The sequence below is a fragment of the Vibrio rhizosphaerae genome, from assembly GCF_024347095.1.
Taxonomy (GTDB): domain Bacteria; phylum Pseudomonadota; class Gammaproteobacteria; order Enterobacterales; family Vibrionaceae; genus Vibrio; species Vibrio rhizosphaerae.
Genome location: NZ_AP024903.1, coordinates 2,479,876 through 2,536,888, shown reverse-complemented (window position 1 = coordinate 2,536,888; position 57,013 = coordinate 2,479,876). Strand labels below are relative to the sequence as shown.

General features: G+C 46.4%; 52 protein-coding genes and 13 tRNA genes (1 of these 65 cut by a window edge). 33 read left to right on the top strand and 32 right to left on the bottom strand.

The window, feature by feature from the left end:
- On the bottom strand, positions 1 to 668 hold the 5' portion of the coding sequence (gene flgA / locus OCV37_RS11015) for a flagellar basal body P-ring formation chaperone FlgA (protein ID WP_051680709.1). The gene continues 76 nt to the left of window position 1, outside the view; only the first 668 of its 744 coding nucleotides appear in the window; the start codon lies at positions 666 to 668; the stop codon falls past the left edge of the window.
- Between the two features lie 84 nt (positions 669 to 752).
- Between flgA and OCV37_RS11010 the strand changes: the two genes are divergently transcribed.
- From OCV37_RS11010 to OCV37_RS10940, 15 genes are all read left to right on the top strand, one after another.
- Positions 753 to 1,706, top strand: a complete 954-nt coding sequence (locus OCV37_RS11010; protein ID WP_038183583.1) for a chemotaxis protein CheV — start codon at positions 753 to 755, stop codon at positions 1,704 to 1,706.
- Entirely contained in the window at positions 1,703 to 2,530 is an 828-nt protein-coding gene (locus OCV37_RS11005; RefSeq protein ID WP_038183586.1) for a CheR family methyltransferase, read from the top strand. Before OCV37_RS11010 ends, OCV37_RS11005 begins: the two co-directional genes overlap by 4 nt.
- Positions 2,531 to 2,749: 219 nt before the next feature.
- Complete coding sequence (gene flgB / locus OCV37_RS11000; RefSeq protein WP_038183588.1) at positions 2,750 to 3,145, top strand: flagellar basal body rod protein FlgB; 396 nt, start codon at positions 2,750 to 2,752, stop codon at positions 3,143 to 3,145.
- Positions 3,146 to 3,149: 4 nt separating this feature from the next.
- Positions 3,150 to 3,566 (top strand): flagellar basal body rod protein FlgC, encoded by a 417-nt coding sequence (gene flgC, locus OCV37_RS10995; RefSeq protein ID WP_038183591.1) that lies wholly within the window; start codon positions 3,150 to 3,152, stop codon positions 3,564 to 3,566.
- Between the two features lie 17 nt (positions 3,567 to 3,583).
- Positions 3,584 to 4,294, top strand: coding sequence for a flagellar hook assembly protein FlgD (gene flgD, locus OCV37_RS10990; RefSeq protein ID WP_038183592.1), 711 nt, complete (start codon positions 3,584 to 3,586; stop codon positions 4,292 to 4,294).
- A gap of 27 nt (positions 4,295 to 4,321) precedes the next feature.
- The gene (gene flgE, locus OCV37_RS10985) at positions 4,322 to 5,626 is read left to right on the top strand and encodes a flagellar hook protein FlgE (RefSeq protein ID WP_038183593.1); all 1,305 of its coding nucleotides are present in this window, start codon (positions 4,322 to 4,324) and stop codon (positions 5,624 to 5,626) included.
- A gap of 184 nt (positions 5,627 to 5,810) precedes the next feature.
- Positions 5,811 to 6,560 (top strand): flagellar basal body rod protein FlgF, encoded by a 750-nt coding sequence (locus OCV37_RS10980; RefSeq protein WP_038183594.1) that lies wholly within the window; start codon positions 5,811 to 5,813, stop codon positions 6,558 to 6,560.
- A gap of 19 nt (positions 6,561 to 6,579) precedes the next feature.
- Complete coding sequence (gene flgG / locus OCV37_RS10975; RefSeq protein ID WP_038183595.1) at positions 6,580 to 7,368, top strand: flagellar basal-body rod protein FlgG; 789 nt, start codon at positions 6,580 to 6,582, stop codon at positions 7,366 to 7,368.
- A 24-nt stretch (positions 7,369 to 7,392) separates the two neighbouring features.
- Positions 7,393 to 8,175, top strand: coding sequence for a flagellar basal body L-ring protein FlgH (gene flgH / locus OCV37_RS10970; RefSeq protein WP_038183597.1), 783 nt, complete (start codon positions 7,393 to 7,395; stop codon positions 8,173 to 8,175).
- 70 nt (positions 8,176 to 8,245) lie between these two features.
- The gene (locus OCV37_RS10965) at positions 8,246 to 9,337 is read left to right on the top strand and encodes a flagellar basal body P-ring protein FlgI (RefSeq protein ID WP_038183600.1); all 1,092 of its coding nucleotides are present in this window, start codon (positions 8,246 to 8,248) and stop codon (positions 9,335 to 9,337) included.
- 24 nt (positions 9,338 to 9,361) lie between these two features.
- Positions 9,362 to 10,300 carry a flagellar assembly peptidoglycan hydrolase FlgJ gene (gene flgJ, locus OCV37_RS10960; RefSeq protein WP_038183602.1) on the top strand — a complete coding sequence of 313 codons (939 nt, stop codon included), beginning with the start codon at positions 9,362 to 9,364 and terminating at the stop codon, positions 10,298 to 10,300.
- A gap of 161 nt (positions 10,301 to 10,461) precedes the next feature.
- Positions 10,462 to 12,336 (top strand): flagellar hook-associated protein FlgK, encoded by a 1,875-nt coding sequence (gene flgK / locus OCV37_RS10955; RefSeq protein ID WP_038183604.1) that lies wholly within the window; start codon positions 10,462 to 10,464, stop codon positions 12,334 to 12,336.
- 13 nt (positions 12,337 to 12,349) lie between these two features.
- A complete protein-coding gene (flgL, locus tag OCV37_RS10950; RefSeq protein WP_038183605.1) occupies positions 12,350 to 13,543 on the top strand; it encodes a flagellar hook-associated protein FlgL in 1,194 nt (397 codons plus the stop codon).
- Between the two features lie 430 nt (positions 13,544 to 13,973).
- Complete coding sequence (locus OCV37_RS10945; RefSeq protein ID WP_038183606.1) at positions 13,974 to 15,113, top strand: flagellin; 1,140 nt, start codon at positions 13,974 to 13,976, stop codon at positions 15,111 to 15,113.
- 544 nt (positions 15,114 to 15,657) lie between these two features.
- Positions 15,658 to 16,791, top strand: coding sequence for a flagellin (locus tag OCV37_RS10940; RefSeq protein ID WP_038183609.1), 1,134 nt, complete (start codon positions 15,658 to 15,660; stop codon positions 16,789 to 16,791).
- A 190-nt stretch (positions 16,792 to 16,981) separates the two neighbouring features.
- On the opposite strand, the gene OCV37_RS10935 is transcribed toward OCV37_RS10940, so the two are convergent.
- The 18 genes from OCV37_RS10935 to lolB form a co-directional block, all read right to left on the bottom strand.
- Positions 16,982 to 17,066: transfer RNA gene (locus OCV37_RS10935), tRNA-Leu, on the bottom strand.
- 91 nt (positions 17,067 to 17,157) lie between these two features.
- Positions 17,158 to 17,232: transfer RNA gene (locus OCV37_RS10930), tRNA-Gln, on the bottom strand.
- A gap of 15 nt (positions 17,233 to 17,247) precedes the next feature.
- Positions 17,248 to 17,334 (bottom strand) — tRNA-Leu (locus OCV37_RS10925).
- 26 nt (positions 17,335 to 17,360) lie between these two features.
- Positions 17,361 to 17,437: transfer RNA gene (locus OCV37_RS10920), tRNA-Met, on the bottom strand.
- A 31-nt stretch (positions 17,438 to 17,468) separates the two neighbouring features.
- Positions 17,469 to 17,553, bottom strand: a tRNA-Leu gene (locus tag OCV37_RS10915).
- Between the two features lie 75 nt (positions 17,554 to 17,628).
- Positions 17,629 to 17,703, bottom strand: a tRNA-Gln gene (locus OCV37_RS10910).
- 38 nt (positions 17,704 to 17,741) lie between these two features.
- Positions 17,742 to 17,826 (bottom strand) — tRNA-Leu (locus tag OCV37_RS10905).
- A 91-nt stretch (positions 17,827 to 17,917) separates the two neighbouring features.
- A tRNA-Gln gene (locus OCV37_RS10900) sits at positions 17,918 to 17,992 on the bottom strand.
- A gap of 15 nt (positions 17,993 to 18,007) precedes the next feature.
- Positions 18,008 to 18,094: transfer RNA gene (locus OCV37_RS10895), tRNA-Leu, on the bottom strand.
- A gap of 26 nt (positions 18,095 to 18,120) precedes the next feature.
- Positions 18,121 to 18,197: transfer RNA gene (locus OCV37_RS10890), tRNA-Met, on the bottom strand.
- A gap of 78 nt (positions 18,198 to 18,275) precedes the next feature.
- Positions 18,276 to 18,350: transfer RNA gene (locus tag OCV37_RS10885), tRNA-Gln, on the bottom strand.
- A 37-nt stretch (positions 18,351 to 18,387) separates the two neighbouring features.
- Positions 18,388 to 18,472 (bottom strand) — tRNA-Leu (locus OCV37_RS10880).
- Positions 18,473 to 18,513: 41 nt separating this feature from the next.
- Positions 18,514 to 18,590, bottom strand: a tRNA-Met gene (locus OCV37_RS10875).
- Positions 18,591 to 18,873: 283 nt separating this feature from the next.
- Positions 18,874 to 19,965 (bottom strand): redox-regulated ATPase YchF, encoded by a 1,092-nt coding sequence (gene ychF / locus OCV37_RS10870; protein WP_038183612.1) that lies wholly within the window; start codon positions 19,963 to 19,965, stop codon positions 18,874 to 18,876.
- A 10-nt stretch (positions 19,966 to 19,975) separates the two neighbouring features.
- Positions 19,976 to 20,566: an aminoacyl-tRNA hydrolase gene (gene pth / locus OCV37_RS10865; RefSeq protein WP_038183615.1), complete on the bottom strand. Its 591-nt coding sequence runs from the start codon at positions 20,564 to 20,566 to the stop codon at positions 19,976 to 19,978.
- Between the two features lie 246 nt (positions 20,567 to 20,812).
- The gene (locus OCV37_RS10860; protein ID WP_038183617.1) at positions 20,813 to 21,760 is read right to left on the bottom strand and encodes a ribose-phosphate pyrophosphokinase; all 948 of its coding nucleotides are present in this window, start codon (positions 21,758 to 21,760) and stop codon (positions 20,813 to 20,815) included.
- 106 nt (positions 21,761 to 21,866) lie between these two features.
- Positions 21,867 to 22,775, bottom strand: a complete 909-nt coding sequence (gene ispE, locus OCV37_RS10855; RefSeq protein ID WP_157635047.1) for a 4-(cytidine 5'-diphospho)-2-C-methyl-D-erythritol kinase — start codon at positions 22,773 to 22,775, stop codon at positions 21,867 to 21,869.
- Positions 22,757 to 23,365 carry a lipoprotein insertase outer membrane protein LolB gene (gene lolB, locus OCV37_RS10850; RefSeq protein ID WP_038183622.1) on the bottom strand — a complete coding sequence of 203 codons (609 nt, stop codon included), beginning with the start codon at positions 23,363 to 23,365 and terminating at the stop codon, positions 22,757 to 22,759. The genes ispE and lolB overlap by 19 nt, the downstream gene beginning before the upstream one ends.
- 170 nt (positions 23,366 to 23,535) lie before the next feature.
- On the opposite strand from lolB, the gene hemA reads away from it, so the two are divergent.
- From hemA to ybaK, 8 genes are all read left to right on the top strand, one after another.
- Positions 23,536 to 24,792 carry a glutamyl-tRNA reductase gene (gene hemA / locus OCV37_RS10845; RefSeq protein WP_038183625.1) on the top strand — a complete coding sequence of 419 codons (1,257 nt, stop codon included), beginning with the start codon at positions 23,536 to 23,538 and terminating at the stop codon, positions 24,790 to 24,792.
- A 32-nt stretch (positions 24,793 to 24,824) separates the two neighbouring features.
- Complete coding sequence (gene prfA / locus OCV37_RS10840) at positions 24,825 to 25,913, top strand: peptide chain release factor 1 (RefSeq protein ID WP_038183628.1); 1,089 nt, start codon at positions 24,825 to 24,827, stop codon at positions 25,911 to 25,913.
- A 6-nt stretch (positions 25,914 to 25,919) separates the two neighbouring features.
- Positions 25,920 to 26,774 carry a peptide chain release factor N(5)-glutamine methyltransferase gene (prmC, locus tag OCV37_RS10835; RefSeq protein WP_038183946.1) on the top strand — a complete coding sequence of 285 codons (855 nt, stop codon included), beginning with the start codon at positions 25,920 to 25,922 and terminating at the stop codon, positions 26,772 to 26,774.
- Positions 26,775 to 26,811: 37 nt separating this feature from the next.
- Positions 26,812 to 27,195, top strand: a complete 384-nt coding sequence (locus OCV37_RS10830) for a SirB2 family protein (RefSeq protein ID WP_038183631.1) — start codon at positions 26,812 to 26,814, stop codon at positions 27,193 to 27,195.
- Between the two features lie 18 nt (positions 27,196 to 27,213).
- The gene (locus OCV37_RS10825) at positions 27,214 to 28,023 is read left to right on the top strand and encodes a SirB1 family protein (protein ID WP_038183633.1); all 810 of its coding nucleotides are present in this window, start codon (positions 27,214 to 27,216) and stop codon (positions 28,021 to 28,023) included.
- 24 nt (positions 28,024 to 28,047) lie between these two features.
- Positions 28,048 to 28,899, top strand: coding sequence for a 3-deoxy-8-phosphooctulonate synthase (kdsA, locus tag OCV37_RS10820; RefSeq protein WP_038183948.1), 852 nt, complete (start codon positions 28,048 to 28,050; stop codon positions 28,897 to 28,899).
- 287 nt (positions 28,900 to 29,186) lie between these two features.
- Complete coding sequence (ushA, locus tag OCV37_RS10815; protein WP_390902262.1) at positions 29,187 to 30,926, top strand: bifunctional UDP-sugar hydrolase/5'-nucleotidase UshA; 1,740 nt, start codon at positions 29,187 to 29,189, stop codon at positions 30,924 to 30,926.
- Between the two features lie 110 nt (positions 30,927 to 31,036).
- Positions 31,037 to 31,519, top strand: coding sequence for a Cys-tRNA(Pro) deacylase (gene ybaK, locus OCV37_RS10810; protein WP_038183636.1), 483 nt, complete (start codon positions 31,037 to 31,039; stop codon positions 31,517 to 31,519).
- A gap of 82 nt (positions 31,520 to 31,601) precedes the next feature.
- On the opposite strand, the gene OCV37_RS10805 is transcribed toward ybaK, so the two are convergent.
- On the bottom strand, positions 31,602 to 32,843 hold the full coding sequence (locus OCV37_RS10805; RefSeq protein WP_038183639.1) for a uracil-xanthine permease family protein: 1,242 nt from the start codon (positions 32,841 to 32,843) through the stop codon (positions 31,602 to 31,604).
- 189 nt (positions 32,844 to 33,032) lie between these two features.
- Here OCV37_RS10805 and OCV37_RS10800 point away from each other — a divergent pair, with 189 nt between their 5' ends.
- Entirely contained in the window at positions 33,033 to 34,376 is a 1,344-nt protein-coding gene (locus OCV37_RS10800) for a DUF2066 domain-containing protein (RefSeq protein ID WP_157635048.1), read from the top strand.
- 79 nt (positions 34,377 to 34,455) lie between these two features.
- Here the strand turns inward: OCV37_RS10800 and wrbA are convergent, their stop codons facing one another.
- From wrbA to bepA, 3 genes are read right to left on the bottom strand one after another with little or no spacing between them, the layout of a single operon-like run.
- Entirely contained in the window at positions 34,456 to 35,037 is a 582-nt protein-coding gene (wrbA, locus tag OCV37_RS10795; RefSeq protein WP_038183642.1) for an NAD(P)H:quinone oxidoreductase, read from the bottom strand.
- On the bottom strand, positions 35,034 to 35,384 hold the full coding sequence (arsC, locus tag OCV37_RS10790; RefSeq protein WP_038183645.1) for an arsenate reductase (glutaredoxin): 351 nt from the start codon (positions 35,382 to 35,384) through the stop codon (positions 35,034 to 35,036). Before arsC ends, wrbA begins: the two co-directional genes overlap by 4 nt.
- Positions 35,385 to 35,402: 18 nt before the next feature.
- Positions 35,403 to 36,863 (bottom strand): beta-barrel assembly-enhancing protease, encoded by a 1,461-nt coding sequence (bepA, locus tag OCV37_RS10785; protein ID WP_038183647.1) that lies wholly within the window; start codon positions 36,861 to 36,863, stop codon positions 35,403 to 35,405.
- A gap of 435 nt (positions 36,864 to 37,298) precedes the next feature.
- Between bepA and OCV37_RS10780 the strand changes: the two genes are divergently transcribed.
- Complete coding sequence (locus OCV37_RS10780; RefSeq protein WP_038183650.1) at positions 37,299 to 38,378, top strand: AI-2E family transporter; 1,080 nt, start codon at positions 37,299 to 37,301, stop codon at positions 38,376 to 38,378.
- A 126-nt stretch (positions 38,379 to 38,504) separates the two neighbouring features.
- Positions 38,505 to 40,376 (top strand): methyl-accepting chemotaxis protein, encoded by a 1,872-nt coding sequence (locus tag OCV37_RS10775; RefSeq protein ID WP_038183653.1) that lies wholly within the window; start codon positions 38,505 to 38,507, stop codon positions 40,374 to 40,376.
- Positions 40,377 to 40,490: 114 nt separating this feature from the next.
- On the opposite strand, the gene OCV37_RS10770 is transcribed toward OCV37_RS10775, so the two are convergent.
- Genes OCV37_RS10770 through OCV37_RS10755 form a run of 4 tightly spaced genes read right to left on the bottom strand, consistent with a single transcriptional unit; the run spans position 40,491 to position 44,013 of the window.
- Entirely contained in the window at positions 40,491 to 41,750 is a 1,260-nt protein-coding gene (locus tag OCV37_RS10770) for a TRAP transporter large permease (protein WP_038183656.1), read from the bottom strand.
- 2 nt (positions 41,751 to 41,752) lie between these two features.
- Positions 41,753 to 42,283, bottom strand: coding sequence for a TRAP transporter small permease (locus tag OCV37_RS10765; protein ID WP_051680713.1), 531 nt, complete (start codon positions 42,281 to 42,283; stop codon positions 41,753 to 41,755).
- A 14-nt stretch (positions 42,284 to 42,297) separates the two neighbouring features.
- Positions 42,298 to 43,263 (bottom strand): TRAP transporter substrate-binding protein, encoded by a 966-nt coding sequence (locus OCV37_RS10760; RefSeq protein ID WP_084717501.1) that lies wholly within the window; start codon positions 43,261 to 43,263, stop codon positions 42,298 to 42,300.
- A 21-nt stretch (positions 43,264 to 43,284) separates the two neighbouring features.
- Positions 43,285 to 44,013 carry a GntR family transcriptional regulator gene (locus tag OCV37_RS10755; protein WP_038183658.1) on the bottom strand — a complete coding sequence of 243 codons (729 nt, stop codon included), beginning with the start codon at positions 44,011 to 44,013 and terminating at the stop codon, positions 43,285 to 43,287.
- 115 nt (positions 44,014 to 44,128) lie between these two features.
- Here OCV37_RS10755 and OCV37_RS10750 point away from each other — a divergent pair, with 115 nt between their 5' ends.
- From OCV37_RS10750 to OCV37_RS10730, 5 genes are all read left to right on the top strand, one after another.
- On the top strand, positions 44,129 to 44,929 hold the full coding sequence (locus tag OCV37_RS10750) for an amidohydrolase family protein (protein ID WP_051680716.1): 801 nt from the start codon (positions 44,129 to 44,131) through the stop codon (positions 44,927 to 44,929).
- A gap of 963 nt (positions 44,930 to 45,892) precedes the next feature.
- Positions 45,893 to 46,804: a dihydrodipicolinate synthase family protein gene (locus OCV37_RS10745; RefSeq protein ID WP_038183662.1), complete on the top strand. Its 912-nt coding sequence runs from the start codon at positions 45,893 to 45,895 to the stop codon at positions 46,802 to 46,804.
- A gap of 16 nt (positions 46,805 to 46,820) precedes the next feature.
- Positions 46,821 to 48,206 (top strand): glycoside-pentoside-hexuronide (GPH):cation symporter, encoded by a 1,386-nt coding sequence (locus OCV37_RS10740; RefSeq protein ID WP_038183665.1) that lies wholly within the window; start codon positions 46,821 to 46,823, stop codon positions 48,204 to 48,206.
- Between the two features lie 10 nt (positions 48,207 to 48,216).
- Positions 48,217 to 49,830 (top strand): glycoside hydrolase family 43 protein, encoded by a 1,614-nt coding sequence (locus tag OCV37_RS10735; RefSeq protein WP_038183667.1) that lies wholly within the window; start codon positions 48,217 to 48,219, stop codon positions 49,828 to 49,830.
- Complete coding sequence (locus tag OCV37_RS10730; protein ID WP_038183670.1) at positions 49,817 to 51,607, top strand: IlvD/Edd family dehydratase; 1,791 nt, start codon at positions 49,817 to 49,819, stop codon at positions 51,605 to 51,607. The genes OCV37_RS10735 and OCV37_RS10730 overlap by 14 nt, the downstream gene beginning before the upstream one ends.
- A 119-nt stretch (positions 51,608 to 51,726) precedes the next feature.
- Here the strand turns inward: OCV37_RS10730 and bcp are convergent, their stop codons facing one another.
- Positions 51,727 to 52,194: a thioredoxin-dependent thiol peroxidase gene (gene bcp, locus OCV37_RS10725; RefSeq protein WP_038183672.1), complete on the bottom strand. Its 468-nt coding sequence runs from the start codon at positions 52,192 to 52,194 to the stop codon at positions 51,727 to 51,729.
- A gap of 265 nt (positions 52,195 to 52,459) precedes the next feature.
- Between bcp and dapA the strand changes: the two genes are divergently transcribed.
- Positions 52,460 to 53,338, top strand: coding sequence for a 4-hydroxy-tetrahydrodipicolinate synthase (dapA, locus tag OCV37_RS10720; RefSeq protein WP_038183676.1), 879 nt, complete (start codon positions 52,460 to 52,462; stop codon positions 53,336 to 53,338).
- 185 nt (positions 53,339 to 53,523) lie between these two features.
- Complete coding sequence (bamC, locus tag OCV37_RS10715; RefSeq protein ID WP_038183679.1) at positions 53,524 to 54,546, top strand: outer membrane protein assembly factor BamC; 1,023 nt, start codon at positions 53,524 to 53,526, stop codon at positions 54,544 to 54,546.
- A gap of 65 nt (positions 54,547 to 54,611) precedes the next feature.
- Here the strand turns inward: bamC and OCV37_RS10710 are convergent, their stop codons facing one another.
- From OCV37_RS10710 to OCV37_RS10695, 4 genes are read right to left on the bottom strand one after another with little or no spacing between them, the layout of a single operon-like run.
- Positions 54,612 to 54,803, bottom strand: a complete 192-nt coding sequence (locus OCV37_RS10710) for a DUF2897 family protein (RefSeq protein WP_038183682.1) — start codon at positions 54,801 to 54,803, stop codon at positions 54,612 to 54,614.
- 2 nt (positions 54,804 to 54,805) lie between these two features.
- A complete protein-coding gene (locus OCV37_RS10705) occupies positions 54,806 to 55,489 on the bottom strand; it encodes a M15 family metallopeptidase (RefSeq protein ID WP_038183685.1) in 684 nt (227 codons plus the stop codon).
- 1 nt (position 55,490) lies between these two features.
- Complete coding sequence (gene dapE, locus OCV37_RS10700; RefSeq protein WP_038183688.1) at positions 55,491 to 56,627, bottom strand: succinyl-diaminopimelate desuccinylase; 1,137 nt, start codon at positions 56,625 to 56,627, stop codon at positions 55,491 to 55,493.
- Between the two features lie 14 nt (positions 56,628 to 56,641).
- The gene (locus tag OCV37_RS10695; protein ID WP_038183691.1) at positions 56,642 to 56,989 is read right to left on the bottom strand and encodes an ArsC family reductase; all 348 of its coding nucleotides are present in this window, start codon (positions 56,987 to 56,989) and stop codon (positions 56,642 to 56,644) included.
- Positions 56,990 to 57,013: the final 24 nt, after the last annotated feature.

Sequence of the window (57,013 nt, the reverse complement as noted above, 5' to 3'; positions counted from 1 at the left end):
CGAATTTGTTCCCCTAAGTCGCCGTCTGACAGCGCCGTCCCTTGCGTAATAATAGACAGCCCATTTTTAAGCGCTTTTATTGTTACGGTTTCATTGCGGCAGACGATACAGATATCTCGGTCATTAATGATATTGTTTGGTGGAATGTTTCTTTTAACTTTAGCACCGATCACTTGATCAATTGACGAAAATCCTTGCTGTCGGAAGCGAAGCAGATCTACCATACCCAAAGTAACATCTTGTTGAGTAATGATTTGTCCTCGATTTAGCGGGGCGGCAGCGAGTACGGCAGGAACGGTAATATCCAACTGAACGGGCACATAAATCCGCCAATTATCTGTCGGACATTCGACAAGAACAGTGATATGGCTTGCAGAACCATTTCTTGATGAGGAAAAAGCCTTTAATCCAGTTGGACAATCGGATGCTTGTATCCGATTATCAAGAGGTGCCGCTGTGGCAACAATTTTCCCGCCTGTTGGATGCTCAATAACAGTGGTCGCGTACTGCTCTGCAGTTTCTCTAATATGATCAAGTTGTTTTTGAGTTGCTGCCTGAGTCGAAATATTAAAGAAAACAGATAAAATGACGATAATGCTATAAAAAAGTTTAAAGAAAGCTCTACACTTAGTAAAAGGCAGAGGGGATAAGCACAGTTTCTTAGACATGATTCTGGTTCCCTTAATTTATTCATCGCTTGTTGTAGACTATCACTTTTTTACAGAAAAAGTTTGAGAGATGGAGATGGGGTTATGACGGGTATTCTTGATTCTGTGAATCAGCGTACGCAACTCGTTGGGCAGAACCGCTTAGAATTGTTGACATTTCGGTTGAATGGGCGCCAGCGTTACGGCATTAATGTATTTAAAGTAAAAGAGGTATTGCAGTGTCCTAAGCTGACAGCAATGCCGAATCTGCATCGTTTAGTGAAAGGGGTTGCTCACATTCGTGGACAAACCGTTTCTGTGATTGACTTAAGTTTAGCGATTGGTGGCCGGCCAACGACTGAGGTCGAGAAAAGTTTTGTGGTTATCGCTGAGTTTAACCGGACCATTCAAGCGTTTCTCGTCGCTTCGGTTGAACGGATTGTTAACATGCGTTGGGAAGAGATTTTACCACCGCCTGAAGGGGCCGGGAAAGCTAACTATCTGACCGCCGTCACCAATATAGAGAACGAACTGGTTGAAATTATTGACGTTGAGAAAATCTTAGCCGAAATCGCTCCGATTGATGAAACGATGAATTCAAGCATTGCCGAAGAAATTGCTCAAGCTGAGCAAAGTACAGAGCATGAGATTGTTCGGCGTATCCTGATTGCTGATGACTCAACCGTCGCCCGTAAACAAGTACAGCGTGCAGTCGAATCAATTGGATTTGAAGTTATAGCCGTCAAAGATGGTAAGGAAGCTTATGAAAAATTAGTTGAGCTTTCTGATACCGACAATATATTTAATCATATTTCATTGGTTATTTCTGATATTGAAATGCCGGAGATGGATGGATATACGCTGACTGCTGAAATTCGTCGTAATCCGAAACTGAAAGATCTTTATGTTATTCTCCATTCATCATTAAGTGGTGTATTTAATCAGGCTATGGTAGAAAGAGTGGGCGCGAATACATTCATCGCGAAGTTTAATCCTGATGAACTTGGTAATGCGGTAAAAGCTGCATTGGTTGACACTGAGCTAAAGAGAAGTGAATGACTGCAATAACGATCAGCGAACAAGAATATAAAGATTTTTGCCGCTTTTTAGAGTCTCAATGCGGGATTGTACTTGGGGATAGTAAGCAATATCTGGTTCGGAGCCGTCTTAGTCCGTTAGTTACCAAATATAAGATGGACTCCCTATCGACATTACTGAAAGAAGTAGTGAGAGGTGTCAGTCGAGACCTCAGAATTGCTGCTGTCGATGCCATGACAACGAATGAAACCTTATGGTTTCGTGATAGTTACCCTTTTACAGTCCTGTCAGAACGTTTGCTACCTGAATTGGCAGCCAATCGTCGGCCGATTAAAATTTGGTCTGCGGCGAGTTCTTCCGGTCAGGAACCTTATTCGATTGCGATGACGATTCTAGAAACACAGCAGAAAAAACCGGGATTGTTAACGAATTGTTCGATTACTGCGACTGATATCTCCTCAACGATGTTAGATATTTGTCGTATCGGTAGTTACGATAGTCTCGCACTGGGACGTGGTTTATCGCCTGAACGCCGCCGTAATTTCTTTGAAGATGCCGGAGATGGCAGAATGAAGATCAAAGATAATGTAAAACGTTTGGTGAGTTTTAAGCCTCAGAATTTAATGGAAAGTTATGCGATGTTGGGTAAGTTTGACATTATTTTCTGTCGGAATGTTTTAATTTATTTCTCAGCAGATATGAAGTCGAAAGTTCTCAATCAAATGGCGAATTGCTTAAATCCGAATGGATATTTGCTGTTGGGGGCTTCAGAATCGTTGACCGGACTGACGGACCGTTTTGAGATGGTACGTTGTAATCCCGGTATTATCTATAAGCTTAAATGAACATCTTTTACTCTCCTTTCTAAACCCGGCATGATGACATGGCCGGGTTTTTCTTTTCTATCGTCATAACATTGGTCTGAAATTTGCCTATATTCATGAGAAGCAAAGTGATGATATGTTCACCATGTCTATCTTCGGATAGGCAATAAAAGTTCAAGTTGGTACATAAATTGCTAATGTTTATGGTGTGGCAATCAATATATCCATGAAGAGGCGTATATGGCAATCTCATTTGATAAGGCGTTAGGTATTCACCAGTACACTGTCGGTGTCCGTGAACGTAATGCAGAGATGATTTCCAGCAACATCGCACAAGCGAATACGCCGGGATATAAGGCTAAAGCTTTAGATTTTGACAAAGCACTACAAGCGGCAAGTTCGGGGGCAAGTATTAGTCTGGCCCGTACCAATGGACGGCATATTCCTGCCTCCATGTCAGTGATAGGGGAAGAGCTTTACCGCATCCCGACACAACCTGATACCGGTGACGGCAACACGGTCGATGTCGATTTAGAGCGAAATCTTTTTATGCAAAATCAGCTTCGTCATCAGGCTTCCCTTGACTTTCTTGGCGGAAAGTTCAAAGGAATGACCAAAGCAATTAAAGGGGAGTAATTAGATGAGTCTATTTAACGTATTCAATGTGACAGGTTCTGCGATGAGCGCTGAGTCTGTTCGTCTAAATACAACCTCAAGTAATTTGGCGAATGCTGATAGTGTGAGTAGTTCTGCGAAAGATACTTATAAGGCACGTCATCCGATTTTTGCCGCGGAGTTAAACCGGGCGAAATCGAAAGATGACTATACCGTACCGGTGAAGGTCTTAGGGGTTTTGGAAAGTAATAAACCATTAGTTGCGGAATATAATCCTGACCATCCTCTGGCAAATGCAGATGGTTATATTTATAAGCCGAATGTGAATGTGATGGAAGAAATGGCAAATATGATTTCAGCTTCACGAGCATATGAAACCAATGTTCAACTGGCTGAAGCGAGCAAGCAGATGTTGCTCAGAACATTGCAGATGGGTCAGTGAGGTATAGGAGATAACATATGGCCGGAATAGATAATGTTGGTCAAAATGGCAACTTGTCCTATATCGATCAACTCAAGAAACTTCAAGAGCAGAAGAAACCTGATGAGGTCACTGGTAAACAGGACCTGAAACAGGAAGACTTTTTGTCACTGCTCACCAAACAGCTGGCACAGCAAGATCCGTTTAAGCCAGTCAGTAATGATCAGATGATTGCTCAAATGGCATCATTTGCGACGGTTGATGGTATCGGCAAGATGAATTCTCAGTTTGAGAGTCTGAATTCTTCGATGACATCGAATCAAGCGCTGCAGGCTTCTTCCTTAGTGGGCCGGGATGTACTTGTTCCCGGAGCCAGTGGGGTGAAGAAGGATCAGGGCAATATGGCGGCGATGGTGAAGCTTCCCGCATCTGTCGATAATTTACTGGTCCGGATTGAAGATACTGCCGGGCAGTTGGTAAGAACATTTGATGTCGGTGCAAAACCTGCGGGTGATAACCGGATTGAATGGGACGGCAAAGACCAAAACGGCAACCCTTTACCGGGGGGCAAATATAAAGTGAAAGCTTCAGGTCTCGTCGACGGAAAGAGCAAAGAATTTGATGTTTCAACTTATGCAAACGTCAACAGCGTTCTTCTTGGCAAAGGTGATGGTAACGTACTACTCAATCTGGCTGGCTTTGATTCGCCAGTTCGACTTGCTGAGGTACTGGAAGTAGGCAAAGCGTAAGACGCTAGCTAGATAGGAGAATTCAGGATGTCATATGTATCATTAAGTGGTCTGTCGGCCGCTCAACTTGACCTCAATACCACCAGTAACAATATTGCCAACGCGAATACCTATGGTTTTAAAGAATCGCGTGCAGAATTTGGTGATGTTTATTCAAATTCATTGTTTACCAATGCGAAAACAACCCCGGGGAAAGGGGTGCAGGTAAACAAAGTTGCCCAACAGTTTCATGAAGGGTCGAGTATTTATACCAACAACCCCATGGATTTACGGATTTCCGGCACCGGTTTTTTTGCCGTCGCCAAAGACCGTCTGGTACCGCAACAGAATGAACTGACACGTAACGGTGCTTTTCACATTAACCATGATAATTATTTAGTCACCTCGAATGACGAATACCTGCTCGGATATAACGTCAATCCGGATACGGGGGATGTATTGTCTTATGAGTCGTCCCCAATCAATATTCCGGCTGAGTTCGGTAAACCGAAGCAGACCTCCAATATTGATGTCGGTGTTAACTTGCCGGCAAATGGTGACCTGAAAGATCCGGCGTTGTTCGATTTTGAGGACCCGGAAACCTATAACCGTTCGACCTCATCGACTATCTATGACTCGATGGGTCAGGCTTATAAGATGACCACATATTACCTCAAGGATCAGACCCAGCCGAACACCTGGCAGGTTTACTATACGATGACTGATTCTGCCGGGGAAAAGCCAATCAATATCGTTGGTGGTGATGCTGCGACACCGACCGGGCATGTTGGTCACACGCTGAAATTTAACAATGACGGAACGTTGGCGAGTATCAACAACGGACAAAATGTTGTTTCTGAACCGTTAGGTGCCGGAGCCAATCCAATTAACCTCAATGGTGCGGATATTAATCAGGTGCTTTCATTCGGTCTGGATTCTTCAACGCAGTTTGCGGCACCATTTGAGTTGACGAAGTTTGATGAAGATGGCGCGACGACTGGGTTTTTGACCAAAGTCGATGTTAATGAAGAAGGCAGCATTCTTGGCACATACTCAAACGGTGAGAATGTGACTTTAGGTCGTGTTGCGTTAGTCCGGGTACCGAATGAACAAGGACTGGATAAAAAAGGCGGAACCCAATGGGATTCGACCAACGCTTCCGGTGATAAAATCTGGGGTGAATCCAATAAAGGCTCCTTTGGTACGATTAACAGCGGTACATTAGAGCAATCCAATATTGATATGACCCAAGAGTTAGTTGATTTGATTTCTGCACAACGTAACTTCCAGGCAAACTCTCGTGCATTGGAAGTACATAATCAGACTCAACAGACAATTCTACAAATTCGTTAATAAACGATGTTTCATTCAGACCGACGGCAATGTCGGTCTGATCTTTTCCTCCCTCCGGCAATTTTGCGGCAAAATCCTCCTCGTCGTTCTCATTTTTAAATCTAAACATTTGATTTATATAATTATTTTTATTTGGCACACCAATTGCTTTATATCTGTCGTATGACGATGATAGGAGTAAATTATGGACCGTGCATTGTTTCTGGCAATGAGTGGCGCAAAGCAGAATATGCAGGAAATGCAGCTCAGAGCGAACAACTTAGCCAATGTAAGCACGACGGGCTTTCGGGCTGATCTGGCTCAGGCTCGCTCCATGCAGAGCTATGGTGATGGGTTACCCACCCGTGTATTCAGTATGACGGAACGTCCGGGAAATAATTTTGCTCAAGGCAGCGTCATGACAACGGGCAGAGATTTGGATGTCACCATTCAGGGTGATGGATGGATTTCAGTGCTGGATGATACTGGCACCGAAGGTCTGACCCGCAACGGGAATTTCCAAATCAGCCCCAATGGTTTACTGACCAGTGGTAGTGGCCATTTGGTTCTGGGTGACAATGATGCACCGATTACCTTACCCATTCCACTGAGTAAAATTGAGATCGGTAAAGATGGCACCGTGTCCGTTATCCCTCAGGGAGCACCGGCTGACGCTCAGGAAATTGTCGGACGAATTAAATTAGTCCGCCCTGATAATCGAACGTTATACAAAGATTCGGTGGGCCTGTTTCGCGCCAAGACGCCGAATACGGTATTGAATGCGGATGCGAGTGTGACATTACTGACGGGCGCTTTGGAAGGCAGCAATGTCAATGCTGTTGGCGAAATGACCAATCTCATTGATCTCCAGCGTCAGTTTGAAATGCAAGTCAAAATGATGAGTACAGCAGAAGAAATGGATAAAGCGTCCAATTCTCTGTTGCGCACCGGTTAATGAGTGAGAGGAGAAGAACATGCATCCAGCTCTATGGGTAAGTAAAACAGGTTTAGATGCGCAGCAGACCAATATTGCGACGATTTCGAACAACCTTGCGAACGCCTCCACCGTCGGCTTTAAGAAAAGCCGGGCGGTGTTTGAAGATCTTTTCTATCAGAATATCAACCAGCCTGGTGGTCAATCTTCGCAGAATACCGAGTTACCGAGCGGGTTAATGCTTGGTGCCGGCTCAAAAGTTGTCGCCACGCAGAAAGTTCATACCAACGGTAATGTGCAAACGACCAATAACAGTATGGATATGATGATTGAAGGCGACGGGTTCTTTCAGATTATGATGCCTGACGGCAACATGGGGTATTCACGCAACGGTCAGTTTACCTTAAATGCGGAAGGAACTATTGTGACATCCGGTGCCGGATATCCGTTACAACCTGAGATTGTGGTGCCGCAAGATGCCGTTTCAGTTACGGTCGGCAACGATGGTCAGGTCTCGGTCCGAATCCGCGGCCAGCAGAATAACCAAGTTATTGGGCAGATCACCACGGTTGATTTCATCAACCCCGGTGGTCTGGAACCTGTCGGCCAGAACTTATACTTACCTACCGGTGCCAGTGGAGATCCACAAGAAGGGGTTCCCGGGCTAGATGGTTTGGGCAATATTCGCCAGTCGATGCTGGAAAGCTCCAATGTGAATGTTACGGAAGAATTGGTCAATCTGATCGAAGCGCAGCGTGTGTATGAGATGAACTCCAAAGTCATTTCTGCGGTAGATAAGATGATGAGCTACGTGAATCAGCAGCTCTAATCCGGATTATATGAGAGGTATTCGATGAAACGCTTATTGACTTTGGGATTGATTGGTCTCTTATCCGGCTGCTCACTCATGCCACAAGGCTCAACAGAAACACCAAGTGAGAATGGCACAACGTTGGTTGATGCAGTCGAAGGTGATAAATCCGGAGATACCAGTAGTTCAGGATTGTTGGATGGACTGAGTCGGCGTACCGACCCGGTTGCCGATGATCCGGCTTGGGCTCCGATCCATCCGAACCATCGCCCGAAACACTATGCCGCGGAAACGGGATCTTTGTTTAATCTGAGTGCCGCCACGAGCTTATATAATGATTCAAAACCCAGACAAGTGGGTGACATTATTACTGTCACACTGAATGAAAGCACGAAAGCGGCAAAAAGTGCGGATGCTGATTTATCGAAAAAGAATGATGCCTCAATGGACCCGTTGGAAGTGGGTGGCAAGGAAATGAAAATTGGCGATTACAATTTTTCATACAAATTAGGCAACGATAATAAGTTTTCCGGTAGTGCGGCAGCAAACCAAAGTAACAGTATTTCCGGTTCTATCACCGTTGAAGTGATTGATGTACTTGCCAATGGTAACCTTGTGATTCGTGGTGAAAAATGGCTGACATTAAACACCGGTGATGAGTACATTCGTCTGAGTGGTACAGTCCGCCCGGATGACATTGATTTTGACAATACCATCTCGTCCAATCGGATTTCGAATGCCCGTATTCAATATTCAGGGACCGGAACCAACCAAGATATGCAAGAACCTGGATTCTTGGCACGATTTTTCAATATTGCTCTATAAGTTAAGTTTAAACGCCGTTTTTTTGGCATAGAAGACGGTGTGTATGGTAGAGAAGCGCAAGGTAAATTGAATGAAAAAGTTAACCCTTTTTTTGTTGGTGACACTGTTTGTATCCTTGCCGGGACAGGCGGCAAGAATTAAAGATGTCGCACAAGTGGCCGGAGTGCGGAGCAACCAGTTAGTGGGTTACGGTTTAGTCACAGGGTTGCCGGGAACCGGAGAATCAACGCCATTTACCGACCAAAGCTTTAATGCCATGCTGCAAAATTTCGGCATTCAATTGCCGCGAGGGACCAAACCGCAGACTAAAAATATTGCCGCTGTGATTGTTACGGCTGAATTGCCGCCATTTTCTAAACAGGGCCAGACGATCGATGTGACGGTCTCCTCGATTGGATCTGCGAAAAGTTTACGTGGCGGTACGCTGATGCAGACTTTCCTTAAAGGGCTGGATGGGCAGGTTTATGCGATTGCACAGGGTAATCTTGTCGTCAGTGGTTTCAGCGCTGATGGTGCCGATGGGTCTAAGATCGTTGGTAATAATCCTACCGTTGGCATCATTTCTAATGGTGCGAGTGTCGAACGGGAAGTTCCAAATCCATTTGCCCGGGGCGATTACATCACCTTTAATCTGATTGACTCAGACTTCACCACAGCCCAGCGTATGGCCGACACCGTGAATCAGTTTCTTGGCCCTCAAATGGCGACAGCCATTGATGCGACCTCGGTACAAGTTCGGGCACCGAGAGATGCCGGGCAGCGGGTTGCATTTCTCTCTGCCGTTGAAAACCTTGAATTTAATACCGCTGTCGGTGCTGCGAAGATTATTGTCAATTCTCGGACCGGTACGATTGTGGTGGGTCAATATGTACGGTTAAAGCCTGCCGCTGTCACTCATGGTGGCATGACTGTTGCAATCAAAGAGAAACTGAGTGTGAGTCAACCTGAACCATTTTCCAATGGTCAAACGGCTGTGGTCCCTGATTCCGATATCTCTGTAAAAGAGAAAAAAGGGAAAATGTTTAATTTTCAGCCGGGGGTGACGCTTGACGATCTCGTCCGGGCCGTCAATGAAGTTGGCGCCGCACCATCAGATTTAATGGCTATCTTGCAAGCGCTGAAACAGGCCGGTGCGATTGAAGGCCAGCTGATTATTATTTAGGGATAGGATTGAAGGGGAAGCCCGATGGTCAATGATGTAAAAGATATCGGCTTTGTACAGGATATTACCCAACTGGATCAATTGCGTAAGCAAGCGGTCAGCGGTGATAAAGCCAGTGAGAAATCAGCATTAACTGCGGCAGCCAAACAGTTTGAAGCCGTGTTTACATCGATGCTGTTTAAATCAATGCGCAAAGCGAATTCCGGCTTCGAATCTGACTTATTACATAGTAAAACCGAAGATTTTTACCGCGAGATGCTGGATGAGCAAATGGCCAGCCAACTCAGCTCTTCTGGCCGACTGGGGCTTGCCGACATGATTGTCGCTCAGCTCTCTACCAATATAGATGGTCATTCATCCTCAACAACGAAAGAGGATGTTCAACCCGATCCACTCTTACAGGCGTTGGCCCGTGTGCGTGAGCATCAGCAGCAACAAGCTGCCGGGCAGGCTAATTCTGAAGCGGTTCAGTCACCCGATACTGTGGCTGAACCGGGCCGATTCGATTCACCTGAATCTTTTATCCAGACGCTGAAGCCTTATGCTGAAAAAGCAGCCCGGGCTCTCGGGATTGACGCATCGGTATTATTGGCTCAGGCGGCACTGGAAACCGGCTGGGGGACGAAGGTTGTCGCAAATGCCCGCGGAAGCAGCCATAACCTGTTTAATATCAAAGCAGATCGTAGTTGGCAGGGCGACAAAATGGCTACTCAGACATTAGAATATTACGATCAGACACCTGTGGTTGAAAAAGCCGCCTTCCGATCGTATGACTCCTACCAAGACAGTTTCGATGACTACGTGAATTTCTTGAGAAAGAATCCTCGTTATATGGCTGCGCTGAATCATCAGGGGAACCCGACTTCATTCATTGAAGGGATTCATCAGGCCGGCTATGCAACCGATCCGAATTACGCGGACAAAGTTCTGCGTGTTCGTGCTCAGATTCAGCAAATGGATTAGCGCACGCCCTCCTTTTTTCTTGCCTCTGCCGGGCGGAAATTTCCTTCCGGCATCTTAATAACTCATTGTATTTTATCTGATTAATTTAATGGCATGTATATTGCTTCTATGTTGATAGAAGGTTCAGTTTTGACTGATGATTTTTATCTTGTGGGGGCGATATGGCGTCTGATTTATTGAATATTGGGACTCAGAGTGTCTTGACATCTCAAAGACAGCTCAACACGACCGGTCACAATATATCTAATGTAAATACAGAAGGTTACAGTCGTCAATCTGTGATTCAGGGCGTCAATGCTCCGCGGATGTACGGCGGTCAGACTTATGGTATGGGTGTGCATGTGGAAAATGTTCGCCGCTCATGGGATCAGTTTGCCGTCAAAGAGCTAAATATTGCCACCACCGATTACGCCTACAAACAGGACACCGAGCAAAATCTGGATATGTTATCCAAGATGCTCTCTTCTGTTGCTTCCAAGAAAATTCCGGAAAACATGAATGAGTGGTTTGATGCACTCAAAACTCTGGCTGACAGCCCTAATGATATGGGTGCACGGAAAGTGGTGCTGGAAAAATCTCAGTTAATCACTCAGAACCTCAATGATTTTCACGAAACGATCCGCCGCCAGTATGAAACGGTCAATAAAGGGTTGGATCTCGGTATTAAGAGAATTAACCAGCTTGCATTAGAAATCAGAGACTTACAGCGTTTAATGATGCGTACTCCCGGGCCACATAATGACCTGATGGACCAGCATGAAAAGTTAGTCAAAGAGCTCTCTGAGTACACCAAAGTGACGGTAACGCCACGGAAAAATGCTGAGGGTTTCAATATTCATATCGGCAATGGACACACCTTGGTTTCCGGTACTGAAGCCAGCCAGTTGAAGATGATTGATGGTTATCCCGATACCCATCAATGGCGTCTGGCAATGGTCGAAGGGAAAGGAATTAAAGCGATTACGTCGAAAGATATGGGGGGCAAGATCGGGGCGTTATTCAATATGCGCGATAACGAAATTCCGAACGTGCTTGATGAAATCGGCCGTCTTGCAACCAGCTTTTCTTATGATGTGAATAAATTGCAGCAGCAAGGACTTGATCTGAATGGTGACATCGGTGACCTGATGTTTACCGATGTGAACGATAAACGAATTGCCAAAGAGCGGGTGATTACCAGTAGTAACTCTCAAGCGGATATGGCTGCTTATATCGACGATGTTTCACAATTGAAAGGTGGTGAGTATTCACTACTTTATGACGGCAGTGATTATATTGCGATTTTACCGAATGGTGATCAGCGGGTGCTGTCTCCCAGCGGTGGCGAAATCTATATTGACGGGATGAGAATTGAAATTAGCAATGCACCGGAAGAAGGTGAGCGAGTCCTCATCCGGCCAACACGTTCCGGTGCGGCAACCATCAAAATGGAAATGAATGATCCGGCAAAAATTGCCGCTCAGAGTTATGAAGCGTCAACGACCTTCGCCCAAGGGAGCGCTAAGTTCAAAATTATACAAGCCGGTGAGTTGCGAGAGTTTGAAATCGATGTTTCTGAGCTGGGTGATACTTTCACGGTAAAAGATAAAGCCGGCAATATTGTTGCAGAAAATCAAGCTTATCCGCCATCTGGTCCTGTGACCGTCATGGGGACAACTTTTGAACTGTCTGCCGGTGCATTACCAAAAGATAAGTTTACCGCCAACCTGGTTCCCTCTGAAGGGGATAACGGCAACCTGAGAAAAATGCAGAATATCCAGACGGAGAAGCAGCTGGACAACAATGAGTCCACGATTCTGGATGTTTATCATAATCTGAATACCAATGTCGGTCTGAGAATGTCTACTGCATCCCGACTGACGGATGTGGCCCGACTCGAGAAAGAAGCAGCCCAAGAGCGGATTGCTTCGGTGTCCGGTGTGAATCTGGATGAAGAAGCCGCCAATATGATGAAATTTCAGCAGGCATATATGGCATCTTCCCGGATTATGCAAACAGCCAATGACACCTTTAATACCATTTTACAGTTGAGATAGGGAGGAGGATCTTATGGTTGGTCGTATTTCAAGCTTCCATAACTATCAGGCTGTTCAGAATGACATTCGTCGTCAGGAAGCCAAGGTTTATCACAATCAGGCGCAATTGGCCTCGGGTAAGAAACTGATGTCTCCCAGTGATAATCCACTGGCAACCCATTACATTCAGAATGTTGGGCAGCAAGAAGAGCAACTGCGTCAATACCTTGATTCGATAGTTCTGGTTCGTAACCGACTAGGACATCAAGAAGTTATTATCTCGAATGCGGAAGATTATGCCGATGAGGCAAAGCGTACCGTAATGGAAATGATCAACGGTTCATTATCCCCTGAAGATCGTCAGGCGAAAGAGCGCGAGTTAGAAGAGCTGGCAGATAACTTTCTCAATCTGACGAATGTGCAGGATGAGCTTGGGAACTACATTTTTGCCGGGACTAAGCCGGATAAGCAGCCCTTCTTTCGTGATAAAGAAGGGAATGTGACTTATGCCGGTGATGATTATCAACGCAAGATGCGAATCTCCAATAGTTTGGAAATGCCGTTCAATAACCCCGGCAGTAAAGTGTTTATGCAAATCGATAATCCTTTTGGTGACTATGAACCCGATTATCAGTTGCAGGAAGGTTCTGAGCTATTGCTGGAAAAAGCAACCAATAGCAATCCTCAAGATCAATCGAAATATAAAGTTACCTTTGTCGATATGGGCAATGGCAAATATGGCTATCAATTGGAAAAGGATGGCAGTGCCGTTCAAGCGGGTGAATTCGATCCCAAAACCGGCATTAATTACGAAGGCGTCAATATTGAACTGAAAGGCCAAATTTCGCCGGGAGATGTGATTGAGTTGTCTCCCAGAAAGACATTCAACATTTTTGATAGTTTCAAAAAGGCAATGGAATATTCACGAGACTCTGTTGCCGATGGCTCCGCAACTGCGAAGCTCCATCAAGTGACCCGGGAATTTCATGCTGCCTTTATCCACCTGACAAAAGTGAGAACGGATATCGGTGCGCGGCTGAATACATTGGATATTCAGGAACAAGAACATGAAGACTTCAAACTGACATTGGCAAAGTCCAAAAGCAGTTTTGAGGATCTTGATTATGCGGATGCCGTGATCGAGTTTAATGAAAATACTCGTGCACTTCAGGCATCTCAGCAGGCTTTCAGTAAAACGAAAGACTTAACACTATTCAATTACATCTAACTTTCACTTGCCTTATGTGCCATGCCATAAGTCGCGAAAGGAGTTGTATTGAATGTTGTTCATTGAAACGAGAACTTGGGTTTAACGCTCGTTTTGAGAAAGAAGCTTTGTCAGTTGCAGAATTCAAAGTCGTGATGACTGAGGCAATAAAGCGGCAACGAAGCGGCAAAGCGGAAATGAAACAGGATTACAGAGAGAACCCGAAAGATGAAAGTTGGGTTTGATTGGTTTTAACCTGTTGATTTAAATGGATAAAAAATTTATTTCAAAGTTGGCACAGTAATTGAATTAAATCTATCAGAGCGCAAGTTATCGGTTTGGAACCGGCAATGTTGCAGATGTGGCAAGTTATTTACGGTCAGTGCTTCCAAATAAGAGTTAAAGCTGACCGCTTCGCAGAAAGCTTGCGGACTCAATAGGAGAGCAAACTATGACCATCACAGTCAATACCAATGTGTCAGCGATGACCGCTCAGCGTTACCTGAATAAGGCAACGGGTGAGTTGAATACCTCAATGGAGCGTCTGTCTTCGGGAAACCGGATTAACAGCGCAAAAGATGATGCGGCCGGTCTTCAGATTTCGAACCGGTTGACTGCTCAGTCCCGAGGGTTGGATGTCGCGATGCGAAATGCCAATGACGGTATTTCGATTGCACAGACTGCTGAAGGGGCAATGAATGAGTCGACCAGTATATTGCAACGGATGCGGGATTTGGCACTCCAGTCTGCAAACGGTACCAACTCCTCATCTGAGCGTAAGGCGCTGAATGAAGAGTATTCAGCCCTTCAGGATGAATTGAACCGAATTGCAGAAACAACCTCGTTTGGTGGCCGAAAACTGTTGAATGGTACGTTTGGTGAGTCTGCTTTCCAGATCGGTGCCAGCTCCGGTGAAGCGATCATTGTTGGTCTCACCAGTATCCGAGCCGACGATTTCCGGATGGGTGGTCAGACATTTGTGTCTGAACAAGGCAAAGACATGAGCTGGGGCGTTCCTGCGAATGCCCGGGACATGAAGTTAGAGTTTACCAAGAAAAATGGTGAGCAGGTTTCAGTCGATGTTATGGCAAAACCAGGTGATGACATCGAAGAGTTGGCAACTTATATCAACGGTCAGGTGGATGATGTCACTGCATCTGTGGATGATAATGGGCACCTGCAGCTCTTTATGGCGGAGTCTAATCTTCAGGGGAATCTCTCTGTTTCAGGCGGGCTAGCCACTGAGCTGGGCTTGGATGGTGGTCCGGGACAGAATACGACGGTTCAGACCACCGATATCCTGAATATTGGTAATTCGCAGAACTCAGTCGGTGTTCTTGATGCAGCCCTTCATTATGTGGATGCGCAACGTGCAGATTTAGGGGCCAAACAAAACCGTTTGAGTCACAGTATCAATAACTTGTCGAACATACAGGAAAATGTTGAAGCGTCGAAGAGCCGGATTAAAGATACCGACTTTGCGAGAGAAACGACGCAGATGACCAAAGCACAAATATTGCAACAGGCAGGTACTTCAATACTTGCTCAGGCAAAACAGTTACCAAACTCTGCAATGTCACTATTGCAGTAGTAACCGAGCTTTATCAGTCAGCTCAGACGTGGGTATATGATAAAGCTTGTTTGGTAAAGTGTGATTTGTGGATGATATAAAGCTCTCTCAAGTTTAACACCTGCTTTATATTCATTCCTTATCATGCGCTCGGTTAGTCATGATGTGTTCATTTCTCTTGATCTCCACATGATTGACTTACCACCAATAGCCCCGGTTCTCTCAAAGATAAGGGGCTTTTTCTTTTCCTGTCATATCAATTCGTTACTCCCCGAACCAATCTCTTCAAACGCGGTTTTACTGGCGCATGAGTGTCATAAATTCATGCCTCTCGGCACGATGAGGGAAAACTTGAGTCTTTTTTTGGCTTTATATGAGATTTGTGTGGTTTCTCTCATTTTCTCTGCACGACGATCCCTTCGCTACGAAAAACCCACCTTTTTTCTAAAGGAAATTCATCCTGAGTCGTTAAAAGGTCGAACTTTGAGAGAACTATAGTTTTCCGAGACGTCGGAAAACAGTCAAGAATTTCCGCGACGTCGGAAAATCAATAGGAGAAACCACTATGGCGGTTAATGTTAATACAAACGTTTCTGCGATGACGGCACAGCGCTATCTAAACAGTGCAACGAAGTCGATGAACTCATCAATGGAACGCTTATCCTCAGGATATCGAATCAATAGTGCGAAAGATGATTCGGCTGGTCTGCAAATCTCAAACCGTTTGAGTGTTCAAAGCCGGGGATTGGGGGTTGCTGTTCGTAACGCGAATGACGGGATTTCAATTGCTCAGACTGCGGAAGGAGCAATGAATGAAACAACCAGTATTTTGCAGCGGATGAGAGATTTGTCTCTTCAATCATCAAATGGTTCTAACTCGAAATCGGATCGTGTTGCGATTCAGGAAGAAATTACAGCATTGAATGATGAATTAAACCGTGTTGCGGAAACCACATCATTTGGGGGTAATAAGCTTCTAAACGGTACTTTCGATACCAAATCTTTCCAGATCGGTTCTGATAGCGGTGAAGCGGTGATGCTCCATCTGAAAGATATGCGTAGCGATAATAGCCAGATGGGTGGTATGTCTTATATCGCTGAAAATGGCAAAGGGAAAGACTGGCAGGTTCAAAGTGGTGCCAACGATCTGAGCATTACAGTCAATGACAAACTCAATGGCGAGCAAACCATCAATATCAACGCGAAAGCGGGTGATGATATTGAAGAACTGGCTACTTATATCAATGGTCAGACTGACATGGTGAAAGCGTCCGTTGATGATGAAGGTAAACTGCAACTATTCACAGATAATAATAAAGTGGATGGTGCTGTGAGCTTCGGTGGTAGTCTTGCTGGTGAACTGGGTATCGGTGAAGGTAAAGCAACAACGGTCAGCAACATTGATGTGACTTCCGTTGGTGGTGCACAACAGTCGGTTGCTGTCGTCGATGCTGCATTGAAGTATGTGGATAGTCACCGGGCTGAACTGGGTGCATTCCAAAACCGTTTCGGCCATGCAATCAGTAACTTGGACAACATCAATGAGAATGTGAATGCGTCGAAGAGCCGGATCAAAGATACCGACTTTGCCAAAGAAACGACCGCATTGACGAAGTCGCAAATCCTTTCTCAGGCATCAAGTTCTGTTTTGGCACAAGCGAAACAGGCACCCAGTGCTGCATTAGGATTATTGGGATAATCTTCACTATCCTGATCATAAAAAATCCAGCTTCGGCTGGATTTTTTATGGCTAGTCAACGGGATCGCTTATTTTAATCCGAGTTGAATTCTCAATCAGAGCAGAATGATCTCTGACATTGGTTGTGGTCAGATATGATTTGCGCGGTACAGATAAAAGAAAACCCGGACAGATGTCCGGGTCAGAATCATGGTGCGGAAGGAGAGACTTGAACTCTCACACCTTGCGGCGCCAGAACCTAAATCTGGTGCGTCTACCAATTTCGCCACTTCCGCATTGTTTGTTGTTGAGCTTGTGCTCCGACTTTCAACCTGTTGTGCATACAACGCATTTGTATATACAACGATAGCTCAAAGCCATCTGATATGGCAGGTCTACCTGGATTCGAACCAGGGAATGACGGGATCAAAACCCGTTGCCTTACCACTTGGCGATAGACCTGTAATATTCTTTTGCTGGTGCGGAGGGAGGGACTTGAACCCTCACGTCCTAACGGACACTAGCACCTGAAGCTAGCGCGTCTACCAATTCCGCCACCACCGCATATCAGTAGCAAAAGAATTCAAATATGGTGGCTACGACGGGATTTGAACCTGTGACCCCATCATTATGAGTGATGTGCTCTAACCAGCTGAGCTACGTAGCCATTGTTACGTTATCTGTTGATAACCAATTCATGGTGCGGAAGGAGAGACTTGAACTCTCACACCTTGCGGCGCCAGAACCTAAATCTGGTGCGTCTACCAATTTCGCCACTTCCGCATTGTTTGTTGTTGAGCTTACGCTCCGACTTTCAATCTGTTGTTCATACAACCGATGATTCAAAGCCATTTGATATGGCAGGTCTACCTGGATTCGAACCAGGGAATGACGGGATCAAAACCCGTTGCCTTACCACTTGGCGATAGACCTGTCGTCATAACTTCGTTTAAAGAAGTTATCTTAGAATATGGTGCGGAAGGAGAGACTTGAACTCTCACACCTTGCGGCGCCAGAACCTAAATCTGGTGCGTCTACCAATTTCGCCACTTCCGCATTGTTTGTTGTTGAGCTTACGCTCCGACTTTCAACCTGTTGTGCATACAACGCATTTGTATATACAACGATAGCTCAAAGCCATCTGATATGGCAGGTCTACCTGGATTCGAACCAGGGAATGACGGGATCAAAACCCGTTGCCTTACCACTTGGCGATAGACCTGTAATATTCTTTTGCTGGTGCGGAGGGAGGGACTTGAACCCTCACGTCCTAACGGACACTAGCACCTGAAGCTAGCGCGTCTACCAATTCCGCCACCACCGCATATCAGTAGCAAAAGAATTAAAATATGGTGGCTACGACGGGATTCGAACCTGTGACCCCATCATTATGAGTGATGTGCTCTAACCAGCTGAGCTACGTAGCCTCATTTTAGAGCGAGACAATATAATCAATCCCGCTGTTTGTTTCAATCTCTTTTTCCCAGATTGAGACAAATTAAATATGGCAGGTCTACCTGGATTCGAACCAGGGGATGACGGGATCAAAACCCGTTGCCTTACCACTTGGCGATAGACCTGTTGTCAGAACTTCGTTGAAGAAGTTATCTGAAATTATGGTGCGGAAGGAGAGACTTGAACTCTCACACCTTGCGGCGCCAGAACCTAAATCTGGTGCGTCTACCAATTTCGCCACTTCCGCATTTATTTCCTAAAGACTTTTCATGAAAAGTACTTAGGAAATGGTGGCTACGACGGGATTCGAACCTGTGACCCCATCATTATGAGTGATGTGCTCTAACCAGCTGAGCTACGTAGCCACAAACCCCGGAGCAGGAGAACCATAATCCTGCGAACGGAGCGCATTATGCGGATATGACTTAAGAGCGTCAATAGTTTTTTTGAATAAATCGAGGAAAAACAACCGTTCGTTTTTTTTTTAGTCAAACCGCGCTGTTTATAGACAAAATAACTCGTAAATCAATTGGCTGAGTGCTGCGATGAGCGATTGACGATCGATGTTTCAAAACGGTGAAATGATGGTTGGTTTAGCAAAAGGCCCTCATTTTGAGGGCCTTATTTGAAGAAGTATTGGCTATCAGGTTAGACATTGAAGCGGAAATGGATCACGTCGCCATCTTTGACAATATAGTCTTTTCCTTCCAGACGCCATTTTCCGGCTTCTTTAGCGCCACTTTCACCTTGGTACTGAATGAAATCATCATAACCGACGACTTCAGCACGGATGAAACCGCGTTCGAAATCCGTGTGAATTTTTCCGGCAGCCTGCGGGGCCGTTGAACCAATCGGGATTGTCCATGCTCTGACTTCTTTGACGCCTGCAGTAAAATAGGTGTGTAGTTCGAGAAGTTCATAACCTGAACGAATCACACGGTTCAATCCTGGTTCTTCAATGCCCAGATCGGCAAGAAACTCGTCGCGTTCTTCATCATCCAGTTCGGATAGTTCAGACTCAATGGCAGCACACACGGCAACCACGACATTATTTTCTTTTGCTGCAAATTCCTGAACAGCATCCAGATAAGGATTATTTTCAAAACCGTCTTCATTGACGTTTGCGATATACATCGTCGGTTTGAGGGTCAGGAAGTTGAGATAGCCAATGGCTGCCAATTCTTCTTTTGCCAGTGTCACACTGCGAGCCATTCCGCCTTCGGTGAGTACCGGAAGCAGTTTTTCCAGCACAGAGACTTCAAATTTAGCTGCTTTATCGCCACCTTTGGCCCGTTTGGCCTGACGCTGAATTGCTCGCTCACAGGTGTCCAGATCGGCTAAAGCCAGTTCTAAGTTAATGACTTCAATATCTTCAATCGGAGACACTTTGCCGGCAACGTGTACAATGTTTTCGTTTTCGAAACAGCGAACGACATGACCAATGGCATCCGTTTCCCGGATGTTGGCCAAAAATTTATTCCCTAGTCCTTCGCCTTTTGATGCACCGGCGACTAAACCTGCGATATCGACGAACTCCATTGTGGTCGGTAAAACCCTCTGTGGATTGACAATTTCCGCGAGTGCGTCAAGGCGCAAATCCGGTACAGGCACAATGCCTGTATTCGGCTCGATGGTACAAAACGGAAAGTTTGCCGCTTCAATTCCTGCTTTGGTTAAAGCGTTAAAAAGTGTTGACTTGCCAACGTTTGGTAAACCAACAATGCCACATTTAAACCCCATGACTATAACCTTATTCAGCTTTGAATGTGTGTAAACGATTTTGTGCTTTCGTAAGACCTTCTTTGAGCAGTATATCCAAACATCGGACAGACTCGTCTACAGCGGCATCGAGGCATTCCTGTTCTTTTTCAGGTGCCTTACCTAACACATAACCTGTAACTTTATCTTTGTGTCCCGGATGACCGATGCCGATCCGGAGACGGTAGAATTCTTTGTTATTACCTAACTTACTCATGGTATCTTTTAAGCCGTTATGACCGCCATGACTGCCACCTTGTTTAAATTTAGCAACACCGGGTGGTAAGTCGAGTTCATCGTGAGCGACCATAATTTCTTCCGGCTGGATTTGGTAAAACTTTGCCAGCGCGGATATCGCTTTGCCGGATAAATTCATATACGTTGTCGGAATCAGTAAACGTAAATCCTGACCTTGAATCGTAACCCGGCCGGTCAGGCCAAAAAATTTAGGCTCATTTTTTAACACAGTCTGATGAACGCGGGCTAATTCTTCAACCACCCATGCGCCCGCGTTGTGCCTTGTTCTGGCGTATTCTGGGCCTGGGTTGGCTAGCCCAACAAGTAGTTTTATGGGTTGACTCACGGTCAGGCTCTCCTGATGGCTACAATGAAAAGCGCGGTATGATAGCACAGAATTTTTTATCCCCAAACTTCCTCAAACAAGCACATGTATTGTGACGATTGATGCTGATGGCGGTGTGTCGCAACGCTATGCGGATGGCTTCGTGTGTTGACCAATACCCTCAAGTGCTGGCAAATAACATCTGTTGGCGAATAAAAAAGCACCTCCGGAGAGATGCTTTCAAAAGACAAAATAAGCAATGATTAGTTAAACATTGAACATTGCTGAGATGGACTCTTCGTTGCTGATGCGGCGAATTGCTTCTGCAAGCATGGTGGAGAGTGTCAACTGAGTCACTCGGCCGGTTGCCTGCATTTCTTTGGAGAGTTTAATCGAGTCTGTAATAACGACCTGATCGAGAACGGAATTCTTAATGTTTTTCGCAGCATTGCCTGAGAATACAGCGTGTGTTGCATACGCAAATACGCGCTTGGCACCACGCTCTTTTAGAGCCTCAGCCGCTTTACACAGGGTACCACCGGTATCAATCATATCGTCGACGATCACGCAGTCACGGCCTTCAACATCACCAATCAGGTTCATGACTTCAGAAACGTTGGCGCGAGGACGGCGTTTATCAACAATTGCAATATCGATATCACCGAGCGCTTTAGCTGTCGCACGGGCACGTACAACACCACCCAGATCAGGTGAGACGACGACCGGATCTTCCAGATTTCGGGCTTTCATGTCTTCAAGTAAGACCGGGGTTCCAAAGATGTTATCAACGGGGACATCGAAGAAACCTTGAATCTGTTCAGCATGCAGATCGATCGTCAGTACGCGGTCAACACCAACGTTCGAAAGAAAGTCAGCAACGACTTTTGCAGTAATGGGTACACGGGCAGAGCGGACACGACGGTCTTGGCGAGCATATCCAAAATAAGGGATAACAGCGGTAATACGGCCTGCTGAAGCACGGCGCATCGCATCAATCATTACCACGAGTTCCATCAGGTTGTCGTTGGTTGGTGCACAGGTTGATTGAATGAGAAATACGTCGCTTCCTCGCACATTCTCGTTGATCTGCACTGCGACTTCGCCGTCCGAGAAACGGGAAACCGTTGCATCTCCAAGAGAAATATACAAGCGATCAGCAATACGTTGGGCTAGTTCAGGGGTAGCGTTACCGGCAAATAGCTTCATATCAGGCACGGTGGAAACCTCAGGGTTGCGTCCAGTATTTAAATAGGTTGGGTGTGGGCCGATTGATCATACCCATGTTACGACAGTTTCATGGCCACAGGTGCCAATCACTCTCTTAACCATTGTTGTTTTCACAACGATGAGTATAGCCTGTTAAAGTTTCTTTCAGCGGCGAAATATTACATCCTTTTGCTACAAAAGCGGAAACTTCATCCGGCAAACGGGAAAGTAGATGTTGTGCTTCATTTTTATTTGAAAATTCAGCAAAAACACAAGAGCCAGTCCCGGTCAATCTCGACGGCGCGTATTGTAACAGCCATGAAAGTTGCTTATCAACCTCTGGATAAAGCTTTCGGACAATTTTTTCGCAATCGTTTTCGTACGGATATTGTAGAAGCGTTGTCAAATCTCGCTTGAGCGTATCCCGAGTTAATTTGGGATGCGAAAAAATGGCGGCTGTCGAAATACTGACATCGGGTCTGACAACCAGATACCATTTTTCTTGTGGTGTGACGAAGGTCAGTTTTTCTCCGACGCCTTCTGCATAAGCCGCATGGCCTTGGACGAACACGGGGACATCTGCACCGAGCTGCAATCCGAGCTCGGCCAGCTGACTTTGGGATAACCCGCATTGCCAAAGGTGGTTCAGGGCGACTAAGGTTGTCGCAGCATTGGATGAGCCGCCCCCGATCCCGCCGCCCATCGGCAAGACTTTATGCAAGTGAATATCAGCGCCCAGAGATGTTTGTGTGTACTGTTGTAGTTTTCGGGCCGCTTTCCAGATTAGATTCTCTTGTAACGGGACACCCTCCATTTCCGGAGAGACGGTGATATTGCCGTTGGGATTGACACGAATGGTTAGTTCATCCCCATAATCGAGAAACTGGAAAAGGGTTTGCAACTCATGATAGCCGTCATCCCGTTGACCGGTGATATAGAGAAATAAATTCAGTTTGGCTGGTGACGGCCAGACGGTTGGGTCGGTGTTGATAGCATCGGATAGATTCATTGGGTGACTTTCCATTGCGAAATATGGATATTGATTTTGGTTGCGCCTTGTTGCAGGAGCAGACGTTCAGGCAAAGGAAGTTGTTGTGCTTTCAAGGTTACAGCCGTGTAGGTTTTGTACTGTACTTGCCATTGCTGATCGGAGAGCTTTTTCTCGAGATGATCCAGCGTGTTATCGGGTTTGAGCGAAAACGTATCTGCAAGGGCCGGGCGTCCCAGAATCCACTGACTGAGTGAACTGAGGGGAATATCCAGCCCGGTCAGTTGATGCAGTAATAGTTCCGGTGTCTGAGCAGTATAGTGTTGCCCTTCATAAGTTTCGGCTTCCGCTCGTTGGGGATAAATATCCATTTTCAACACGGTTTGGCCCAGAAATGTGGTTAGACGCAGTTGACTATGACGGTCAGATTTCTTCCATTGAAAATTGAGCGACCGACGTTCTTGTGGCGAGATGTACCCCAGTTTCCCGGCGATTTGGTAATGATTGATCTGTTGGAGACGCTGCTGATGGGATTGCCATTCCACGGGTTGAAGTGGGGGCTGAACGCTGCTACAGCCAGCCAGAATGATGATGGTTAGAAATACTTGAAGGATACGATAAGTCATAAATACGGGCTTTTGTTGGTCGAAAAACGGGTCCTTTAAAACAGCAACACTATAGCATTGATATCACGAAGTTATAAAAACAAATCCTTTAAAGTCTTTTCTTCAATAAGGGCATACAGTAAAATTCTTGTCTTACCCCTTAGAAGATGTGATCAGAGTACCTCCAGTCGATGTCCTTACTTGCCATTGGAATTAATCATCAAACAGCGCCTCTGGAACTGCGTGAAAAAGTTGCGTTTGGACCAGATAAGCTGCCTGAAGCATTGAATCAGCTTCGGGAGCATGCGGATGTTAAAGGGAGCGTGATTCTTTCAACCTGTAACCGTACCGAAGTGTACTGCGAGATTAAACCCACGAGCAAAGGCCGTTTGATTGATTGGTTATCTGAATTTCACCGGGTCAATCCGCAAGAGTTAAAGTCGAGTATTTATATTCATGAAGAGCAAGCCGCTATTCGCCATTTAATGCGAGTCTGTTGTGGCCTCGATTCTTTGGTATTAGGGGAACCTCAAATTCTCGGACAGGTTAAGCAGGCGTATTCGGAATCCAAGGATTTGGCGTCGGTGGATGCAGCGATAGAGAAACTGTTTCAAAAAGCATTCTCAGTCGCGAAGCGTGTGAGAACGGAAACAGATATCGGTGGTAATGCAGTTTCTGTTGCCTATGCGGCCTGTACGCTGGCAAAGCATATTTTCGAATCGTTGAACGATGCAACCGTACTGTTGGTCGGCGCCGGGGAAACCATCGAATTAGTGGCGAAGCATTTAGCTTCAAATGGCTGCCAGAAAATCATTGTGGCCAACCGCACCCGCGAAAGAGCGATGGGACTAGCGGCGCAATTCGGGGCACAAGTGATTCGTTTACAAGAGATTCCTGATCATCTGGCCAAAGCGGATATTGTGATTAGCTCGACAGCGAGTCCGTTACCGATTATCGGCAAGGGTATGGTAGAGAAGGCGATTAAAGCCCGACGTTATCAGCCGATGTTGTTCGTTGATATTGCGGTACCAAGAGATGTTGAAGCCGAAGTCAGCGAGATTAGTGACGCCTATCTGTATAGTGTTGATGATTTGCAGTCGATTGTGGACAGCAATATCGAGCAGAGAAAGGTTGAAGCGATTCAGGCCGAAGCGATTGTCAGTGAAGAAAGTGCCGCATTTATGAGTTGGATGCGCTCATTGCAGGCGGTTGATAGTATCCGGGATTACCGGGACAGTGCGAATCATATCCGTGATGATCTTTTAAATAAAAGTATTCAGGCGCTCGCGTTGGGGGGCGATCCAGAAAAAATCCTTCAGGAACTCAGCTATAAGCTAACCAATAAATTAATTCATGCGCCGACTCGTGCATTGCAGCAAGCCGCTGAGCAAGGGGAACCTGCGAAATTGGCTATAATCAGACAGAGTCTGGGGCTTGATAATCTTTAATTTCGATATTATTTCCGTACAAAGAAGAAACTATGAAAGCGTCAATTTTACAAAAGCTTGAAACGCTCGCTGAGCGCTATGAGGAAGTTCAGCACCTGCTGGGTGATCCTGACATTATCGGGGATCAAAACCGATTCCGTGCGTTATCAAAAGAGTTTTCTCAACTTGAAGAAGTGACTCAATGTTTTCAGGCTTATCAGCAGGCGCAAGAAGATTTAGTTGCTGCCGAAGAAATGGCAAAAGAAGATGATGCAGAAATGCGAGAGATGGCTCAGGAAGAAATTGAGGCAGCCCGTGCATCGATTGAGCAATTAACGGATACGCTACAAATATTATTGCTACCGAAAGATCCGAATGATGAGCGGAACTGCTTTCTTGAAATTCGGGCCGGTGCCGGTGGTGATGAAGCCGGTATTTTTGCCGGAGACCTGTTCCGTATGTATAGCCGTTTTGCCGAAAGGAAAGGATGGCGCATTGAAGTGATGTCGTTCAATGAAGCTGAGCATGGCGGTTATAAAGAGATGATTGCCAAAGTCAGTGGTGACGGGGTCTATGGGACGTTAAAGTTTGAATCCGGCGGGCATCGCGTTCAGCGGGTTCCTGCAACAGAATCTCAGGGACGGGTGCATACATCAGCTTGTACGGTCGCGATTATGCCTGAAATACCAGAAGCTGAACTGCCTGAAATCAAAGCCAGTGACCTTAAAATTGATACCTTCCGCTCTTCCGGTGCTGGTGGTCAGCACGTCAATACCACCGATTCTGCAATTCGGATTACCCACTTGCCGACTGGCGTGGTGGTTGAGTGTCAGGACGAACGTTCTCAGCATAAAAACAAAGCCAAAGCGATGTCGGTACTGGCCGCTCGGCTGGCTCAGGCTGAGGAAGCGAAACGGGCAGCTGAAGTCTCCGATACCCGGCGTAATTTGCTAGGCAGTGGTGATCGCAGTGACCGTATCCGAACCTACAATTATCCGCAAGGACGGGTATCTGATCACCGGATTAATTTGACGCTGTATCGTCTTTCTGAAGTGATGGAAGGCGAGCTGGATGGTTTGATCGGTCCGATTGTTCAAGAGCATCAGGCGGATCAATTGGCTGCTTTGGCTGAGCAAAACTAATCAATGATGTCTCTGCCAGCCCGAATCGATGAATTAACTCGCCACAGTACTGCCGTTTTAGCCGAAAGCGGCAGTCCTTCGCCTGCCATTGATGCTGCGGTATTACTTTGCCATGTTCTGGAAAAGCCCCGCTCATATTTGCTGACATGGCCGGAAAAAACGCTTACCGAGTCCCAGCTCAATCGGTTTGCTGAATTACTGAACCGCCGTCAGAACGGTGAACCGATTGCCTATATTCTTGGGCAGCGGGAGTTCTGGTCTTTGCCGCTGCAAGTCTCATCGGCAACGCTGATTCCACGTCCCGATACCGAATCTCTGGTGGTGGTTGCTTTGGAAAAAGCACGGGAAATTACCGGGCCTATCTTGGATCTCGGCACCGGTACCGGAGCCATTGCACTGGCTTTAGCCTCCGAGTTACCGGATACCTGTGTAACCGGGGTTGATCTGCAACCGGAAGCCTGTGAGTTAGCGCAGCGCAATGCAGCCCGGTTGGGAATCTCCAATGTGAGTTTTTATCAAAGTAATTGGTTTGAAAATATCAATAAAGGTACGAAATTTGCTTTAATCGTTTCAAATCCACCTTATATCGATGCGGACGATCCGCATCTACAATGTGGCGATGTTCGTTTCGAACCGCTTTCTGCCTTAGTTGCAGCAGAGCAGGGGCTGGCGGATATCAGAACTATTGCCGTTGCGGCAAAACAATACCTGCAACCTCAGGGATGGTTGCTGTTTGAACACGGTTATGAGCAAGCTGAATCAGTCAGAGGATTACTTCAGTCTCTGGGTTATCAGTCTATCCATACTGAGCAAGATGATTCTGGAAATGATCGCGTCACAGTCGGTTGTTTTCTGCCGTAGTTTTCATGCCATAAAAAGTGCCCATAAGAGGACGTTTATGTATCTGGGTTTAAAATATTTCCATATATTGACCATTGTAGTCAGTGTCGCTTTATTTTGTCTCCGCTATGGGCTAATGATGCTCAATTCCCAAGTGCTTCATCATCGTTTCTTGAAAGTTGCACCCCATGTGATTGATACGTTACTGCTGTTGTCCGGGGTTGCGTTGTGTGTGGTGACCGGCTTTATTCCTTTTACATCTGAAGCGGTCTGGCTGACTGAAAAACTCATGTGTATGTTGGCTTATATCGCGTTAGGTGTTTTTGCCCTGAAACTTGGCAAGAACAAGTTGCTACGGAGTCTGGCATTTCTTGGCGCGCTAGGCTGGGTGGTTATGGCGGCAAAAATTTCTTTGACCAAATTACCGATATTGATGCATTAATACTGGGCCAATATGTCTATGATTGAACTGTTTGATGAAGATTTTGATGCGATGGAACTGGTGGAAGGCGCGCTTGTCCTGAATCAGGCCATTAATCCTGAAACTCGGGTTGTGTGGGCGGAACAGACGTTAGTGAAGATGACCCGTGAGGCTGAAGCCAGTCTGGATGCCGGTGCCGATCCCAAAACACGATTAGCCGCTTTTTTACAGTTATTTTATCAGACATGGGGATTTGCCGGTGATCATGAGGCCTATTTCGAGTCACGCAATGCATTCATCGATCAGGTGCTTGAACATCGCAAAGGTATTCCGGTCAGTCTGGGTGCTTTGCTCTTGTATTTTAGCAATCGGCTGGGATTTCCGCTCAAGCCGGTGATGTTTCCGACCCAATTTTTGATTCAGATTGCCTGGCCTGATGAAGAGCCTGTCTATCTGAACCCATTTTCCGGCGAGTATGTTTCGAAGCATACCCTGCAAGCTTGGTTGATTGGTAATAAAGGACCACTTGCTAAATTGAAACCGAAACACTTACAAGTGAGTGACCATCCGACGATTATTGGTCGGTGGCTGGCGTTGCTGAAAAGTGCGTTAATGCGGGAAGAACGTTATACGCTGGCATTGAAGTGTACTAATTTAGCATTAACATTTGTCCCCGATGATCCTTATGAAATTCGTGATCGTGGATTTATTTATCAGCAATTGGAATGTCATCAGGTCGCATTGTCGGATTATCAGTATTTTATTGAGCATTGTCCGGATGATCCTGCCGCTGAATTATTGAAAAATCAGGTGAATCTGTTGCGTAGTAATGCCGTAACAATCCACTAATCTTGGATTTACAGAGAGAATATGATGGAACAGAAAGTTGTAAAAGTTGGCAATATTGATGTCGCCAATGACCGACCATTCACATTATTTGCCGGAATGAATGTTCTGGAGTCCCGCGACCTTGCGATGCAAATTTGTGAGCATTATGTCAAGGTGACTGAAAAGTTAGGGATTCCTTATGTCTTCAAGGCCTCATTTGATAAGGCGAACCGGAGTTCTGTTCATTCATATCGTGGTCCCGGCCTTGAGGAAGGGATGAAAATTTTCCAAGAGTTGAAACAGACTTTTGGTGTAAAAATTATCACGGATGTCCATACCGAAGCACAGGCACAACCCGTGGCGGATGTGGTTGATGTCATTCAGTTACCAGCGTTTCTTGCCCGTCAGACAGACTTAGTGGAAGCGATGGCAAAGACCGGAGCGGTCATTAACGTCAAAAAGCCGCAGTTTATGAGTCCGGGACAGGTTGGCAATATTGTCGAAAAATTTGCCGAGTGCGGCAATGATAAAATCATTCTGTGTGAACGGGGGGCTTGCCACGGCTATGACAACCTTGTTGTCGATATGCTGGGGTTTGGTGTCATGAAAAAAGTCTCTCATGGTAGCCCGATTATTTTTGACGTGACTCACTCACTACAGATGCGTGATCCGACCGGTGCCGCTTCTGGTGGTCGTCGTGAGCAGACCGTCGAGTTAGCGAAAGCCGGTTTGGCAACCGGTATTGCCGGCTTGTTTATCGAAGCGCATCCGAATCCGGCTCAAGCGAGATGTGATGGCCCTTCAGCATTGCCGCTCGATAAATTGGAGCCATTTTTGGCACAGATGAAAGCGCTGGATGACTTAGTGAAAAGTTTTGCCGATATCGATATTCAATAAACGGCTGCGTTGATAGCCTCCGGTTAAAAGCCATCGCATTATGCGGTGGCTTTTTTATACCGGTCGGGCCGATCAAGCCTGAATGGCCCGTGAGACTGCGGATTGTGAGCATTGGATATATTGCGCGCTAAGGTGCGATCACACCCTCAAATATTTGTGACCTTAGATTCATAATTTTATAGTATTCTTTACCCTAAGGTATCGGGCTGACTCATATATCAAGTGTGGAGAGCGGCCGGCATCTGAATGGACACTCAATGTCAGGGATCAGGATTGGCAGGAATATTATGCGATTATCACTTATGTCAAAACCATTGTTTTTAAAGAAATGGCTTTCAAATCAACGCTTTTCAAATCAACTTTATTCAAACCGACAACATCATTTGAAAACCGTACTCGCCGCGGTCTTCTTGGTATTTTTATGGGGATGTACCACCACACCCAAACATCAGTGGCACCCGGATGAGACTTACCATCTGACGGTACTTCACACCAATGATCATCATGGGCGGTTCTGGAAGAACAAATATCATGAATATGGAATGTCTGCCCGCAAAACGCTGGTTGATCAGATTCGTCAGGAAGTTGCCGCCGAAGGCGGGAGTGTGCTGTTGTTTTCCGGCGGGGATATCAACACGGGTGTACCGGAGTCCGATTTGCAAGATGCCGAACCTGATTTTAAGGGGATGAATATCATCGGATATGATGCAATGGCGGTGGGAAACCACGAGTTTGATAATCCATTGACCGTGTTATTCAAGCAGCGCCAATGGGCAAATTTTCCGATGCTTTCGGCTAATATCTATGACAAAACCACCGGCAAGCGCTTGTTCCGCCCGTACAAAATTTTTGATGAGCAGGGGATTCGTATCGCAGTGATTGGTTTGACGACCGAAGATACTGCGAAAATTGGTAATCCGGAGTATATCGGCAATGTTGAGTTCAGAGACCCGAAAGTGGAAGCGAAGCAACTGATTGCGGAACTGAAAAAAACAGAACAGCCGGATTTAATTTTTGCTGTCACACACATGGGGCATTACGTTAACGGTCAACATGGTATTAATGCTCCGGGAGATGTGGCACTGGCGCGTTATCTGGAGCCGGGGGCGCTGGATATGATTGTCGGTGGTCATTCTCAGGAGCCGGTTTGTATGGAAGGCCCCAATGTTGCGGATACGCATTTTCAACCGGGCGATGAGTGTCAGCCGGATCGGCAGAACGGGACGTATATTGTTCAGGCTCATGAGTGGGGCAAATATGTGGGCCGGGCAGACTATGAATTCCGTAACGGGCAACTGAAAATGGTCAGTTATCAGCTGATACCGGTCAATCTCAAGAAAAAAGTGACGCTCAACGGCAAACAGCAGCGGGTGTTGGTCGATGAACAGATACCGGAAGATCCGGCGCTACTGAAGTTTTTGACGCCTTATGAGGAGAAGGGTAAGGCGAAATTAGGGCAAAAAATTGCCACAGTAAAAGGACGTCTGGAAGGTGACCGGAATGTGGTACGTTTCCGGCAGACCAATCTGGGACGTTTAATCGCAATGGCCCATAAGGATAAAGTTAAGGCTGATTTTGCGGTGATGAATTCCGGCGGGGTCCGTGATTCAATTGAGTCAGGAGATGTGACGTATAAAGATGTCCTGAAAGTGCAACCTTTTGCCAATATTGTCACTTATGTCGATATGTCTGGCGCCGAGGTGATTGCGTATCTGAATCAGGTGGCGACCAAACCTGTTGATTCGGGAGCCTATGCTCAGTTTGCCGGTCTTTCCATGACGGTCAGTGCTGATGGCGTTTCCGATGTGAAAATTGGTGGGGTGCCGATTCAGATGACACGCACCTATCGGTTCAGCATTCCCAGCTTTAATGCAGCCGGTGGCGATGGGTATCCTAAATTGACGGATCATGCCGGGTTTGTGAATACCGGATTTGTTGATGCGGATGTGTTGAAAGCGTATTTACAGACACATAGCCCTGTCGATGCTTCTCTATATCAGCCTAAAGGTGAGATTACCTATCGATAAAAAGCATTTGACTCAAACATCCGAGTGATTTTTACTTGAGGCGGCAAAATTGCCGCCTTTTTCATGGCTGTAGGTGGTACATTGCTTGATTGATAAGAAAGGACTGACGTATGACGCCTGCAATTCGTTTGGCAAAAAAAAAGAAAATCTCCCACATCATCCATCAGTATGAACATGACCCGAATCATACGAGTTTCGGGCTGGAAGCGGCGGAAGTGCTCGGACAGGATCCGAAGAAGGTTTTTAAAACATTACTGTTCGCACTGAATGGCGAAGCGAAAGTTCTGGCTGTTGCGATTATTCCGGTGGATCAAAAGCTGAATTTAAAACTGGCGGCAAAAGCGGCAGGCGTCAAAAAAGCGGAGATGGCCAATCCCGACATTGCACAGAAAATTACCGGCTATGTGGTTGGGGGAATCAGCCCTCTGGGGCAGAAAAAAATGTTGCCGACATTTATTCACACCAGTGCTGAGAGCCAAGAAACGATTTGTGTCAGTGCGGGTAAAAGAGGTCTGGAGATTGAATTGGCTCCCCGGGATCTGGCAGCGCTGACGCGGGCTAAATTTGTACCATTATGTTTGGAGAGTGAGTGAAACATAGTCGCTCTCCAATTTGGCATTGCGGATAAGAAAAATCCCGGGACTTCCCGGGATTTTTTATCGATGATGTGATGGATTAATCTTCAATCTGAGCATTATCAACGACATGGTTTTCACCCAAATCATCCGGCAAGATTAGATTTAACAAGATAGCGACGACACCACAGAGGCTGATCCCCTGTAAGCTGAATTCACCGATACCAAAAGCCATACCACCAATGCCAAAGACCAAGGTCACCGCGACAATGACCAGATTTCTGGATTTATGCAGATCCACATGATTCTTAATCAGGGTATTCAGACCAACCGAAGCGATGGAGCCGAATAGCAGAATCATAATCCCACCCATCACTGGTACTGGAATCGTTTGGAGCAAAGCACCCAGTTTACCGACCAGGGCTAAAACGATGGCTGTCACAGCTGCCCAAGTCATAATCACCGGATTGAAGGCTTTCGTGAGCATCACTGCGCCAGTCACTTCACTATAGGTTGTATTTGGTGGTGCGCCAACCATTGCCGCTGCAATGGTTGCAATGCCGTCTCCGGCAATGGTGCGGTGTAGTCCCGGCTTTTTCAGGTAGTTTTTCCCTGTAACATTGGAGATCGACAGAATATCGCCCACATGCTCGACTGCCGGTGCGATAGCCACCGGAATCATAAATAAAATGGCATTGATGTTAAATTCAGGCATGGTGAAATGAGGCAGTGAGAACCAAGCGGCATTCTGGACCGCTTCAAAACTGACCACATCAAAAATCAGGCTCAGTGTATAACCGGCAATAATGCCACCGAAAATCGGCAGTAGTTTAAACATACCGCGAGCAAAGACACTGATGAGAATGGTCGTAAACAAAGAAATACATGAAATCCACAGGGCGATTTGTCCGTCAACTAACTGAGCGGAGCCATCTCCGGTTTTTCCTAGTGCCATATTAACGGCTGTCGGGGCGAGGCCCAGTCCAATCACCATGATGATCGGGCCGATAACAACCGGTGGCAGAAGCTTATGAATAAACTCAGCACCATTGATTTTGATTAATCCGCCCAGCACAACGTAGACCGCTCCGGCGGCAATCAGGCCACCCATTGTGGCAGGAATCCCCCAAGCTTGAACACCGTAAAGGATAGGAGCAATGAAAGCGAAAGAAGAGGCGAGAAAAATAGGAACGGAGCGACGGGTGACAAGTTGAAAAAGAAGGGTTCCGATACCAGCGCCAAAGAGAGCGACGTTTGGATCGAGTCCCGTTAGAAGCGGAACCAGCACCAGCGCGCCAAATGCAACAAAGAGCATCTGCACGCCTAATATGGCATTTTTCATGTTTTTTTCCCTGAGTAAGACAAATTTTGAGGATTCTATCACTTATTGAAACGTTTGCCATGCTTCAAGGTGGCTATTTTTTGCAAGGGGTGAGATCAGGAATATTTGCTATTGTGGCAGGGTTTTCTTGCCGGGAACCCAATAGTTGCTTATGATCGGGACACGATTGTTGATGTATTTTGGATTACTATGCGAAATATCGCTTGTCTGATTTTGTTAGGCCTGACTTTTTCCGGTTATGCGGCAACTCAGGTCAATATTTATCGTTCGGAAGTTATGCTTGATCAAGAACAAGGTGAAGATCAGGCTCGAATTCAGGGCATGGAAAATGTGATCATTCGGGCGACCGGAGAGAAAGAGGCTGTCGATAACCCAGTGATTAAGAAAGCACTGTCTCAAAACCGCCTTTACCTGTCTCAGATTAGTTATGGTCAGAAAGATGACCAAAAGATCGTCCAAATGCAGTTTAGTGCTAAGCAGATACGGGCCTTACTGACACAGGCACAACTTCCGTTCTGGCCGGTAAAACGGGCGACGATTCTGGTCTGGTACGTTGAAGACCAGAATTTTCAGCGTAATATCGCATGGGAAAATGTTTCGAATGCGAATGTTCAGCAATTAAAACAACTGGCTGAAAAGCGTGGATTACCTCTCATTGTTCCTGTCGGCGATTTTGACGATATTACCAGTATTGAAGCATCGGATATCTGGGGAGAGTTTCTTCAGCCGATTCGTGATGCAAGTGAACGCTATCATCCCGATGCCATTTTGATTATTCGGGCTCAGTCAGACACGCTGAACTGGAAGCTTTACGATCAAACTCCCGAGAAACTGTTAGATATTTCTGTGCCACCCATGAGTGGGCGCTTAAGTGGTGACGATGAGCTTGCACAGCTGGTCGATCAATTAACACAATACTATGCCAAGAAAAACCGTGTTGTTGTTGCCGGGCAATCGTCTCATTCGATGATTCTCAATGTGAAACATTTAAGCCGGGCGGTCCATTTTTTCAAACTGGAACAGGCACTCAACCAGCTCAGCTCTGTCGCAAGTGTTGATGTCATTCAGATTCAAGGGGATGAAGTGACATTCAGGGTTCATTTGTTAACTACTCAGGAAGCATTTGAACAAGAGCTGGCTTCACTCAATTTGATCGAACGGCTTCCTGAAGCGGATGATGGGATGGCAGGATTAGATGAATCGTCTGCTGATCATTCTCAGGTGCTGCAACCGACGTCATCCGAAGAGACGGCTGTAGGCGCGACTGCGACTGAACCACGACAGCCCGAATCACCACAGACTGATGTGCATCCGGCTGAGGATTCTGATGGAAAGAAGTCCTTGAATGATGTCAATTCTCAGGCGTTGACGGATACGCCAGTCGAGACGAACCAATCTCCGTTGCTATATCAGTGGCGTGAACGTCCCGTTTCAGAGCAATCAGAAGATAATGCTCAAACAGAAGATAATGCTCAGACCGGGTCGTCACAAGACACCTCGTCTCAGAGTCCGCTTCCTCAAGAGACGCCATAACCGAGGTCCTCACATAAGCGATGTCACAACAAGGGCCTCAATCGCCCTTGTTTTTTTATGCATTGGATGCATGAGGGATTTAATGCTTAACCGTAGGGTTGAGCCTCATTGATAATGAGGCAAGGCGCTGCCCAAGTTGTTGGGCCAGTGTTTTTTCTTCTGTGCTCAATTGACCGGCCACTGTGGCAAAGTGGCTGGCCCCGTACGGTGTGCCGCCGCTTTGCGTGGTATGCAAGGCCGGTTCACTGTAGGGAATGCCGACAATGAGCATGCCATGATGCTGTAAGGGTAATTGCATCGTTTGCAGTGTCGTTTCCTGACCACCGTGTAACGATGATGACGAGGTAAAGACACAGGCAGGCTTATCGATCAGCGCTCCACTGATCCACAGGGGGGTACTGGCATCCCAGAAGTGCTTGAGTGGTGCAGCCATATTACCGAACCAGACCGGACTTCCCATCGCCAGACCATCGCAATCTTTTAATTCATCATATGTCAGATAAGGATCAGATGGCGGTTCTGCTGAAGGTGGAATGTCCGGGACGGTTCTCAGTAATGCTTCACAGCCGGAAATCGCATTGATTCCTCGCGCGATTTGTCTCGCCAAAGCCCGTGTGGATCCGTGACGGCTGTAATAGAGCACAACAATGCGATGGCTCATAGAATATCGAGGACTTGTTCGGGCGGGCGGCCGTGGCGGGCTTTGCCATTGGCAACCACAATGGGACGCTCAATGAGCTTCGGATGCTCAACCATCGCCTGAAACAAATCATCATCGGTGAGTGAGTCGCGGCCTAAATCTAATTCTTTATAGATTGATTCCTTGGTTCTCATCATCTCTCTCACGTGATCGACATTGAGTTGCGTGTAAAGTGTTTTCAATAAGTCCGGTGTGAGCTCGGTTTCCAGATATTTAATCACCTGCGGTTGAATGCCTTTACTTTCTAACAAAGCAAGTGTTTCCCGGCTTTTCGAGCATTTGGGATTATGATAAATGACGACTGACATAAAGACTCCTTCAAGTGATTATTTTTGTAAAGCGAGGAATTGTTCCCGCTGAGTGATGAGTTGGTCGATTCTTGCGTCGTAGCGGGCTTGTTCCAGACTGCCTAACTTAGCCAGCTGGCTGGCCCGGGTGTAATACTGGATTGCCTGATCCCAGTCTGCTTTTAGCGCAAACAATTCAGCGCGTGCGGCGTACTCTTCCTGTTGGTTCCCCATATGATTATTGGCTTCTGAGAGAATAGACCAGCCATTTGAATCATCCGGATGATTGTGAGTATAGCGTTGCAGCACTTGAACCGCCTGTTGATATTGTTTGGCTGACATGAGTGCATTGGCATAGTTGATGGTCAGAACCGAGTTATGCGGTGACTGTTTCAGTGCCTGTGCGAGCAATTGGATAGACCGTTTGGCTTTCCCTTCACCGATATAGAGATCCGATGCCGCATCCAGATAGAAGTTGTTTTGTGGATCTGCTTTGAGCAGACGTTCCAGAATGGGGGCTGCTTTATCGTACTGCTTATTGTCCAGATAGACCAGTGCAGTACCATAATCACAGGCTGCCTGAATGATCGGGTCGTTCTTTTTCCGTTGTCGTTGTAACCAGTCCAGCGCTGCTTTGTCATCGATACCGGCATAGCGCACCACAACTCTGGCCCGGGCTAACTGATAATCTTTGGCATAGGGGAGATTGACGTGCTTATAGTGTTGTGCTCTGGCCCGGCTATCCGTAATCCGGCTATCCGGTAATGGGTGAGTCAGCAACATGGCTGGTGGATGGCTGGAGTATTGGTATTCTTCGGACAACTTGCCAAAAAATCGTGGCATAGCATAGGGATCAAAACCCGACTTCGCCAGCGTTTCAATACCAAAACGATCGGCTTCTTTTTCATTGGCCCGGGTGTAGTTAATTTGTCCCTGAACAGAACCTGCGGTCGTGGCTGTGATCGCGGCAATCCCGGCTTCCGGGGCGGCAATGGCTAATAAAAGCGAACCGGCAAGGGCTGCCAGTGTTGCTGGCGAACGTTTTGCTTCCGCTTCCATACTTCTGGCCAGATGGCGCTGGGTGATATGGGCAATTTCATGCGCCATGACGGAGGCCAGTTCACTTTCGGTTCGGGTGTGTAAAAATAGCCCTGAGTGCAGCGCAACGTGGCCGCCAAAGAAGGCAAACGCATTGATTTCACGGTTACGGATCAGAAAAAATGTAAATGGCGTTTTCACATCATTGGCGTGTGAAACCAAGCGATGACCGAGCGTATTAATGTATTCATTTAACACCGGGTCATTGATAATCGGCTGTCTGCTGCGGAGAACGCGCATATAAGCGTCTCCATATTGTTCTTCCTGATCAATACTCAGTGTTGCGCCCGCGACCGTGCCAATATCGGGAAGGTCATTGTTATCTGCGGATACGGATGCAGAGAACAACATCGATACAGACAGGCATGAACAGAGTAAACTTCGGATTGGTAGACTCATCATATTAATACTATTTTTCCTTTGCAGTCCTGAAGGTAGGACCTTCTCTTCCGTTATTGGTTTCCCCGATTTATCGGACTGGGCAGCCGACTAATTTTATGCGATCTATTTTACCATTTTACGGCATGATTAACGGTGGCATACGTTGTAAAACACTATACAATAACTGTCCTATAGTTAGCATCAAGTGAAAGCATGAAACGCTATTTCCCCCCGATTGACGCACATAGGATAGCCCTATCTTCTTTGTTTTATGGTTTAACATCAACGCCAGAAAGCAATGTTTCAGTGATGAGGCAAGCTTTTTCATGCCTGACAGTATCTGTAAAAAAACAGCTTAGAATATTTTCAGACCGCTTGGTCCGCGTGCATATGTTCGCGGAATGTAAGCCATTTGATGATGACGCTCAACTTTAAGTGATAAAAGGACCTCATAACATGTTCGATATGTTGAATCGATGGTATAAACGGCGCTTTTCCGACCCTCATGCCGTTAGCCTGTTTGCGATGTTACTCTTCGGGTTTCTGATTATCTATTTTATGGGGCATCTCATTGCGCCGCTTCTGGTTGCCATTGTTTTGGCCTACCTGTTGGAGTGGCCCATTATCCAAATGGTTCGGTTGGGGATTCCAAGAACCTTGAGTGTCGTTCTGGTGATTACAGTCTTTGTCAGTTTGATGTTGGTCGCCGTCTTTGTGTTGATTCCGACAATTTGGAACCAAGTCGGAAACCTGATTAATGATATTCCGGGGATGTATAGCCAATTACAGCATCTGATTAATACCGTGCCGGAGAAATATCCAGAGTTGGCTGATTTGGCGATTGTTGAGCCGATGATGGACAACATTAAGAATCAGGCACTGCATTTTGGTGAAAGTGTTGTCAAAGGGTCACTGGCTTCTCTGGTGAGTATTGCGACACTGGCGGTCTATCTGATTCTGGTACCACTGCTGATTTTCTTTCTCCTGAAAGATAAAGGAGAGATGCTCAAAACAGCCAGTAATATTATGCCCAGAAACCGCAAACTGGTGACGAAAGTCTGGGTTGAAATGAATGAACAAATTTCGAACTATATTCGCGGCAAAGTGCTGGAAATTCTGATTGTTGGCGGAGTGAGCTACATTGCATTCGCCATTCTGGATTTACGATATTCTGTATTGCTTGCTGTGGCGGTTGGTTTCTCTGTTTTGATCCCTTATATCGGTGCGGCTGCTGTGACGATTCCGGTTGCGATCGTGGGGATTTTCCAATGGGGATTTACACCACCATTTTATTGGCTCTTGGTGGTTTACGGCATTATCCAGACGCTGGATGGTAATGTGCTCGTCCCGGTTTTATTTTCTGAGGCGGTTAATTTACACCCGGTCGCGATTATTGTTGCCGTGCTGGTTTTTGGTGGGATGTGGGGATTTTGGGGCGTATTTTTTGCCATTCCTTTAGCGACTTTAGTGAAAGCAGTCTGGCATGCTTTACCTTCGGGAGAGGTTGAAGATGAACCTCATCAGACTGCGTCATAAAGCACTGTATTAATATCAATAATCTTTCATAATGAAAGAAACTGTTTTTGGTATGTTTTAGGTTTATTTCTACATTTGTCATTTTGATAAGTGTAGTTTTTTTATTGTGATGTCAGAGAGGTTTGCATGAGGTTTAGCCAAAAGATAGTAGCAGCGTCATCGTTACTTTTGATTGTGACGATTTTGTTGTTGTCCTTACAACAATTGAGAACAGTGAGAAGTAGTGTTGAGTCTTTAGTTTACAGTAGCTTGCAAGAGTTAGTTTCGGGTGTGAAGAACAGCATCACGACTGATATGAAAGCGAAAGAAGCATTGGCTCATTCGATGACGGAAATTATTCAGTTAGATCCCGGCAATCGGGATTACGTTAAAAACGTGTTGGAAACGCCGACGCTTAAATCAAGTTTTGTCGCTGTCGGGTTGGGATACACCGATGATGGTTCGGTGATCGAAAACGATGATCACTGGGAACCGCCATCGGATTATGACCCTCGGAAACGGCCTTGGTACATTGATGTGAAAAACCAAGGAAAAATGATTGTCACCGAACCCTATGTCGATTTTACGACGAAGAAGATTATTATCTCTATCGCGACACCGGTTTATAGAAATGGTCAGTGGTTCGGCGGGATGTATTATGATCTCGACCTTTCGGGCCTCTCGAACGTTGTAAACTCTGTGAACCTTTTTGATGCCGGTCACCTGTTTATTGTGACGGATAAAGGGGAAACCATTGCACACCCGAACCGGGAGTATAATGGTAAGAAATTTACCGAGTATCTGCCCGGTGCCGAGTTAAAAGCCGGCATGCAGCATGTGGAAATTAACGGTAAAAATTACCTGATTAATTTCACTGAAGTGCCGAGTGAACACTGGTACGTTGGTGCTGTGATCGATGAATCTATTGCTTTTAGTACACTCTCTTCATTAAGAAACAGCTCTATTTTATATACGCTGGCCGGTGTGATTATCAGTCTGGTCTTGCTGTCACTACTGATTAAGCGCCTGATCCGCCCGCTCGGTATACTCAATACTGCAATTGATGATATTGCTTCCGGTGAGGGTGACCTCACGAAACGGCTGGCAACGGATTTAGATCAGGAATTTGCGATGTTAGCGGTTGGATTCAACCAGTTTACCGAAAAACTACAGCATCAAATCAGTCAGTCGAAAGAAATTAGTCGTGACATTCTGGACGGTATTCAAACCATTGCCACCCATTCGAGACACTCTGCCGAAGGGATGCAATCTCAAATGCTGGAAGTGGATCAGCTTGCCACCGCGATGAATGAGATGGCAGCGACAGCATCTGAAGTGGCGCATAATGCACAAAATGCTGCGACAGCCGCAAAAGAAGCGGATGATGCATCGAATGAAGGGGCTGAGGTTGTGAGTTATACCACGCAGTCCATTAATGAACTCTCGGCAAGAATTGATCAAGCGGTTGAAGAAGTCACCCAATTAGAGTCGGCGACAGCGAATATCGAAACGATTCTGGAAGTGATTAATGAGATTGCGGATCAAACCAATCTGCTGGCTTTGAATGCTGCGATTGAGGCTGCCAGAGCCGGAGAATCCGGACGTGGCTTTGCTGTGGTTGCTGACGAAGTGAGAACGCTGGCGCAGAGAACGCAGAAATCCACAACAGAAATTCGGACGATGATTGAGCAGTTACAATCCGGTGCATCTTCGGTGTCTGCCGCAATGAGCGAAAGTAAAGGGAAGGCATCCGACGCGGTTGAAAAATCACATGTTGCCAATCAGGCGCTTCAACGTATCAGCCAAGCGATTCAGCAAATTAGCGATATGAATATTCAGATTGCTTCGGCTGCAGAAGAGCAGAGTCTGGTCGCTGAAGAAATCAACAATAACATGGTGAAAATTAAAGACATCAGTGGTGATGTTGCAGATTCAGCCAAAGGCGCGAGTCAGGCCACTGAGTTACAGGTTGAGAAAGTTCATCAACAAGAAAAACTGTTAAATCAATTTATCGTCTAATCTGTGATTGAATCATTCTGAGAAGTGAATGCCAGCCGTCAGGCTGGCATTTTTACAAGGGATGGATTCAGACCATCGCAATCGTGCAACGTTGAAATTTAGCGGAATTTAAGTTCAGCGGAACCAAAGTGCCGTGGCCGGAACAAACGACACAATCATTAGGGTGACAAACATCGCCAGAATAAACCACTTACCATAACGCATGACTTCGTTGACTTTGATTCCTGTGGTCGAACACACTGCCAGTAACACCGATGCCACCGGTGGTGTTTGCTGACCAATGCCCAGATTCAGACAGACAATGACGCCGAAGTGTATCGGGTCGACACCGATTTGGTGCGCTAAAGGCAGTAACATGGGCACAACGACAATGATGGCCGCAGATGCGTGTAACACCATGCCCAATAGCAGCAGGAAGATATTGATCACCAGCAGCAATACCCAAGGCTTATCACTGACTGAACCGATTGACTTGGCGATTAGTTGAGGCAACTGCTCGTTTGCCAGAAACTGTCCAAGCACCGCCGACCCGGCAATAATCATCATCACCAATGAGGTTTGCTTTACCGTCACGGAGATGATGTTACCCAATTTTTTCCAAGTCAGATCGTTTTTGAGGATGGTGCCGAAAAATAACGCCGCAATTACACCAACCGCCGCGGCTTCGGTGGGCGTGACCAATCCCATGATGAGGCCGCCGACAACGATCACCGGGATCATTAACGGCACGATGGCTGCGGTGAATGCTGCCACAAGGTGAGAAAATCGAAACGCTGAGTCGACCGGGTGATGTTCTTTCCGGGCGAAAATGTAGATTACGACCATGAACGCAAGGCCAAGGATAATTCCGGGAATAATGCCGGCAATGAACAGATCTTTGATCGACTGATTAGCGGTGACCCCATACAACACCATCGGGATAGACGGTGGAATAATAATGCCCAGCGTCGCACTGGTCGCGGTTACCGCTGCCGCAAATTCCTTCGGAAAACCTTTGCGTTCCATTTGCGGTACAAAAATCTTACTCATCACTGCCGCATCGGCAACGGCAGAACCGCTCATTTCAGCCATAAACATGGATGTCAGCACGTTGATGTGACCCAGACCGCCCCGCATCCAGCCCACCATCGAGGACGCCAGATTAATGATACGTTCGGAGATTGATGTCGCGCCCATCAACTCACCCATAAAAATGAACAACGGAATCGCCAACAGTACAACACTGTTGGTGCCGGAGAACATTTGAATCGGCACCATGATTAGATCAATGCCGGTTATCAGCATACAGATTGCCGCAGTAATCATCAGAGTAAAACCAACCGGCACGCCAGCCATAATTAACAGACAGAGAATGCCTAATACAACCCATACCATGGTTAATACTCCTTCATTTTTCTGAACATTTGGTGCAGCGTGGCAATCAGCATAAGGACGGAGAAAATCACCAATACCGACATAAACCATCCCTGACCGATTTCAGCAGTTTCAATTTCTGTCGAGCCATCGACCATGATCATCCGGCATGCCTGATAAAACAGCATCACCAGAAACGCGCCGATGAGCGTGTCGGTCATTAGGGTGAACTTCTGACGGACTCTGGGTGATAATTTGTCCAGTAGCATGTCAAAAGCGATGTGGCCTCCGTCACGCATTGCGAGATAAGCGCCCAGAAATGTCACCCAGGCCAGCAACAGGCCGGGCACTTCATCTGCCATCGCACTGAACGGCGACAAATATTGATCAAAAAATTGGTACAATCCCGGCAAAATACGCTGCTCAGCCAGTTTGTATAGCCCTCCCTGAATAAGGTAGCGGTTGGCTACGTTGATAAGAACGAGTAGGGTTGAGGCGATCAGTGCCATTCCGGCAATCACCGTCGTCACCCGATCCAAAATCCGCATGAACATCGTATTTTCCTCTGTTATCGGGCTTGTTCGATCAAATTCAGCCAGTCACTGCCAAATTTCTTTTCATATTGCGTGCGGGTCGCCATCGTTGCTTGCTTGAACGGGGCTAAATCCACTTTGTTAATTTTGGTCAGCTTACTCATCTCGTTCAGATATTTTTGCTCCAGTGCGGCTGCATCGGCATAGGTTTGTTGAGTAATATCGTGGCCCACTTCTTCAAACACTTTACGTTGCTCATCAGTCAGGCTGTTCCAAAAATTTTTCGATGCAATCAGAAAACTGGGGGTATAGACATGACTTGTTTCACTGAAGTAGCCCGCCACTTCGTATTGCTTTTGCTCATAGAAGCCATATGTCGCTGCTTCTGCACCGTCAACTACGTGAGTCTGCATCGCTGTGAACGTTTCTTTCCAGGCCACACTTTGAGGTGTCGCGCCGATTTTCTGGAATACGTCCTGACGCAGTTTTCCGCCGGAGACTCGAATTTTCAGGCCTTTCATATCACTCGGTGTTTTGATGGCACGAACCGAATTCAGGATATGACGGAAACCGTTCTCATAAATGCCGAGCACTTTTACCCTCGCTTTGTCCTCAATTCGCTGTTCAACAGCCTGACCCAGCGGGCCGCTCATCGCTCTTTCAACATGTTCACGGCTGTCAAATAGCCAGGGCAAATCGAAAATGCCTAACTTCTTATCCAGTTTGAGTACGCCAGAGGCTACGTTAATCATTTCGATCGCACCCGCTTTCACGTTGGTGATCAACGCTTTCTCGGTCCCCAGCTGGCCTGAGGGATACAGTTTAAATTCAAACTGCCCGGGCAGACGCTTTTCGACTTCACTGGCAAACAATTGACTTTGTTGATGTAAAGGCGACAACGCCGATACGTGGCTGGCAATACGAACTTCGATAGGATTCGCTGCTACGGAAAAGGAGGTGATAACCGTCGCTGTTCCAACTAGGAAAAAATTCAGTTTCATAGGTGACCTCTTACGTTCTCGTTAGAATATATTGATTTGATAGCGGAATTTTTCTGCTGCCCCTCGGCTGCTGCGCCATTCAACGGTGTTTCCCGAAATATCGGTCGTCGTTCGTTCTATCACGATAACCGGTTCTCCGGTCTGTAAATCCAGTGCTTGTGCGTGTTCGGCTCTGACTTTTTCTACCATCAGTTCTTCTTTTGCCGACACAATCGCTGCCCCGCATAAACTTTCGTAAAACGGATACAGCAAGTTGGGAAACTCTCCCGGCGAGATTGCCAACAGTGGCTCAAATTTGGGTAAGGGAAGCCAGATGTCTTCGATGAGAACCGGCTTGCCTTTCCAAATACGTAAGCGATTGATATGTACTGCGGGACTATCCGGGGGCAGGTGAAGCTTGGCGGCAATTTCGGCGGAGGGATTCACCTGCCGGATGTTCAGAATTTTCCCTTCCGGAATAATGCGTTCGCCACTGTCATCACTGAATCTGAAAAATCGAAATAACGACATATTGAAATCGGCACGACGTACAAAAGTGCCGACACCGTGACGACGTTCGAGCAAGCCATTTTTCATCAGTTGTTGAATGGCTTTACGCATGGTACCGAGAGCGACACCATATTCGGTAGATAGCTGGGATTCAGCCGGAATCGTATCGCCCGGTTGCCATTCACCATTGAGAATTCGTTGGTGCAATTGATCGCTGATTTGTAAGTAGCGCGCCAGTCTTGTATCGAATGAACCACTCATATTCGGATTGCTTTTAGTTTTTACGTTACATTTAGTTTACATAAAATTCACACAAAGATATACTCCTCTATAGGACTTGAATGAGTAATTTTAATTTTTGTGAGGTGAACCAAGAATGAGTCTGGTGATTGATTCTCATACCCATGTGTGGAGTGATAAGTGTCCGCTTACCCCAGAGCGCCGTTATACGCCAGCCTATTCACGTAGTTCTGAGGATTTACTGGCCCAAATGAAGGTGGCGGGTGTGAACCGGGCCGTCTTGGTACAACCCAGTTTTCTCGGTACTGACAATCGCTATCTGTTACAGCAACTGGGGTGCTATCCTGAAATATTCAGAGGCGTGGTCGTGGTAGACCGACACATTCAAGAAGCTGATTTTGCGCCAATGGTGGCAAAAGGTGTGACTGGCGTCCGGCTGAATATTATTGGTTCGACGGTTTCTGGCCGGCAACTGGTACAAGAGCACCAGCATTTAATTCAGTTGCTGAACAAGTTTGACTGCCATCTTGAAATCCAGTCTCACAATGATCATTGGGTCGAGTTATTACCTGCGCTCATGCAAACGGGTGTTACAGTCGTCGTCGATCATTTTGGTCGCCCTGATTCTAATCGTTCAGCCGGTTTTCAGGCAGTTCTTAACCACCTGAACAGCGGAAAACTGTGGGTGAAATTATCCGGCGAATATCGGTTTGCGGCAGCGCCCATTCCTTTAGCAACGGCCTTACTCAATCACAGGCCTGACCGATTAGTGTGGGGGAGTGATTATCCGTGGACACAACATGAAGCGGGTCGTCGCTATCAAGATTGTTTCACGCAATTAGCACAATGGACCAGTCACCAATATCTTGAAGCGATACGTGCTGATAACCCGGCTCGTTTGTTTAAGTTTGATGCTGAGGGGCTCACCCGTTTTTAATTGGAGTGGGAGACATCTCCCGCTTTCCCGTTATTCCTTTATGAAAGCACGACGCTGATTTTACTCTGGGATATCAAATCCGTATGGCGGTATTTCGCCACACTGATATCTTTTTTACCGAATATCTTTCTTTTCCCTGAAACCTTGCTTTTTTCTTTCAAGAGAAATGGTTGGCGTCATTCAATGACAAACATGCTTTACTTTCGCAGCAAAGGCCCCAGTGACTTTTTGTCAGTATCACTTGCGATTGATGATAACGCCGTATCGTTGCTTGGATAACATTGTCTGTTAAATAACATTGTCTGCTGAATCATATAGTCTGTTGAATGATATAACCGTGAAGTGTCTGATGATTGGATATGAGCAGCATCATTTATTTTCTCAAATGAGATAGATGTACGCATTGAAATTTCTTTGCGAGTGTTGATTCACGATAGTGATATTTTAATTGGTTAATTTTAAAGTCCTATTATTTGTGAGGTGAGGTTTGGATTCATTGATGAATTCAGGGGGGTTATATTAATTATAATAGATATTTTTATCAATTACGTTTTCTTGTTTGTGTCTTTCTCTATTTTGTTTATGAGATTTAGATCGATTTTATTTAATCTGGAATGATCGGTCGTTTTCATTAATATTTTGTTTTTATTGGTTTTTTAATTTTTGAGGCAGGGTGTTTATCTGTTTTGTTTTGCATTTGTTATGGTGATCACACTTGGTATTTAAAATACAAAAAACATAACTAATAAATAAAATGAGGTAAAAGACACGGAACATGTTTTCTATTTAGAATTATTTGGCCAATATTAATTGGATTAATTTTTTTGAATAAACAGTACAACACAGAGAATAAGTTGTGATCTACCGGTTAGTCACCATGAATTTTAGTTATTGGTGTCACAATTGATCGTTCACGGTGATCATGAACTTTAATAAAAAATATAATTATGGAGACTATTTCATATGACGATGAAAAATATTTGGTCTGGTGTTATTCCCCCCGTGCCGACAGCGATTGATGAGACCGGGCAGTTTGCTCCCCAAGCCATGGCGGCTTTGATTGATCACTTAGTCGCATCAGCAGTAAATGGTTTACTTTTTTTGGGGACGACTGGTGAGTTTAGTGCCATGTCCGTGTCACAAAGAAAGCAAGTCGCAGAATTCTGCATCCGACATACCAATCAGCGTAAGCCCGTCATGATCGGCGTCGCTGCTCACTCAATTGCTGAGACAATTGAACTGGCTCAGCATGCAGAGCGTACAGGAGCAGATGCGGTCATTGTCGTGAATCCATCTTACGTTAAATACAGTGATGAAGGCTTGTATCACTACTACCGCTCGGTCGCTGAATCCATTGGTATTCCTGTATTTCTATATAACTTTCCGAAACTGACATCTCAGCCGCTGTCGGTGGCGCTTGTCGGGCGTTTAGCCAATGATGTGGACAACATTATCGGGATTAAAGACACGGTCGATGACATTGTCAGTACCCGGCGCTATATCACCAAGGTAAAAAGTAAGCACCCGAATTTCCGTGTGTTTTCAGGGTTTGATGAACATCTGGCCAATAATCTGTTGATGGGCGGGGATGGCGGGATCCCCTCATCTTCGAACTTTGCACCGAGCCTGACTTGCGGCGTGTTTCAAGCCTTCCAACAAGGTGACTGGAATGAATTTACTAAGCAGCATCGCCGGATCGCCATACTCAGTGAAATGTATGACATTCAGGCTCCTTTCTTCCCGGTTGTAAAAGCGGCGATCAACTTAGTTGGGATTCCATTTGTTCAAGGGACGTTACCGCCTTGCGATCTGATTGCCGAGCATTCAGTGATTCAGCTCCGTGAATTACTGAAATCCATAAAAATTATTGAATAGTCGTCAGGTGATCATTATGGAAAAAATCTCCTTAAAAGAAAAATTCGGCTATGGATTAGGTGATACGGCATGTGGATTTATCTGGAATGCAACCATGATCCTCTTAGCGTTTTTTTACACGGATGTCTTTGGGATCCCTGCCGGTGTCATGGGCACACTGTTTCTCTTTTCGAGAATTCTGGATGCGATCACGGATCCATTGATGGGTTCACTGGTTGACCGTACCCGTACGAAATACGGACGTTTCCGGCCTTTTTTACTCTGGGGGGCGATCCCGTTTGCGCTGACCAGTATGGCGACGTTCTATACGCCTGATTTCTCCGAAACCGGGAAAATCATCTATGCGTCGATAACTTATATTGCATTGACGCTGGTCTATACGTTTATCAACGTTCCTTATTGTGCCATGCCCGGAGCCATTACAAATGATCCTCAGGAGCGCCATTCATTACAATCCGTGCGATTTTTCTGTGCGGCGGCGGGTGGTCTGGTGATCTCAGGACTGGCATTACCATTGGTTGACTTCATTGGTCAGGGGGATGCACAAAAAGGATACTTCGGTGCAATGTGTGTTCTTGGTGCTGTCGGGGCGATGTTACTGACTATCAGCTTTAAAACGACCCGGGAGAGAAATGTCTTTAGTGAAGATGCTGTTGATGTGACAAAGGATTTTAAACTGTTATTTGCCAACAGTCAGTGGCGGATTATGTGTCTGTTCAAGTCAATGGCGACCTGCTCCAACGTGATTCGTGGCGGTGTCACGTTATATTTTGTCAAATACGTGATGGCGCGCCCGGAGCTAACCAGCCAGTTCCTGCTTTATGGCAGCATTGCCGCGATGTTAGGTTCTTTGTTATCGGCTCAGTTGTTGTCACGATACGACAGAATTCAGTCATTTAAGATCATTATTATCCTCTATTCGATTCTGAGCTTAGCGCTTTATTTTGCACCGACAGAATATACCGTGATGCTCTTTGCGCTAAATATCGTTTATCTATTTATCTTCAATACAACCACACCGATTCAGTGGCTGATGGCCTCCGATGTGATTGATTATGAAGAGGTTCGCAGTGGTCGCCGATTAGATGGACTGGTGTTTTCAACCTATTTATTCAGCTTGAAAGTCGGTTTGGCGGTTGGCGGAGCGTTGATCGGCTGGATTTTAGCATGGGTTAACTACGATGCCACTCTCAGTACCCAACCCGATAACATATTAGAAACGATTCGGTTCTTGTTCTGTGTCGCGCCGGTTATTTTGTACGCGGGGATGTATTTCATGCTGTCGATTTATAAGCTTGACAGCAAAAAAATCAATGAAATTGCCGTCATTCTTGAACAAAAAAGACAAACCCAAGCGCCCCCTGATACGCAAGATGAATTAGCACCTGCCATTGTGAAGTGAGGAATTTATCATGATTCATAATCCGATTATTAAAGGTTTTCATCCTGATCCTTGTATTTGCCGGGCGGGTGATGACTACTATATTGCGACATCTACGTTTGAATGGTTTCCCGGTGTCCGTATTTTTCATTCAAGAGATCTGAAAAACTGGAAACTCGCCGCGATGCCGCTGGATACTGTGGACAAATTAGACATGAAAGGTAACCCTGATTCCGGGGGTATTTGGGCACCGGCGTTAAGCTATGCCGATGGTCTGTTCTGGCTGCTGTATACCGATGTTAAAGTGGTTGATGCGCCCTGGAAGAACGGCAGAAACTACCTTGTAACCGCGGAGCACATCGACGGTCCGTGGTGTGATCCTATCCCAATGGGCAATGGTGGGTTTGACCCATCGCTATACCACGCTGATGATGGTAAAAAGTTCTATGTGTATCGCACATGGGGGCCAAGGCATCATAGTGATCCCATCAATGATATTGTCATTCAGGAATTTAACCCTGAAACGCAGTCGCTGGTGAGTGAGCGCCGTACTATTTTCAGTGGCACAGAGCTTAAATACACGGAAGCCCCCCATATTTATAAGAAAGATGGGTATTTCTATCTGCTGACCGCAGAAGGCGGAACGAGCTTTGAGCATCATGTCATCGTCGCACGAGCCAAGGAGATTGATGGTCCTTATACGCTGTCTCCGCATGGCCCATTATTGTCAACATGGCATACGCCAAATAATCCGTTGCAAAAAGCCGGTCACGGCTCCTTGGTCGAAACCCCTGATGGGGCGTGGTATATCACTTACTTAGTGAGTCGGCCGCTCAAGTTTCATGATCGTCCCAGTTTGGCTAAGTGGGGCCGGGGGGCATGCTCCATGGGGCGGGAAACCGCAATTGATCGCATCGAGTGGCAAGAGGGTTGGCCAAGAGTGGTCGGTGGCAACTTTGCCAAGCAGGAGATTCCTGAAGCGACTCATTTAGCTGAAGTCAGTGACGCTGAGAGCGAGGCGATATTTGATGATTTCAGCCGTGAATCGCTGCAAGGTCACTGGCAAACATTACGGATTCCGTTCAGCGACCGGCTAGGGAGCCTGAGTGAGCGAAAAGGCTACTTGCGGCTTCGTGGCCGAGATAGTCTGGTCTCACTATTTGAGCAATCCACCGTCGCAACTCGCTGGCGTCATCATGAGTTTGTGGCATCAACAAAGCTGATCTTCTCTGCCAGCAACTTTCAACAGTCTGCGGGGTTGTGTTGTTACTACAATACGAGCAATTGGACGTATCTTGCGATTGAATTTGACGAAACACTCAAACGTAATTGCATCCGGGTGATGCAAGTGGATAAGCAAGTCGCGCATTTCTATTTATATGATGACCCGATTGTCGTACCGAATGAGGCTGAATCCGTCTGGATGCGAGTCAATGTCAGTGGCTTGACGTATCAGTACAGCTATTCATTTGATGGTCAGACTTGGTGTGACGTGCCCGTTATATTTGATGCGTGGCGATTATCGGATGATTACATCGAAGGGCGGGGATTCTTTACCGGTGCATTTGTCGGTCTCCATTGTGCCGATATCAGTGGATTTGGCTGCCACGCAGATTTTGAGGAGTTTAATTATGAGCCGAAATAATCACCGTCCACCGGTACGTTTTCGTTCTCAGGATTGGTTTTGTAATGAAGAACACATTGATTTGGCTGCCTTATATTCTGAGCGTTTTATGAACTCAGGATTGACCCCGGAAGAACTTCATTCAGGCAAACCGATTATCGGGATTGCCCAGTCCGGGAGTGACCTCTCGCCATGTAACCGGGTTTTGCTTGAGCTTTCAGCCCGGATTAAAGACGGGATTCGAGAGGCGGGCGGTATTCCGTTAGAGTTTCCCACGCATCCATTATTCGAAAATTGTAAGCGTCCTACCGCGGCTCTTGATCGCAACCTTGCCTATTTGTCTTTAGTGGAGGTGTTGTACGGATATCCGCTGGATGCCGTCGTGTTGACCACCGGATGTGATAAAACCACGCCTTCCGCCGTGATGGCTGCATCGACGGTTGATATCCCTGCGATTGTCTTTTCCGGTGGGCCGATGCTTGACGGGCATCATGAGGCGCAGCTTGTCGGTTCAGGGACGATTATCTGGCAGTCAAGAAGAAAGCTGGCTGCCGGTGAGATTAATGAAGAACAGTTCATGGATTTAGCCATGAAATCTGCACCATCGGTGGGGCATTGTAATACGATGGGAACCGCATCGACCATGAATGCCATGGCTGAAGCGTTAGGACTGACGCTGCCGGGAAGTGCATTAATACCGGCAGCCTATCGCGAGCGCGCTCAAATGGCCTACTATACCGGTAAGCAGATTGTCGAAATGGCTTATCAGGATTTACGCCCCTCGAAAATTCTCTCGAAAGACGCTTTTTTGAATGCAATTCGGGTCAATTCAGCGCTCGGGGGCTCAACCAATGCACAACCGCATCTCGTGGCGATGGCGAAACATGCCCACATCGAGATTACCCCTGAGGACTGGGAAACGTACGCACATAAGATTCCGTTGCTAGCCAATGTGCAGCCTTCCGGCCACTATCTGTGTGAGGCATTCCACCGAGCGGGTGGTGTACCCGCTGTCATGTGGGAACTGTTACATCACGGCAAACTGAATGGTGACGTTTTGACGGTGACAGGTAAAACGGTAAAAGAGAACCTTGAAGGCCGGGAAACCAACAATAGAAAGGTTATCTATCCGTATACTGCACCGCTGAAGCATGATGCCGGCTTTATCGTGATGAAAGGTAATTTGTTTGATTTCGCGATTATGAAAACCAGTGTGATCACCGATGAATTCAGACGTAAATATCTGCAAGTCCCCGGTAAAGAAGGGGTATTCGAAGCACGAGCGATCGTCTTTGACGGGGCGGAGGATTATCACCGCAGAATTGACGACCCGAGTCTGGAGATTGATGAATCATGCATCCTTGTCATTCGGGGATGTGGCCCGTTGGGCTGGCCCGGTTCTGCAGAGGTAGTCAATATGCGACCGCCGAAACATCTGTTGGCTAGGGGCATCCAAAGTTTGCCGACACTCGGAGATGGCCGACAATCGGGGACATCAGATAGCCCGTCTATCTTGCATGCATCGCCGGAGAGTGCCGCCGGCGGGGGATTAGCCTATCTGGATACGGGGGATATGATTCAAGTCGATCTCAATCGTGGTTTGTGTCATGTCTTGTTGTCAGCGCAAGAGTGGCAGCAAAGAAAGGCCTCTCGAACCTTACCGCCAGTGCCAAAGAGTCAAACCCCATGGCAAGAAATTTATCGCCAGTCGGTCAGTCAAATCGATGAAGGTGCGGTATTTGAGAGCGCAGTGAAGTTCTATCGGTTATCTGAAACGCTGCCAAGGCATAACCATTAACAACCGCCGCTGGTCATGAGCACGTGAATGGTTTTTCACGTGCTCTGATGATGGTTCTGGTCGACTGGACGCAAGCTGTATGCCTGCATCCGCGTCAGGAAGTGATAGGTGCTGAGTGGTTATTTGCTGTTTAGATAATCCAGAACAACTTCATGATGATCTTTGGTCTTGAACTTGTTAAATACATGCTCAATATCACCGGATTCATTGATTAAGAAGCTGATACGGTGCAGACCATCGTAGACTTTGCCCATAAACTTTTTCTCTCCCCAGACCCCAAAAGCTTCGGCGAGCTGGTGATCTTCATCCGACAGCAGAGTGAAGTTCAGGTTATCTCTTTCGATGAATTTGCCTAAACGCTTGACCGGGTCGGTACTCACGCCCAGCACAACGACATTTTTCTCATCCAGTTCTGCTTTGATATCGCGCAGCCCTTGCGCCTGAACGGTACAGCCGGGCGTCATGGCTTTCGGATAAAAATAAAGCAGGACTTTTTTGCCTTTGAAATCAGTCAGGTTTACAGGATTTCCGTCTTGATCCGGCAGTGAAAAGTGTGGTGAAGGTGTACCAACCTGAAGTGGATTCATGATATTTCCTTTTGTCAGCTTATACGTTTTTCATCAATATTCTCGGGATCTTATACCCTGAGAACTATGGAGACTCAAGTCAGACTGAGGGGGAAAACTGAGATTCGGTTCATCCGGAGAAATGTTCCCGGCAACATCAACAAACAACATCGATAAATCATTTGGATAGATTCTCTTATTTTACTCAAATAAGAGAACTTATTCACTTGTGTTTCTCAGTATCCTTACAGTACCATGCAGTGAGATTCAACTTATGGAGAAAGACATGTTTTCTGGAAGTATAGTCGCACTAATTACCCCTTTTGACAGCGATGGCGAAGTAGACTACGGAAGTCTCAAAAAATTGGTCGATTTTCATGTAGATGCGGGAACTGATGCGATTGTATCTGTTGGCACCACTGGAGAATCTTCAACACTGACTATTGAAGAGCATGTTAAAGTTGTATCTAAGACGGTTGAGTATGCCGAAGGGCGTATTCCTGTCATTGCCGGAACCGGAGCCAACGCTACACATGAGTCTCTGACATTTAGCCGTCTGCTGTGTAACACTGGTATTTCGGGATTCCTGAGCGTGACCCCTTATTACAACAAGCCTACTCAAGAAGGTTTGTTCCTCCACTATAAAGCCATTGCTGAAGAGACCGATATTCCCGTTATTCTGTATAACGTACCGAGCCGTACCGCGGTTGATATGCAGCCAGAGACGGTTGCGCGTTTGGCGGAAGTTAAAAATATTGTTGGGATTAAAGATGCAACGGGCGATTTAAGCCGGGTTGCGAAACATCGTGAACTTTGCGGAGAAGACTTTGTCTTACTGAGCGGTGATGATGCGACAGGCTTTGAGTTCATCAAGTTAGGTGGTCATGGGGTTATTTCCGTAACGAATAATCTTGCGGCAGCAGCGATGGCGCAAATGGTTCATCTTGCCTTAGACGGACAGTTCGATGCGGCAGCAGCGTTGAATGAAAAGTTAATGGCTTTACATAAAAACCTGTTTGTTGAGTCGAGCCCGATCCCAGTGAAGTGGGCCGCTCATAAGATGGGATTGATTGATGGTGGTTTGTTGCGTCTACCGATGACAGAATTATCTGAAGCCAAGCAACCATTGGTGTTACAGGCATTGAATTCTGCCGGATTGCTATAGTTTTCCAGATAAACATCAGTTTCTAGACAAACGTCGATTGCCAGACCGATCGTTTTTTCGGTTTGGCAAAATTTTTGGGTGTGTATTCTTGCGGTTTGATTGCTGTGACTGAATGATCGGCTGGCAATCGTTGTAAGAGAATCGTTGTACGAAGCCGGGCTTTGGTTTTTCGTGTAGGAGTGTGGATGAAATTTTTCAACCAGCTGGTTTGTAGTTCACTGGCTGTATTCTTGATGTCCGGATGTTCTGATAGTGCGTTGACACGACAAGCGGCAGAGGGCGACTTTAATTATTTAGACGCAAAATTATCCACGGCGTGGAAAATGCCTCAGGATGCTGAATTACAGCTGTACCACAATTACGATATTCCTGAAGGAAAATATCAAGGTGGATTGGGTGAGCAGGTTGATATTCGACCGCCTCAATCGGTGTTGGCGTTGATCCCGGGAGTTCGGATCGACAATAGTCAACATGAGGTGACGTTTTGGACGGTAAAACCGCAACTTGCGGATCAAATCTGGGATGTCATTGCACAGTATTTAGAGCAGCATCAGGTCGCTTTGTCACAACATCGCGCGGATCAGATTGATACCGCTTGGATATCATGGGTTGCTGAGGACGAAGTTGCACCAGTAAAAGCGAGATATCGCTACACGCGTGTACAACAAGGAAAGCAGTACGGTATACAGGTATCATTGCTGGATATGCAGCAGAGTCCTGATTCAGCAGAAAAAGCGATTTACCTTCAGAACCGTTATACGGTGATGATGGCCAATGCGATCACGATGAAATATGATCATCAGGCTCAGGAAGAAGCCGCGAGAAAGTCTCGGCAAATGGCGCAACAGATTGCTGTTGCCATGGGGGCTGATCGCAGTGGTCTACCGGTGGTGATTGCCAGAACACCTTATGACAATATGTGGCAACGATTACCGGATGTTTTGGTTAAAATTGGCTTTGGGGTTGAAGAACGCAACCGGTCTCAGGGGACGGTAAAAGTGAAGTACAGTCAACCGGATGATGAAGTCTGGCAAGCGCTTGGCGTTGCACCTGTTTCTCTGGACAATGGCACATATACGTTATTGCTGGGAGATTTGGGGAACCGAACGTCGATTAATATCACCGGCAAGAATGACAAACCGGTTGCTGAAGAGAAACTGAAAGAGTTTTCTGCCGCGCTATCGGCATTATTTAAAAAAGCACACTAAGTTTAAAAAAGCACACTAAGTTTCAAAACGCATACTGAGTGGTGATTTAGTTTAAAAAGGGATGATTAATCATCCCTTTTTTTGATCTCTTGTTGATGCTTTTTATCTAACTCAATCAACCGATCCAGATCATTTCCCTGTTTCTTTTTCAACTGGTCGAGATTTTTGGGCGTCAGGTATTTTAGAGCCGCAACGTTGCCGACAATGATACTAATGACGACGGTAATGATGAACCAGGGTGATGTCAGGAAATCCATATTTATGCACCGCTTTGCTCGATGTTGATGACAAATTGAGTGTAGATAGTATTGAGCATGTTGTGAATCGTGTTTTTACCTGCAATCGGTTCATCAGCCAGTGCATCAAGAATGATCTCAGGTGACATCTGATTCAGACATTGTGTTGCAACCCGGTGATGACTGATATGCCAGGGCTCGATTGACACACCGCCCCGATCCCGCTGATATGGTAGAAAAAAACCGAACCGGGGAAGATGTTTGGTTAACCATGCTGAAAATTGCGCCTGATGACCGGATTGATATTCCCACGGCTCCAAACGTAGCGCTTCATTTTCAGGGAGCGCATTTTTATCATACACATCAAAGTCGGTCCCCCAATGATGCCGACTGGCTCCGGGCAGCGCTGACCAGCGTAAAATAGCCAGAACTTTTTCTCGCTCTGGCATATGTGACGTATCGAGCGGCCGACTCTGTGAGTCGAGCAGTGGGCGTTCTCCTGAGAATTTGAGATTCCAGATCGACAGTTGTCTCTGGAAATCACGGAATCCGCTGGCAATCTGCAAATGGAACCCGGCTTGGTTTGCAGCTTCTTTCAAGGCCAAAAAATCTTCAGCGACGGCCTGATGGATCAGGAAGTTTTTCGCATCAACAAGGCAGGTTTGCAGGTGTTGCTCACTTTTTCCGGTTAATTGCTCAGGGGTCATATTATCGGGCCAATAAGTTGTTCAATATGTGTTGATACATATCTGTCAGTTTCTCAAGATCGGGAATACTGACACATTCATTAACTTTGTGGATGGTTGCATTGACCGGGCCGAGTTCAACCACCTGAGCACCCATCTGAGCGATGAACCGGCCGTCGGATGTTCCGCCGGTGGTGAGTAATGCAGGTTCTTTATGGTTCACCTGACTGACCGACTGGGTGACGGCTTCCACAAGGCTACCGGCATCCGTTAAAAACGGTTTGCCATTCAAGGTCCATTGCAGATCATAATCCAGACCATGCGCATCAAAGGTGGAATGAACGCGACGCTGAATTTCTTCTGCTGTCAGTTCGGTACTGTAACGGAAGTTAAACTGGACATGGAATTCACCCGGAATCACATTAGAGGCACCGGTTCCCGCTTGTAAATTGGGAATCTGAAAGCTTGTCGGCGGGAAAAATGCATTTCCTTCATCCCATTGAATCGCGGCGAGTTCGGTTAATGCGGGTAATGCCTGATGAACCGGATTATTGGCTAAATGAGGATAGGCGACATGACCTTGAATCCCTTTCACAACCAGATCACCCGTCAGGGAGCCCCGGCGCCCATTTTTGACCACATCACCCACTGAATGCGTGCTGGAAGGTTCCCCAACAATACACATATCAATGATTTCATCACGGGCCATCAAGGTGTCGACCACTCGGGTTGTCCCATTAATGAATGGCCCTTCTTCATCAGACGTAATCAGAAATGCGATCGAACCTTGATGATCCGGATTTGCTGCAATAAAGCGTTCAACGGCAACGATCATACAGGCGAGAGACCCTTTCATATCGGCTGCGCCACGCCCATGCAGATAGTCATCGATGATCGTCGGTTCAAACGGGGGCGTGTGCCATAATTCTGCTTTTCCGGCCGGCACTACATCCGTATGACCGGCAAAGGCAAATAGCGGTGCTTGCGTGCCGCGTCGTGCCCAGAAGTTAGTGGTATCTTCAAAAACCATGATTTCAACGTCAAAGCCAAGCGCTTTGAGCCGTTCTATCATTAAGTCTTGGCATCCTGCGTCTTCCGGTGTAACCGAACGACGACTAATTAATTCTTTAGCAAGGGCGAGTACCGGACTGTCGCTCATCCATTTGTTCCTTTCTATGCAAATATCTCAGAGTATTGTTCAGGAGAAAAACCAAGGTGGAAAGTTTTGTCTACCACCAAAACCGGCCGTTTAATCATCGCCGGATACTCAACTAACAGGGGAATCACGGTTGTACTGCTCAAGCCGTCTTTTTGTGCTTGCGTCAGTTGTCTGTAGGTTGTGCCCCGTTTATTGACAACATTGTCCCATCCTAAATGCTGACAAAATTCCTCAACCAGCTCAGCGTGGATGCCATCTTTACGAAAATCATGAAAACGATATTCGATATTTTCAGCATCTAACCACCGGCGTGCTTTTTTGATTGTATCGCAGTTGGGGATGCCATAAAGCGTAATGATCATATGATTCCTCAAATTAGAGAAGGC

What these genes read in the sequence shown, in the direction of transcription:
- bamC (WP_038183679.1), top strand. Translation starts at nt 53,524, where the DNA reads ATGAAATTTTTCAACCAGCTGGTTTGTAGTTCACTGGCTGTATTCTTG.
- flgE (WP_038183593.1), top strand. Translation starts at nt 4,322, where the DNA reads ATGTCATATGTATCATTAAGTGGTCTGTCGGCCGCTCAACTTGACCTC.
- OCV37_RS10695 (WP_038183691.1), bottom strand. Translation starts at nt 56,989, where the DNA reads ATGATCATTACGCTTTATGGCATCCCCAACTGCGATACAATCAAAAAA.
- OCV37_RS10830 (WP_038183631.1), top strand. Translation starts at nt 26,812, where the DNA reads ATGTATCTGGGTTTAAAATATTTCCATATATTGACCATTGTAGTCAGT.
- OCV37_RS10805 (WP_038183639.1), bottom strand. Translation starts at nt 32,843, where the DNA reads ATGAAAAATGCCATATTAGGCGTGCAGATGCTCTTTGTTGCATTTGGC.
- flgD (WP_038183592.1), top strand. Translation starts at nt 3,584, where the DNA reads ATGGCCGGAATAGATAATGTTGGTCAAAATGGCAACTTGTCCTATATC.
- flgG (WP_038183595.1), top strand. Translation starts at nt 6,580, where the DNA reads ATGCATCCAGCTCTATGGGTAAGTAAAACAGGTTTAGATGCGCAGCAG.
- OCV37_RS10705 (WP_038183685.1), bottom strand. Translation starts at nt 55,489, where the DNA reads ATGACCCCTGAGCAATTAACCGGAAAAAGTGAGCAACACCTGCAAACC.
- dapA (WP_038183676.1), top strand. Translation starts at nt 52,460, where the DNA reads ATGTTTTCTGGAAGTATAGTCGCACTAATTACCCCTTTTGACAGCGAT.
- OCV37_RS10775 (WP_038183653.1), top strand. Translation starts at nt 38,505, where the DNA reads ATGAGGTTTAGCCAAAAGATAGTAGCAGCGTCATCGTTACTTTTGATT.
- prmC (WP_038183946.1), top strand. Translation starts at nt 25,920, where the DNA reads ATGTCTCTGCCAGCCCGAATCGATGAATTAACTCGCCACAGTACTGCC.
- ybaK (WP_038183636.1), top strand. Translation starts at nt 31,037, where the DNA reads ATGACGCCTGCAATTCGTTTGGCAAAAAAAAAGAAAATCTCCCACATC.
- OCV37_RS10800 (WP_157635048.1), top strand. Translation starts at nt 33,033, where the DNA reads ATGCGAAATATCGCTTGTCTGATTTTGTTAGGCCTGACTTTTTCCGGT.
- flgH (WP_038183597.1), top strand. Translation starts at nt 7,393, where the DNA reads ATGAAACGCTTATTGACTTTGGGATTGATTGGTCTCTTATCCGGCTGC.
- arsC (WP_038183645.1), bottom strand. Translation starts at nt 35,384, where the DNA reads ATGTCAGTCGTCATTTATCATAATCCCAAATGCTCGAAAAGCCGGGAA.
- wrbA (WP_038183642.1), bottom strand. Translation starts at nt 35,037, where the DNA reads ATGAGCCATCGCATTGTTGTGCTCTATTACAGCCGTCACGGATCCACA.
- OCV37_RS10710 (WP_038183682.1), bottom strand. Translation starts at nt 54,803, where the DNA reads ATGGATTTCCTGACATCACCCTGGTTCATCATTACCGTCGTCATTAGT.
- OCV37_RS11010 (WP_038183583.1), top strand. Translation starts at nt 753, where the DNA reads ATGACGGGTATTCTTGATTCTGTGAATCAGCGTACGCAACTCGTTGGG.
- OCV37_RS11005 (WP_038183586.1), top strand. Translation starts at nt 1,703, where the DNA reads ATGACTGCAATAACGATCAGCGAACAAGAATATAAAGATTTTTGCCGC.
- OCV37_RS10980 (WP_038183594.1), top strand. Translation starts at nt 5,811, where the DNA reads ATGGACCGTGCATTGTTTCTGGCAATGAGTGGCGCAAAGCAGAATATG.
- hemA (WP_038183625.1), top strand. Translation starts at nt 23,536, where the DNA reads ATGTCCTTACTTGCCATTGGAATTAATCATCAAACAGCGCCTCTGGAA.
- flgJ (WP_038183602.1), top strand. Translation starts at nt 9,362, where the DNA reads ATGGTCAATGATGTAAAAGATATCGGCTTTGTACAGGATATTACCCAA.
- prfA (WP_038183628.1), top strand. Translation starts at nt 24,825, where the DNA reads ATGAAAGCGTCAATTTTACAAAAGCTTGAAACGCTCGCTGAGCGCTAT.
- OCV37_RS10730 (WP_038183670.1), top strand. Translation starts at nt 49,817, where the DNA reads ATGAGCCGAAATAATCACCGTCCACCGGTACGTTTTCGTTCTCAGGAT.
- flgC (WP_038183591.1), top strand. Translation starts at nt 3,150, where the DNA reads ATGAGTCTATTTAACGTATTCAATGTGACAGGTTCTGCGATGAGCGCT.
- OCV37_RS10760 (WP_084717501.1), bottom strand. Translation starts at nt 43,263, where the DNA reads ATGAAACTGAATTTTTTCCTAGTTGGAACAGCGACGGTTATCACCTCC.
- OCV37_RS10735 (WP_038183667.1), top strand. Translation starts at nt 48,217, where the DNA reads ATGATTCATAATCCGATTATTAAAGGTTTTCATCCTGATCCTTGTATT.
- OCV37_RS10940 (WP_038183609.1), top strand. Translation starts at nt 15,658, where the DNA reads ATGGCGGTTAATGTTAATACAAACGTTTCTGCGATGACGGCACAGCGC.
- OCV37_RS10745 (WP_038183662.1), top strand. Translation starts at nt 45,893, where the DNA reads ATGACGATGAAAAATATTTGGTCTGGTGTTATTCCCCCCGTGCCGACA.
- ushA (WP_390902262.1), top strand. Translation starts at nt 29,187, where the DNA reads ATGCGATTATCACTTATGTCAAAACCATTGTTTTTAAAGAAATGGCTT.
- bepA (WP_038183647.1), bottom strand. Translation starts at nt 36,863, where the DNA reads ATGATGAGTCTACCAATCCGAAGTTTACTCTGTTCATGCCTGTCTGTA.
- OCV37_RS10965 (WP_038183600.1), top strand. Translation starts at nt 8,246, where the DNA reads ATGAAAAAGTTAACCCTTTTTTTGTTGGTGACACTGTTTGTATCCTTG.
- OCV37_RS10945 (WP_038183606.1), top strand. Translation starts at nt 13,974, where the DNA reads ATGACCATCACAGTCAATACCAATGTGTCAGCGATGACCGCTCAGCGT.
- lolB (WP_038183622.1), bottom strand. Translation starts at nt 23,365, where the DNA reads ATGACTTATCGTATCCTTCAAGTATTTCTAACCATCATCATTCTGGCT.
- OCV37_RS10765 (WP_051680713.1), bottom strand. Translation starts at nt 42,283, where the DNA reads ATGTTCATGCGGATTTTGGATCGGGTGACGACGGTGATTGCCGGAATG.
- OCV37_RS10770 (WP_038183656.1), bottom strand. Translation starts at nt 41,750, where the DNA reads ATGGTATGGGTTGTATTAGGCATTCTCTGTCTGTTAATTATGGCTGGC.
- flgK (WP_038183604.1), top strand. Translation starts at nt 10,462, where the DNA reads ATGGCGTCTGATTTATTGAATATTGGGACTCAGAGTGTCTTGACATCT.
- ychF (WP_038183612.1), bottom strand. Translation starts at nt 19,965, where the DNA reads ATGGGGTTTAAATGTGGCATTGTTGGTTTACCAAACGTTGGCAAGTCA.
- kdsA (WP_038183948.1), top strand. Translation starts at nt 28,048, where the DNA reads ATGGAACAGAAAGTTGTAAAAGTTGGCAATATTGATGTCGCCAATGAC.
- flgB (WP_038183588.1), top strand. Translation starts at nt 2,750, where the DNA reads ATGGCAATCTCATTTGATAAGGCGTTAGGTATTCACCAGTACACTGTC.
- flgL (WP_038183605.1), top strand. Translation starts at nt 12,350, where the DNA reads ATGGTTGGTCGTATTTCAAGCTTCCATAACTATCAGGCTGTTCAGAAT.
- OCV37_RS10825 (WP_038183633.1), top strand. Translation starts at nt 27,214, where the DNA reads ATGATTGAACTGTTTGATGAAGATTTTGATGCGATGGAACTGGTGGAA.
- bcp (WP_038183672.1), bottom strand. Translation starts at nt 52,194, where the DNA reads ATGAATCCACTTCAGGTTGGTACACCTTCACCACACTTTTCACTGCCG.
- OCV37_RS10740 (WP_038183665.1), top strand. Translation starts at nt 46,821, where the DNA reads ATGGAAAAAATCTCCTTAAAAGAAAAATTCGGCTATGGATTAGGTGAT.
- dapE (WP_038183688.1), bottom strand. Translation starts at nt 56,627, where the DNA reads ATGAGCGACAGTCCGGTACTCGCCCTTGCTAAAGAATTAATTAGTCGT.
- OCV37_RS10780 (WP_038183650.1), top strand. Translation starts at nt 37,299, where the DNA reads ATGTTCGATATGTTGAATCGATGGTATAAACGGCGCTTTTCCGACCCT.
- ispE (WP_157635047.1), bottom strand. Translation starts at nt 22,775, where the DNA reads ATGGAAAGTCACCCAATGAATCTATCCGATGCTATCAACACCGACCCA.
- OCV37_RS10750 (WP_051680716.1), top strand. Translation starts at nt 44,129, where the DNA reads ATGAGTCTGGTGATTGATTCTCATACCCATGTGTGGAGTGATAAGTGT.
- OCV37_RS10755 (WP_038183658.1), bottom strand. Translation starts at nt 44,013, where the DNA reads ATGAGTGGTTCATTCGATACAAGACTGGCGCGCTACTTACAAATCAGC.